The 47,120-nt window shown below is 60.3% G+C and carries 43 protein-coding genes; 27 read left to right on the top strand and 16 right to left on the bottom strand.

Annotated elements, in window-relative coordinates; translation table 11 throughout:
- Nucleotides 1-2,174: efflux RND transporter permease subunit (locus tag QMM04_RS03435; protein ID WP_282995642.1), on the bottom strand; the 2,174-nt coding region annotated here is incomplete at its 3' end.
- Between the two features lie 18 nt (nucleotides 2,175-2,192).
- Complete coding sequence (locus QMM04_RS03430) at nucleotides 2,193-3,347, bottom strand: efflux RND transporter periplasmic adaptor subunit (RefSeq protein ID WP_031279145.1); 1,155 nt, start codon at nucleotides 3,345-3,347, stop codon at nucleotides 2,193-2,195.
- 292 nt (nucleotides 3,348-3,639) lie between these two features.
- Here QMM04_RS03430 and QMM04_RS03425 point away from each other — a divergent pair, with 292 nt between their 5' ends.
- From QMM04_RS03425 to QMM04_RS03415, 3 genes are all read left to right on the top strand, one after another.
- Nucleotides 3,640-3,990 (top strand): helix-turn-helix domain-containing protein, encoded by a 351-nt coding sequence (locus QMM04_RS03425; RefSeq protein ID WP_021506154.1) that lies wholly within the window; start codon nucleotides 3,640-3,642, stop codon nucleotides 3,988-3,990.
- Between the two features lie 87 nt (nucleotides 3,991-4,077).
- Nucleotides 4,078-4,512: a ribonuclease domain-containing protein gene (locus QMM04_RS03420; RefSeq protein ID WP_021506153.1), complete on the top strand. Its 435-nt coding sequence runs from the start codon at nucleotides 4,078-4,080 to the stop codon at nucleotides 4,510-4,512.
- 2 nt (nucleotides 4,513-4,514) lie between these two features.
- Nucleotides 4,515-4,784, top strand: coding sequence for a barstar family protein (locus QMM04_RS03415; RefSeq protein WP_282995641.1), 270 nt, complete (start codon nucleotides 4,515-4,517; stop codon nucleotides 4,782-4,784).
- On the opposite strand, the gene QMM04_RS03410 is transcribed toward QMM04_RS03415, so the two are convergent.
- The 4 genes from QMM04_RS03410 to QMM04_RS03395 form a co-directional block, all read right to left on the bottom strand.
- Entirely contained in the window at nucleotides 4,785-7,157 is a 2,373-nt protein-coding gene (locus QMM04_RS03410) for a virulence factor SrfC family protein (RefSeq protein WP_282995640.1), read from the bottom strand.
- Nucleotides 7,154-10,126 (bottom strand): virulence factor SrfB, encoded by a 2,973-nt coding sequence (locus QMM04_RS03405; RefSeq protein ID WP_282995639.1) that lies wholly within the window; start codon nucleotides 10,124-10,126, stop codon nucleotides 7,154-7,156. The genes QMM04_RS03410 and QMM04_RS03405 overlap by 4 nt, the downstream gene beginning before the upstream one ends.
- Before the next feature lie 2 nt (nucleotides 10,127-10,128).
- The gene (locus tag QMM04_RS03400; RefSeq protein WP_282995638.1) at nucleotides 10,129-11,445 is read right to left on the bottom strand and encodes an SrfA family protein; all 1,317 of its coding nucleotides are present in this window, start codon (nucleotides 11,443-11,445) and stop codon (nucleotides 10,129-10,131) included.
- A 153-nt stretch (nucleotides 11,446-11,598) separates the two neighbouring features.
- Nucleotides 11,599-12,777 carry a benzoate/H(+) symporter BenE family transporter gene (locus tag QMM04_RS03395; RefSeq protein WP_282995637.1) on the bottom strand — a complete coding sequence of 393 codons (1,179 nt, stop codon included), beginning with the start codon at nucleotides 12,775-12,777 and terminating at the stop codon, nucleotides 11,599-11,601.
- A 97-nt stretch (nucleotides 12,778-12,874) separates the two neighbouring features.
- On the opposite strand from QMM04_RS03395, the gene QMM04_RS03390 reads away from it, so the two are divergent.
- The 4 genes from QMM04_RS03390 to QMM04_RS03375 all read left to right on the top strand — a co-directional run bounded on the left by QMM04_RS03390 (nucleotide 12,875) and on the right by QMM04_RS03375 (nucleotide 15,238).
- A complete protein-coding gene (locus QMM04_RS03390; protein WP_125309620.1) occupies nucleotides 12,875-13,420 on the top strand; it encodes a helix-turn-helix domain-containing protein in 546 nt (181 codons plus the stop codon).
- Nucleotides 13,421-13,517: 97 nt separating this feature from the next.
- Nucleotides 13,518-13,943, top strand: a complete 426-nt coding sequence (locus QMM04_RS03385) for a MarR family transcriptional regulator (RefSeq protein ID WP_021506146.1) — start codon at nucleotides 13,518-13,520, stop codon at nucleotides 13,941-13,943.
- A gap of 16 nt (nucleotides 13,944-13,959) precedes the next feature.
- Nucleotides 13,960-14,514: an isochorismatase family protein gene (locus tag QMM04_RS03380; RefSeq protein ID WP_125309618.1), complete on the top strand. Its 555-nt coding sequence runs from the start codon at nucleotides 13,960-13,962 to the stop codon at nucleotides 14,512-14,514.
- A 244-nt stretch (nucleotides 14,515-14,758) separates the two neighbouring features.
- Nucleotides 14,759-15,238 (top strand): DM13 domain-containing protein, encoded by a 480-nt coding sequence (locus tag QMM04_RS03375; RefSeq protein WP_215480271.1) that lies wholly within the window; start codon nucleotides 14,759-14,761, stop codon nucleotides 15,236-15,238.
- A 35-nt stretch (nucleotides 15,239-15,273) separates the two neighbouring features.
- On the opposite strand, the gene pqqU is transcribed toward QMM04_RS03375, so the two are convergent.
- Entirely contained in the window at nucleotides 15,274-17,397 is a 2,124-nt protein-coding gene (gene pqqU, locus QMM04_RS03370) for a TonB-dependent receptor PqqU (protein WP_282995635.1), read from the bottom strand.
- A gap of 215 nt (nucleotides 17,398-17,612) precedes the next feature.
- Here pqqU and QMM04_RS03365 point away from each other — a divergent pair, with 215 nt between their 5' ends.
- Together QMM04_RS03365 and QMM04_RS03360 are read left to right on the top strand one after the other, a co-directional pair.
- Nucleotides 17,613-18,476 (top strand): NAD(P)-dependent oxidoreductase, encoded by an 864-nt coding sequence (locus tag QMM04_RS03365; RefSeq protein ID WP_215480273.1) that lies wholly within the window; start codon nucleotides 17,613-17,615, stop codon nucleotides 18,474-18,476.
- On the top strand, nucleotides 18,477-19,259 hold the full coding sequence (locus tag QMM04_RS03360) for a helix-turn-helix transcriptional regulator (protein WP_021506142.1): 783 nt from the start codon (nucleotides 18,477-18,479) through the stop codon (nucleotides 19,257-19,259).
- Here QMM04_RS03360 and leuA read toward each other — a convergent pair.
- Nucleotides 19,210-20,895 (bottom strand): 2-isopropylmalate synthase, encoded by a 1,686-nt coding sequence (gene leuA, locus QMM04_RS03355; protein WP_282995634.1) that lies wholly within the window; start codon nucleotides 20,893-20,895, stop codon nucleotides 19,210-19,212. The genes QMM04_RS03360 and leuA overlap by 50 nt on opposite strands.
- Before the next feature lie 119 nt (nucleotides 20,896-21,014).
- Complete coding sequence (gene pspF, locus QMM04_RS03350) at nucleotides 21,015-22,010, bottom strand: phage shock protein operon transcriptional activator (RefSeq protein WP_282995633.1); 996 nt, start codon at nucleotides 22,008-22,010, stop codon at nucleotides 21,015-21,017.
- A 156-nt stretch (nucleotides 22,011-22,166) separates the two neighbouring features.
- Here pspF and pspA point away from each other — a divergent pair, with 156 nt between their 5' ends.
- From pspA to tyrR, 7 genes are all read left to right on the top strand, one after another.
- The gene (gene pspA / locus QMM04_RS03345; RefSeq protein WP_058758491.1) at nucleotides 22,167-22,832 is read left to right on the top strand and encodes a phage shock protein PspA; all 666 of its coding nucleotides are present in this window, start codon (nucleotides 22,167-22,169) and stop codon (nucleotides 22,830-22,832) included.
- 57 nt (nucleotides 22,833-22,889) lie between these two features.
- A complete protein-coding gene (pspB, locus tag QMM04_RS03340; protein ID WP_058769745.1) occupies nucleotides 22,890-23,114 on the top strand; it encodes an envelope stress response membrane protein PspB in 225 nt (74 codons plus the stop codon).
- Nucleotides 23,111-23,458 (top strand): envelope stress response membrane protein PspC, encoded by a 348-nt coding sequence (gene pspC / locus QMM04_RS03335; protein WP_058758492.1) that lies wholly within the window; start codon nucleotides 23,111-23,113, stop codon nucleotides 23,456-23,458. The genes pspB and pspC overlap by 4 nt, the downstream gene beginning before the upstream one ends.
- Before the next feature lie 48 nt (nucleotides 23,459-23,506).
- Nucleotides 23,507-23,755 carry a phage shock protein PspD gene (gene pspD / locus QMM04_RS03330; RefSeq protein ID WP_021506136.1) on the top strand — a complete coding sequence of 83 codons (249 nt, stop codon included), beginning with the start codon at nucleotides 23,507-23,509 and terminating at the stop codon, nucleotides 23,753-23,755.
- Entirely contained in the window at nucleotides 23,736-25,133 is a 1,398-nt protein-coding gene (locus QMM04_RS03325) for a YcjX family protein (protein ID WP_058780608.1), read from the top strand. The genes pspD and QMM04_RS03325 overlap by 20 nt, the downstream gene beginning before the upstream one ends.
- Entirely contained in the window at nucleotides 25,130-26,203 is a 1,074-nt protein-coding gene (locus tag QMM04_RS03320) for a YcjF family protein (RefSeq protein ID WP_264239701.1), read from the top strand. The genes QMM04_RS03325 and QMM04_RS03320 overlap by 4 nt, the downstream gene beginning before the upstream one ends.
- A 213-nt stretch (nucleotides 26,204-26,416) precedes the next feature.
- The gene (tyrR, locus tag QMM04_RS03315) at nucleotides 26,417-27,982 is read left to right on the top strand and encodes a transcriptional regulator TyrR (protein ID WP_021506133.1); all 1,566 of its coding nucleotides are present in this window, start codon (nucleotides 26,417-26,419) and stop codon (nucleotides 27,980-27,982) included.
- 58 nt (nucleotides 27,983-28,040) lie between these two features.
- Here the strand turns inward: tyrR and tpx are convergent, their stop codons facing one another.
- A complete protein-coding gene (gene tpx / locus QMM04_RS03310) occupies nucleotides 28,041-28,544 on the bottom strand; it encodes a thiol peroxidase (protein ID WP_058780606.1) in 504 nt (167 codons plus the stop codon).
- 151 nt (nucleotides 28,545-28,695) lie between these two features.
- On the opposite strand from tpx, the gene ycjG reads away from it, so the two are divergent.
- Entirely contained in the window at nucleotides 28,696-29,682 is a 987-nt protein-coding gene (gene ycjG / locus QMM04_RS03305; RefSeq protein WP_021506131.1) for an L-Ala-D/L-Glu epimerase, read from the top strand.
- Here the strand turns inward: ycjG and mpaA are convergent.
- On the bottom strand, nucleotides 29,651-30,364 hold the full coding sequence (gene mpaA, locus QMM04_RS03300) for a murein tripeptide amidase MpaA (protein ID WP_141495471.1): 714 nt from the start codon (nucleotides 30,362-30,364) through the stop codon (nucleotides 29,651-29,653). The two genes, ycjG and mpaA, sit on opposite strands and share 32 nt — an antisense overlap.
- Nucleotides 30,365-30,552: 188 nt before the next feature.
- Here mpaA and QMM04_RS03295 point away from each other — a divergent pair, with 188 nt between their 5' ends.
- From QMM04_RS03295 to QMM04_RS03285, 3 genes are all read left to right on the top strand, one after another.
- Complete coding sequence (locus QMM04_RS03295; protein ID WP_282995632.1) at nucleotides 30,553-32,172, top strand: peptide ABC transporter substrate-binding protein; 1,620 nt, start codon at nucleotides 30,553-30,555, stop codon at nucleotides 32,170-32,172.
- Between the two features lie 128 nt (nucleotides 32,173-32,300).
- Nucleotides 32,301-33,284: a zinc transporter ZntB gene (gene zntB / locus QMM04_RS03290; RefSeq protein ID WP_021506128.1), complete on the top strand. Its 984-nt coding sequence runs from the start codon at nucleotides 32,301-32,303 to the stop codon at nucleotides 33,282-33,284.
- A gap of 308 nt (nucleotides 33,285-33,592) precedes the next feature.
- Nucleotides 33,593-33,739, top strand: a complete 147-nt coding sequence (locus QMM04_RS03285; protein WP_021506127.1) for a hypothetical protein — start codon at nucleotides 33,593-33,595, stop codon at nucleotides 33,737-33,739.
- Nucleotides 33,740-33,792: 53 nt separating this feature from the next.
- Here QMM04_RS03285 and ttcA read toward each other — a convergent pair whose 3' ends face one another.
- Nucleotides 33,793-34,728: a tRNA 2-thiocytidine(32) synthetase TtcA gene (gene ttcA / locus QMM04_RS03280; RefSeq protein WP_021506126.1), complete on the bottom strand. Its 936-nt coding sequence runs from the start codon at nucleotides 34,726-34,728 to the stop codon at nucleotides 33,793-33,795.
- Nucleotides 34,729-35,053: 325 nt separating this feature from the next.
- Here ttcA and iraP point away from each other — a divergent pair, with 325 nt between their 5' ends.
- Together iraP and QMM04_RS03270 are read left to right on the top strand one after the other, a co-directional pair.
- Nucleotides 35,054-35,419 carry an anti-adapter protein IraP gene (iraP, locus tag QMM04_RS03275; RefSeq protein WP_215785989.1) on the top strand — a complete coding sequence of 122 codons (366 nt, stop codon included), beginning with the start codon at nucleotides 35,054-35,056 and terminating at the stop codon, nucleotides 35,417-35,419.
- Between the two features lie 146 nt (nucleotides 35,420-35,565).
- On the top strand, nucleotides 35,566-35,766 hold the full coding sequence (locus QMM04_RS03270) for a DUF2767 family protein (RefSeq protein ID WP_010618426.1): 201 nt from the start codon (nucleotides 35,566-35,568) through the stop codon (nucleotides 35,764-35,766).
- A 76-nt stretch (nucleotides 35,767-35,842) separates the two neighbouring features.
- Here the strand turns inward: QMM04_RS03270 and QMM04_RS03265 are convergent, their stop codons facing one another.
- Nucleotides 35,843-36,499, bottom strand: coding sequence for an MgtC/SapB family protein (locus tag QMM04_RS03265; RefSeq protein WP_264441287.1), 657 nt, complete (start codon nucleotides 36,497-36,499; stop codon nucleotides 35,843-35,845).
- Nucleotides 36,500-36,687: 188 nt separating this feature from the next.
- On the opposite strand from QMM04_RS03265, the gene QMM04_RS03260 reads away from it, so the two are divergent.
- A complete protein-coding gene (locus QMM04_RS03260; protein ID WP_021506124.1) occupies nucleotides 36,688-36,960 on the top strand; it encodes a DUF333 domain-containing protein in 273 nt (90 codons plus the stop codon).
- A gap of 15 nt (nucleotides 36,961-36,975) precedes the next feature.
- Here the strand turns inward: QMM04_RS03260 and QMM04_RS03255 are convergent, their stop codons facing one another.
- Nucleotides 36,976-37,968 carry a 2-hydroxyacid dehydrogenase gene (locus tag QMM04_RS03255; protein WP_058758498.1) on the bottom strand — a complete coding sequence of 331 codons (993 nt, stop codon included), beginning with the start codon at nucleotides 37,966-37,968 and terminating at the stop codon, nucleotides 36,976-36,978.
- 165 nt (nucleotides 37,969-38,133) lie between these two features.
- Between QMM04_RS03255 and QMM04_RS03250 the strand changes: the two genes are divergently transcribed.
- From QMM04_RS03250 to QMM04_RS03240, 3 genes are read left to right on the top strand one after another with little or no spacing between them, the layout of a single operon-like run.
- A complete protein-coding gene (locus QMM04_RS03250) occupies nucleotides 38,134-40,752 on the top strand; it encodes a YdbH family protein (protein WP_282995631.1) in 2,619 nt (872 codons plus the stop codon).
- Nucleotides 40,749-40,937: a YnbE family lipoprotein gene (locus QMM04_RS03245; RefSeq protein WP_010618431.1), complete on the top strand. Its 189-nt coding sequence runs from the start codon at nucleotides 40,749-40,751 to the stop codon at nucleotides 40,935-40,937. The genes QMM04_RS03250 and QMM04_RS03245 overlap by 4 nt, the downstream gene beginning before the upstream one ends.
- Nucleotides 40,938-40,948: 11 nt before the next feature.
- The gene (locus QMM04_RS03240) at nucleotides 40,949-41,269 is read left to right on the top strand and encodes a YdbL family protein (protein WP_132462597.1); all 321 of its coding nucleotides are present in this window, start codon (nucleotides 40,949-40,951) and stop codon (nucleotides 41,267-41,269) included.
- Between the two features lie 78 nt (nucleotides 41,270-41,347).
- Here QMM04_RS03240 and azoR read toward each other — a convergent pair whose 3' ends face one another.
- Complete coding sequence (gene azoR / locus QMM04_RS03235) at nucleotides 41,348-41,947, bottom strand: FMN-dependent NADH-azoreductase (RefSeq protein ID WP_021506120.1); 600 nt, start codon at nucleotides 41,945-41,947, stop codon at nucleotides 41,348-41,350.
- A 254-nt stretch (nucleotides 41,948-42,201) separates the two neighbouring features.
- On the opposite strand from azoR, the gene hrpA reads away from it, so the two are divergent.
- Nucleotides 42,202-46,098: an ATP-dependent RNA helicase HrpA gene (hrpA, locus tag QMM04_RS03230; protein ID WP_282995630.1), complete on the top strand. Its 3,897-nt coding sequence runs from the start codon at nucleotides 42,202-42,204 to the stop codon at nucleotides 46,096-46,098.
- 1 nt (nucleotide 46,099) lies between these two features.
- Here hrpA and QMM04_RS03225 read toward each other — a convergent pair whose 3' ends face one another.
- Nucleotides 46,100-46,906: a serine protease gene (locus QMM04_RS03225; protein WP_282995628.1), complete on the bottom strand. Its 807-nt coding sequence runs from the start codon at nucleotides 46,904-46,906 to the stop codon at nucleotides 46,100-46,102.
- Between the last annotated feature and the right edge of the window lie 214 nt (nucleotides 46,907-47,120).

Below are 47,120 nucleotides of genomic sequence, written 5' to 3'. Positions count from 1 at the left end.
TGATAGGAGGAGATCGGGAACATCATGCCAGGCGTCTGCATCACCGCACCGGACAGCGTATTAATCGCGGTTTGCAGTGCGCCATAGCCCAGGCCCGCACGGTCCTGCACATACAGCGAATAGCCCGATCCCTGGCCCAGACCGAGGATCGGCGGTGGCATGATGGAGAAACCGAAGCCCTGCTGGATTTTGGAAATTTTCGCGTTGATCTCAGCATTGATTTCCGCCGCAGTGCGGCTGCGCTCGCTGAACGGCTTCAGACCGAAGAACACCGTGCCGGTATTCGGCGTATTGGTGAACTGCAGCGCATTCAGGCCGGGGAAGGCGACGGAGTAGGCCACGCCTTCGGTGTTCATGCCGATTTCGCTCATCTTACGAATCACTTCATCGGTACGCGCCAGCGATGAGCCTTCCGGCATCTTCACGCCACCAATCAGGTACAGCTTATCCTGCGTCGGAATAAAGCCGCCTGGCACGGTGTGGAACATGAAGCCGGCACCGGCCAGCAGCAGCACGTACACGCCAAACACCGCACCGCGCCGGCGCAGGGTTTTGCCGACCATCGATTCATAGCCGTCTGAGCTGCGCTGGAAGAAGCGGTTAAACGGCCGGAACACCCAGCCCAGCAGACGATCGATCAGGCGCGTCGGCAGGTCCTTCGGCGCACCGTGCGCCTTCAGCAGTTTCGCCGCCAGCGCCGGAGAGAGCGTCAGCGAGTTAATCGCCGAAATCACCGTCGAAATGGCAATGGTCACGGCAAACTGCTTATAGAACTGACCGGTTACGCCCGAGAGGAAGGCCATCGGCACAAATACCGCACACAGCACCAGCGCGATGGCGATAATCGGCCCGGAGACCTCGCGCATCGCCTGGTGAGCCGCCGCCACCGGTGTTAAGCCCTGCTCAATGTTACGTTCGACGTTCTCCACCACCACGATGGCGTCATCGACCACGATACCAATCGCCAGCACCAGCCCGAACAGACTCAGGGTATTGAGCGAAAAGCCCAGCAGATAGAGCACGCTGAAGGTACCGACCACCGACACCGGCACGGCCAGCAGCGGGATGATCGAGGCGCGCCACGTCTGCAGGAACAGAATCACCACCAGCACCACCAGCACGATGGCTTCGAACAGCGTCTGGACCACGGCGCGGATCGAGTCACGCACGAACACCGTCGGGTCATAAGGCGCGGCCCACTGCACGTCATCCGGGAAGCGCGTTGCCAGCTCGGCCATCTTGGCGCGTACCGCATTCGACAGGTCGATGGCGTTTGCGCCCGGCGACTGGAAGATACCGATACCAACCGCATCCTTGTTGTTCAGCTGCGAACGCAGGGCATAGCTGCCGGAGCCCATCTCGATGCGCGCCACGTCACGCAGGCGCACCAGCGTGCCGTCATCGGCGGTTTTCAGGATGATGTTGCCAAACTGCGCCTCATCTTCCAGCCGCCCCTGGGTGTTGATCGACAGCAGAAAATCGCTCTCTTTCTTCGTCGGCTCAGCGCCCAGCTGCCCGGCAGAAACCTGCACGTTCTGCTCCTGCATGGCGCTGACCACGTCGCCGGCGGTCATGCCGCGCGCCGCCACTTTGTTCGGGTCGAGCCAGACGCGCATCGCGTAGTCACCGGCACCGAAGATCTGAATCTGGCCGACGCCCGGCAGGCGCGCCAGCTCATCTTTCACCTTCAGCGTGGCGTAGTTACGCAGATAGAGCGAATCGTACTTGCCGTGGGGCGAGAACAGATGCACCACCAGCGTCAGGGTAGGTGACTGCTTCTGGGTGGTCAGGCCGAGCTGACGCACCTCTTCCGGCAGACGCGCTTCAGCCTGTGCCACGCGGTTTTGCACCTGGACCTGCGCCTGATCGGGATCGGTTCCCGGGCGGAAGGTCACGGTGGTAACCAGCACGCCATCTGAGCCGGCCACCGACTTCATGTACATCATGTTTTCCACCCCGTTGATCGCTTCTTCCAGCGGCGTTGCCACCGAATCAGCAATCACTTTGGGGTTGGCACCGGGATATTCTGCGCGCACCTGCACGCTCGGCGGTACCACGTTGGGGTATTCACTGATCGGCAACAGCGGAATGGCGATCAGTCCGGTGGTAAATATCAAAATCGACAGGACCGCGGCGAAAATCGGTCGGTCGATAAAAAAGCGGGAGAAATCCATAACGGGCAGTCTCGATTATTATTGAGCGGAGCGCATGGCCACCGGCTGCGCTTTTACCGGCATACCGGGCATGAACACTTTCTGCAGACCGTTGACAATCACCTTGTCGCCTGGCTTCAGACCCTGCTGCACAATACGCAGGCCGTTAGCCAGATCGCCCAGCTGAACATCGCGGCGTTCGGCTTTGCCCTGCGCATCAACCACGTAAACGTATTTACGATCCTGGTCGGTCAGTACCGCGCGGTCGTCGACCAGCAGCGCGTTGAATTCTGCGCTGCCCGGCAGCCGCACGCGGGCAAACAGGCCTGGGGTAAACTGACGCTGCTGATTGTCGAGCGTGGCGCGCATGCGAATGGTGCCGGTGCTGGCGGTCAGCTGGTTATCGAGAAAATCGACGGTGCCGCGGTGCGGATAACCCTGTTCGCCGGTCAGCGCAATCTCTACCGGCAGCGAACCGCGGTTCTGGCCCTGACGCGCCATCGCCTGGTACTGCAGATAGATCGCTTCGTCGACGTCAAAGTAGACGTACATGCGGTCCTGTGAAACCAGCGTGGTGAGAACGCTGGCGCTGTCGCCGGCGGTCACCAGGTTACCGGTGGTGATCATCGCCCGGCTGGCGCGACCATCAATCGGCGCGGTGACGCGGGTGAAGTCGAGGTTCAGCTGCGCCATATCGACTGCCGCCTGGGCGGCCAGCACGCTGGCCTGCGCCTGACTGGCAGTAGAACGCCGCTGTTCCCACTCTTCGCGCGACACCACCTGGGTGCCGATCAGCTTGTCGGTACGGGCCGACTCGCTGCGGGCCAGCGCCGCCTGGCTACGCGCGCTGGCCAGTTCGGCCTGCGCCTGCTCCAGCGTGGCGCGGTAGGTGCGGTCATCAATGGTAAACAGCACCTGACCTTTCTTCACCTCATCGCCTTCGCGATAGTTAACCTGATCGATGTAGCCCGAGACGCGCGGACGCAGCTGCACGCTCTGCACCGCTTCAATGCGGCCATTGAAGCTATCCCACTGGCTGACTTTTTGTTGCACCACCTGCGCGACACTCACTTCGGGCGGAGGCGGCGGCGCATTTTGCGCCACACCGCGATCACAACCGGCCAGCAGGCTTCCCAGCAACATCACTCCTGACAGGCTTACGGCCCGACGAACCCCATATGTTTGCAGATGCATTGTTGTTATTCCGCGTTGGTGAAAAAGAAAGGAGACGTACGAAAAATCTGCAACTTTTAAGATTGCATTAAAACCACAGGAGTGTAGGCTTGGGCGAACTGCATCTGCAAGAATATCTGATACACTTTATGTGCGGTTTTGATCAATTCGTAACAGGTAGCGAAAGCCCCTACGGCGAGTGCGGCATTTAATGCAATAATAAAACTTGCATTAAGTGCGATAGTCAGTCACCCTTAAAATGTAATTGCAACTGATACTGATACTGTTCGCCATGGCGACGGGAGAGAATGGGATGATGAGCGACGCTTTTATTCACGATCTGATCGACTGGATTGATAACAACATTGAAGCACGTCTGGATCTGGACACCGTAGCGGGGCGCGCCGGCTATTCGAAGTGGCACCTGCAGCGTATGTTTAAAGAGCACACCGGCTATCCGCTGGGTGAGTACATCCGGGCCAAGAAGCTGAAAAAATCGGCCGACCGCCTGACCACCACCAACGAACCGATCCTCAACGTGGCCATTTCGCTGGGCTTCGATTCACAGCAGTCGTTTAACCGCAGCTTCAAGCGCCAGTATGGCGTGGCACCGGGCGCATGGCGTCGTCACGCCGCGCACACCCCGAGCGCGATGCAGCAGTAAACCTCCGCCAGGGCCAGCCATGCTGGCCCGCGTTTTTCCCCGCCTGAAACCTGCTATTATCGGCGTCCTGCCTTTCAGGATGTCACTATGTCGAAAAAACTCTGGATTGGATTACTGTTTGCGCTGGTGGTTTGCTGGATCGGGCTGAAGCCCCATCTGAGCGGTACTGCGCCAGAAAAACAGACGGATATTGCACAACTGACCGATGCACATCGCGTGGCGCGCTGGCTGCAGCAGCATCACCGTTTGCCTGATTTTTATCTCACCAAAAGCGCGGCACGTCGTCAGGGCTGGAACCCGGCGCAGGGCAACCTGTGTGAGGTGTTGCCAGGGCGGGCGATTGGCGGCGATCGCTTCAGTAACCGCGAACGGCGGCTGCCGATGCAGGCGGGGCGGCAGTGGTATGAGGCGGACGTCAATTACGACTGCGGCCACCGCGATGCCGATCGTCTGCTTTACTCTTCTGATGGGCTGATCTTTCTCACCACCGATCACTATCGCAGCTTCACGCCGGTACCCTGACTATGCTGACACTCCATTTTGATTTTCGCACGCTGGGCACGCGCCAGGCCTTTTATCAGGCGCTGGTCGAACAGAGCGGCTGCGGTGAATGCTTTGGTTACAATCTGGATGCGCTGTGGGACTGGCTGACCGGCGGTATGGCGCTGCCGGCAACGCTGCATCTGCAGCATGTCGCCGAGGTCAGCACCAGCGCGGAGTTTGCCCCGGTGCTGGCGCTGCTGGAAGAGGCGGCGCAGCAGCTGGCGGGCGAGCTGCGCCTGATTAGCCACTGACTACGCGTGCAGCGGCAGCAGCATAATCGCCAGCGTCTGGCGTGCGCTGGTCGGCAAATCGCCGCCGCCGGTGTAGCCGTTATTTTCGACGATCAGCGAATTTAATCCCACCAGCCAGTCATAAATGTAATAGGCGGTGTGGTTAGCCGGCGCGGCAGACAGCCGCGTCAGACGCTGGCCTGACGAAAAGCTGACGCTGGGCGCCGGTGGGCGGGCGAAAATCGGGCTGCCGCGATTGACGCGACTCTGCGGCCGTTCACGTTCATCCCGCTGCAGGAAGCCGAGCCAGGCGACAAAGTCACCCAGCACTGTCATGGCACGCGACACCTGGCGATCGGTGCGCGCTTCATGGGCACTGGCCTGCGTCTCTGTTTCGTTCAGCGCGCTTTGCAGTTTGCTCAGCACCTGCAGACGGAAGCTGGCGGTGATGAGCTCCTCCACCAGCAGTTCCAGCGTCGGCTTATCAACGTTGAGCAGCGCCAGCAGGCTCTGGCTCTCCGGCAGCTGACGCAGGTGCGCCAGCCACAGCGCGAACACCTGCTGAGGAAACTGCTGATCGCGCTGGCCGCTGCTGCTGCGCGGTTCGGCGGTGGTTACCGGCTCATCGTTAAACAGGTCAAACTCAAAACCAATACCAAAATAGCTCTGCTCTGCCGCGGCTGGCTGGCCGCCGGCGGATGGCGTGCTGCCGTGGCTCTGACTCAGCCACAGCTGGCGCACCGCTTCGCGCGACGGCTGCAGACGCTCAAGCAGCTCGCCATGCAGGCCGGTGCGATGCTGTAAACACTTCAGCAGCGTATCGGCGATGGCCTGTTTCCGCGCGGCCTGTTCCGGCGTGGCGCTGGCTTCGGTCCACGGCTGCAGACGCTCCACCAGTTTCTGCTGCAGCGTGCTGAGCTGCAGCGCCAGCCGGTCGCGCCGTGCCTCCGGCTGCATCTCATCCTGCAGCCAGCTGCTCATGCGGTCGACACCGGCGCGATCGCGCGCCAGCATTGAGCCCCAGCTCTGGCCGGGCTGACCAATCTGCCGCTGTACCGCTTCATCGACGTTGATTTGCGACTGCTGATAGCGCGCATCGTGCGGCGTAATCGCCCAAATCAGGCGCGGCTTGTCTGCGCTGGCCGTCGCGCTCTGCTGCAGTTGCCACTCGCGCAGCGCGCTGGCGGCGAGATCCGCATCCTGACGCTGGCTGGCGGCGGTACAAATCAGCATTAAATCGATGCCCTGACGCGCGGCATAGAAGCCCGGCAGCAGGGCACGTTTCTGTTCCAGCAGACTGGCGCGCAGCGCATCACGCGCCTGCAGCCTTGCGCGCTCGTCCTGCTGATCGCGGTCGGCGGGCGTGCCCGGTGCGGGCAGCTCCAGCATATCGGCTTCGTCATACAGCGCCTGACGCGGCGTCGAACTGAGCGGCAGGGTGATTTCCAGCGTCAGCAGCGCCAGCCAGCCGAGCGGTACCGACTGCGGTTTGCCCACGCGGTTGGCGACAACCGGACACACTTCAATCAATTCGTTCAGGTCGGCATCATGGCCGATGAGCTTTTCAGCGGGCAGCGAGGCGTCATCCACCAGCAGGCTGAGCGGTGCCAGCACGCGCGGCGCGTGCCGCAGCTGATGGCGCAGATGCAGCAGGCTGCGCAGGGTTTCATTCAGCGCCGGACGCTGCGGCCACAGCAGCGCAAACAGCTGCACGCGGTCGTCCACGTTGAGCCACGGTGCCAGCTCAATCGCCTGCGGCCAGAAATGACGGTCCAGCACTTCGGCGTGGTCGGGCTGGCGGCGATGCCACGCCCACAGCGTCACCAGCGCGTCGCTGTCGAGGCCGGGCTGCATCTCGCTCTGGCGATGGCGCTGCAGGCGCTGCAGCGCGGCATCAATCGCCGCGCTGTCCGGCTGGGTGTCCGCGCTGGCACAGGCCAGCATCAGACGAATCAGCTCGGCTTCGCTCAGCAGCGTCATCTCCAGCGGCCACGCACCAGACTGCGCTTCACGCTGATGGCTGAAACGGGTGGCGATGGCAAAATCGAGATTGCCGGGATTGATGTGCTGAAAATAGTTCAGGGTTTTGTCGCCGAGACGGGCGATCAGCTGGCCCTGCGCGTCGCCGACCATTTCACTCAGCAGCCAGGCTTTACCCGCCTGCGACTGACCAAACAGCGCCAGGGTGACCGGCCGCGCCAGCTGTCGCGCCAGCGCGTGGCTTTCAACGCGGGCGCGACGCAGCTGGAGCCGCAGCGTATCGGCTTCCAGCGCCAGACGCGGTGAGTGCGCCTGGTGGCTCTCCACCCAGTTCAGCGCGCCGTCAACCGTCTCCTGCAGCAGACCCAGGCGTTTAGCAGGTGTCGCCGGCGTGGCTTTTTTGGCAGTTCTCATCGTTTACACACGCTCCCGCTGTCGATCCAGTATTGCGCATTGGCGTTGCCGGTGGCCGACAGCGTATTCAGTTTCAGACTCAGTTGCTCCAGCGGCACGCGCGTGCCATCGTCCATGCGCGCCTCGCTCAGTACCAGCCGCTCCGGGCCGAGGTTATCCGGCCCCGGTTGTACCGCCAGCCTGATGCGCAGCACGCTTTCGCCCGCTACCTGGCGCGCCAGCTGCGGATCGGTAATGCTCAGGCTGTAGAGCGGTGTCGCCGGCCAGCGGTCGTTCTCCAGCTGGCGGAAACCGAGGCAGACATTACCGCGAATGCGGAAGCTGCTTTTACGGTCCAGCGCGAAGCTGTGGCTGTCGAGATCAATCTCGCTGTAGCACAGATTGTCATCGCTCAGCGTGGCGTTTTCATCCAGCACGCCAAGATAGCGAATGGTCGAGTAGGGTTCAAAATCGCCGGCGCGGAACCAGAAGCTGCTGAGACGCAGATCAAGTGCCAGCAGACACAGCATGGCACCGACCGCCGCGGTGGATTTCGGGTTATCAATGCGTCCCTGTTTGTTGAACGGATACCAGTCGCTGGTGTGATACCCCTCCAGCGACAAAATGCGGCTGCCCGGCAGCGGCTGCAAATGACGCACCAGCGCCTGAATGCCGGGGAAGCGCGACGGGCGACCGGTCAGCAGCAGCACATCGCACTGATAGAGAGAAACCACTTCGCACATGGCGCGCAGCGCCGGGATGATTGCCATCCGGTGTTGCAGAAACTCAGCATGCAGCTGCGCCATGCTCACCACCAGCGGCACGTCAAGCAGATCGAAACGGCTATCGCCGCCGAGCGTGCGCTGAATCTCTCCGTTGACAAACGCCAGCACGCTGCTGGCTGGCTTCTGCGGCACCAGCTCGCCAAACAGCGCGTTAATTTCGCTGTGGCTGTCGAGCGGATTCCAGTTTTCATAGCGCTCCAGCACCGCCTGCGCCAGCGGAATAAACAGCTGCAGGGTGACCTGCTGGCGCAGCGTGGCCTGACCGTCCATGCGGCTGTCGTGTCCAAACAGCTTGTTCATCAGCGGTTCCGCCAGCGCCAGGCCGGCTTTTTGCAGACTCTGCTGTAGCGCGGGCAGGACCCACAGCTGAATCACGTCCAGCAGAATGTCATCGCCGGCCACTTTAAACCCTTCCCGGAACAGCAGGCGCGGGGTGATTTTCACGTTGTTGCCCTGACCATCATCCAGACGATACTGGGTGATGGCGAGGTCGGTGGTGCCGCCGCCGATATCAATCGAGGCGATGCGCAGGCTTTTGCCCGGCAGCTCATCCGCTTCGCGCGGGCGATCCGGGCGCGCCATGCTGCTGAAGAAATCTTCCGCGCGACCGGCAAAGTTCACCTGGGTTTCGTTGAACAGCCACACCATCTGACCGCAGGTTGCTTCATCCCACTCCATCTGCACATCCGGTACCGGACGCAGGCTGTGTGCCTGGCTGGTGGCGTCAAACGCGGCGTCGGCCGGATGCCAGCCTTCGGCTTTCCACACCAGCGCGATGGCTTCCTGCATGCGGCGACGGAAAATTTCCCGCTCCGGCTTCGGCATGGCCGACGGCAGCGTCAGGATCACATGACGCAGCTGGCGCGGCGCCTGGCTTTGCGGCATACGCTGGCGCTGGGCCACGCTGTTCATCTGCATCATGGCCTGCGCCAGCAGTTCACACAGCATAAAGGTCATCAGCGAGCTGCGGCTGTAGCTGGCAGAAAACACCGGCAGGCGGTCATCTTCCGGCAGGGCATGCAGCGGCTGCCCCTCATCGTTGAGCAACAGGGTAAACGGCAGCGCGGTGGCCTGCGGCTCGTCGCTGCCGCCGCTGGCGTTGAAGCGCCAGCCTGGCTGATAACGCGCTTCGTCCCATAAGTAGCGGCGCGGGCTGGAGAGGCCGGTGCTGCCCTCGGTGCCGGCGCGCTGCAGCGCCAGGCGGCTGGCTTCGCGACCGACGCGGGTCAGTGAGGGCCACATAAACGCGTTTTCGCGGCCGCTCTCCAGCGAGAAGTTGGCTTTGCCAAAGTGCGTCTCGGCAAACTCCAGTCGGCTGTCGAACAGCTCGTTGTAGACCTGGTGCGGCTGCGACAGATCGCGCAGCTGCAGCTCATAGGTCTGGCGCAGGCCGTTGCTCTCTTCGGGGTGATCTTCCACCAGAATGCCGCAGGTATGCGAGTTGCCGACGTCGAGAATGATATCCACGTTGACCGCCGGCGTTTGCGGTGAGGCCGCCTGGATAGTGATTTCTGCCAGATCGAGCTGTTCGCCCAGCAGTTCCAGCACGTTGAGATAGTGCGCCTGATATTCAAATTCGCGCAGCGCCTGGTTCACTTCCTGCTCGCGGCGTGATTCCAGCGCATACACCTGCTGGCTGAACGTCTCGCGCAGCCAGCCGTCAACCCAGGTGAGGTCGAGGAACTCGCCCAGTTCATAGTTGTGCCACGCCAGCGCAAAGCTGACGCCGTTCTGCGCATCGGCTTTGCTCAACCCCAGCTGCTCACCGCCGTCCGTGTCGGCCACCAGGCGCGTATCGAAGGCGAGGGTGATGCGATGGGTATTTCCCGCCGCGTCGGGCTGGCTGAGCGGCGCAAGGCGCAGACGCGCCCAGTTATCCGGGCCACCGATGAAACGACGGCCACTGGAACAGCGCAGCACCGGCAGCGGCAGCCACTGCCCGGCCAGCAGCGTCAGGGAATCGGCCAGCGCGATATCGGTCTCCGGGCGCACTACCTCAGCGGCACCGCCATCCTGCGGATAGAGCAGAAACTTGCCGCTGTTGCCATCAACGTTGAGGCGCAGCAGCGGACCATTGGCGGTCTGGCGCACAAACTGCCGCCGCGCCTGAAGCGCGGGCAGGCGCAAACCAAAATCAAGAAACTGCACACCGCTGTCTTCGATCAGCGTGATTTTCTGTTTGTCATCAATCAGGGGAGCCAACATGGTTACTTACTCTCACGCTTAATCGTCAACGGGAACACCTGATCGGCGCCATACTGCGCCGTACAGCTGGCAATGCCATCACCGGCTTTGCACACCAGCTCCGGCATGCGATAGCGTGATTTATCGCTGCAGCTGGCAGTATAGCGGCTGCGCACTACCATGGTGCCGGCGCTGGTCATGGCGGCGGTGACATCGGCTTTACAGCGAATATTGTCGCCCTGGGTAATCACTGCGCTGCCTTTACCGTTGCGGATCTGATAGCGCAGGCTCGGCGGCTTTCCGGTCGGCAGATTGGTCTGACGCAGCGTCACGCGCCAGGTACCATTGATAAATTTCACCGAGCCGAGGCGAGCGTCATCGGCCGTCATCACCAGATCGTCCGCTTTGGCCGGTTCGGTATGTTCCGCTACGACCTCCGGCGGTGCCGGTGGGGCAGCCGGTGCCGGCGCAGGCGTCACCGTCGCACTGCTGTGCGGCAGCGTGGCGGCCAGCGTCTGTGCTTTCGCCAGCATCGCCGGGGCCAGCGCGGGCGCGGCGCTGACCACAGGCGCGGTTTCGGTTTCTGCCGGCTGGACCGGCGCGTCGTGTAACCAGAAGGCCACACCCGCTGCGGCAGCAGCGGCCAGAGGCAGCACCAGCAGCAGCGGGCGCAGTGCGGATTTCTTCCGCGCGGGCGTGTCGGCGACAACGCTCAGCGGTGCGGGTTCGGGCTGTGGTTCGGGTTCCGCCAGCCGTTCCGGCTCGGGCTCCGCCACAACGGGGGCCGCAACCGGTTCAGGCGCGGCAGCCCTTTCTGGCTCCGGCGCGGGCACCACCAGCGGCGGCAGTTCTTCATAAAGGCTGTCGCGCAGGCAGGCCAGCGCATCATCACGCGTGCGCGCCTGCGGGTCGACGAAGCCCCAGAAGGTGATCACCGGCTTGCCATCCACCAGATAGACGTATTGCTGATCGGGAAACTGCAGCGTCTTTGCCAGCAGCGCCCCAAACAGGCGCATCGCCGGATTGTCGGCATCCCGGGCGCGCAGGCTGAGCGCCTGCAAATCCTGCTGATTAAGGGTGAGCTGATCCAGCGCCTGACGCTTTTCGCGATCGCTGGCCGCCAGCCAGGATTTCACTTTGCCGCTGAATGGCGCGTACCAGTCAAGGCGGTCACCGCGCTCGTTGGCCTGCGGGATCGCGAGGCAGTTGGCCAGTGTCGTCTGGCGGCGCAAACGTAACGTTTCGCGAATTTGCAGGGCAGAAGCCCAGACCGGCTGGCCGTTCTCCCCCAGTGCCAGTAACGCGTCGAGATTACCGCTGCGCAGAAAAGTTTTTGCCACTCGTTGGGCCCTTATCGGTGGTTATCTGAAGCCAAACATCGGGTGTGATGGGCGATGGTAGTGATCTTAAGCCAAATGCGCCGCAATCAAACGGGGGAAAAAGGGGGGAAAACAGGGCGTTATTCCCCCCACGGTACGCGGGGTGGTGAAATGTTAACCGTTCCGGCGCGGGCTGAGCAGCAAATGGGTGAGGACGCCCCCGATCAGGCCCCAGAACGCCGAGCCGACGCCGAGCAGGGAGATGCCGCTGGCGGTGATCAGGAATGCCACGATGGCGCTATCGCGCTGCGCCGGTTCCGCCAGCGCGCGCTGCAGACTGCCCGCCAGCGTGGCCAGCAGTGCCAGACCGGCCAGCGTGGCGATCAGCACCGGCGGCAATGCGCTGAGCATCACGGCAATCAGCGCGCCGGTAAAGCCGGTCAGCAGATAAAACACGCCCGCCAGCGCGGAAGCCACCCAGCGGCGCGCCGGGTCCGGATCGACATCATCGCCCATGCAGATCGCGGCGGTGATCGCCGCAATACACACCGAAAAGCCACCGAACGGCGACAGCAGTAGCGCGATCAGGCCGGTCCAGCCGGTGAGCGCGGAGACCGGCGGCCGGTAACCATGCGCCTGCAGCGTGGCAATACCGGGCGCATTCTGCGATGCCATGGTCACCAGGAAGTAGGGCAAGCCGACGCCAATCAGCGCGGCAGGATTAAAGTGCGGCATGATAAATTCCGGCACGCTCAGCGTTAGCGCATGAGGCGGAAAGTGGATGGCGCGCTGACCCAGCGCCACCAGCACGCCCGTCACCAGCGCCAGCAGAATGGCATAACGCGGCAGCCAGCGGCGGCCCAGCAGCCATACCAGATACATGCTGCCGCACAGGGCAAAATGATCCGGTAAGCCGCTGAAGGTGCCGATGCCAAAACGCAGCAGAATCCCCGCCAGCATCGCGGCCGCCAGCGACTGGGGAATGTGGTTCATCAGCCGTGCAAACAGGCCGGTCACGCCGCTCAGCACAATCAGCAGATTGGTCGCGACAAACACCCCGACCACTTCATTCAGCGTCAGGCCGTGCACGCTGGTGGCCAGCAGCGCGGCACCAGGCGTCGACCAGGCGGCGAGCACCGGCATCCGCGTCCACAGCGACAGGCCGAGTGACGCCAGTCCCATGCCCACGCCCAGCATCGACAGCCAGCCGCCAATCTGCGCCGGTGAGGCGCCTGCAGCCTGCGCCGCCTGGAAGATCAGCGCCGCGGTGCTGCTGTAGCCGACCAGCACGGCGATCAGGCCGGAAATCAGCATCGGAAATGAAAAAGCCGGACGAACAGTCGCAGTGGTCATGGAATCACATCCTGTTGTGCGTTATAACGCACATTGTGGCACGCACGGTATGGCGTGCACAAGTGGTACACTGCGCGCCCGCTTTTCAGGAGAATTCATGGAAAATCTGCATCAACATCTCAGCCAGGCGCTGAAGCAGCTGCGTCAGGCCAATGGCTGGAGCCTGACGCTGGCGGCGGCGCGCACTGGCGTGAGTAAAGCCATGCTCGGTCAGATTGAGCGCGGCGAGTCAAGTCCAACGATTGCCACGCTATGGAAAATCGCCACCGGCTTTAATGTGCCGTTCTCCTTTTTTGTGCAGAGCGGGGCTCAGCCGTCGGGCGATGTGGCGACCTTCAGCCAGCCCAATGCACAAATGCAGGTGAGGCCGCTGCTGCCGTATGACGCGCGTTTGCGCTTCGATCTGCTGGAAGTGACGCTGGCGGCGGGCGCGCAAAGCGATTCGTCAGCGCACGAAAGCGGAGTGATTGAGCAGGTGGTGGTGCTGGAAGGTGAGCTGTTGCTGGGCATGGCGGGCAGCTGGCGTCGCCTGCAGGCCGGAGAAGCCAGCCAGTTCGCCGCCGATCAGCCGCACAGCTATCGCAATCCGCTGGCCAGCCCGTTGCGCTTTCATAGCCTGATTCACTATTTGCAGCGCAGCTGAGCGGCGGGATGCGCAATTACAAATTGATACGAAGGCAAACTACACAGTTTACCTGCGTATTTATATACTGCGGCCTCATCAGTAAAGGAGAAGGGCGATGAGCGAGCTGATTAGCGCCGCTGCCGCGTTACGCAGCATCAATGGCAAACTGATGCGCCGCCTGCGTGAATCGGCCCCGCCGGGCGATCTTACCTGGCCGCAGGTTTCCGTGCTGGGTTATCTGGTGCGCGACGGCGCGATGACGGTGACCGAGCTGGCCGCGCGCGAAGGGGTGCGCAGCCAGTCGATGAGTGCCACGGTCGCCAGCCTGCAGACGCTGGGCCTGGTACAGGGCGTGGCCGATGCGCAGGATGGCCGCAAAACCCGTTATCAGCCTACCGCTGCCTGCCTGCAGCTCATCGCCAGCAATCGCGCCCAGCGTGACGACTGGCTGCTGCACAGCATCAGCAGCCTGCTCAGTCCGCAGGAGCAGCAAACGCTGCTGGCCGCCATTCCCTTACTGCAACGACTCGCTGACCACTAATTTGAGAGGACTCACCATGGCTGTCACCACGTTAGATGCCCAAACCGCCCTGATTGTCATCGACCTGCAGCACGGCATCGTCCGCCTGCCGGTTACGCCGCGCCATCCGGATGAAGTGATTGCACGCGCCAAGCAGCTGACGCAGGCGTTTCGCGCGAAACAGCTGCCGGTGGTGCTGGTGAACGTGGCTGGCGGCGCGCCGGGCCGCAATCAGCAGCCGCGTCACGATGCTGCTCTGCCGGCAGACTGGGCGGTGCTGGTGCCGGAAATGACACCGCAGCCGGGCGATATCAGCGTAACGAAAAAAACCTGGGGCGCGTTCCACAATACCGATCTGCACCAGCAGCTGCAGCAGCGTGGCGTAACGCAGGTGGTGGTGTGCGGCATTGCCACCAGTATTGGCGTGGAATCCACGGCGCGTCAGGCATACGAGCTGGGGTACAACGTTACGCTGGCGACTGATGCGATGAGCTGCCTGAACGCTGAAACCCACCACAACAGCATTGAGCGCATCTTCCCGCGCCTCGGCGAAACCGGTACCACTGACGAAATCCTCGCGCTGCTGAACTGATCTTTTCCCTCCAGGGCTGGTGCTGCTGGCCCTTATCTTTGCTGCTCGCTGCCGCGGGTTATTCTGCTGCGCCTCGCTTTCCCTGCCGCCGTTGAGAGTTGGTTGTAACAGCGCTGGTTACTGTCACAGTATGCACAGCAACACGATAACCAATATTTAGCCTGACTTTACGTTTTTATTAACACCAGTGAGCAGCAGGATCAGGTAGAGAAATACAGCGCTATTCTGCTGCAGGGAGGTAGGGATGCTAAAAAAATTAAACGTGCTTTATCTCATCGCCAGTCTGTTTTTTTTGGGCACCGGTATTACTTTAGGTCTGGTGCTGTCACCGTTAATTACCGCGGAAGTGAATGCCACGCAAAAGGAGGTTAATATGGTGAAACAGCAAGCACTATATAGCGGTGAGTTTGATCGCCATCAGCCGGGCAGTGATGCGCTTTACTGGGCCAGCGGCAAGGTCTATCTCAATGAAAACGTTATCGCCTTTGAGGGGGAAATTGCCCCCGGGCCACACTATAAAATTTACCTCACCAAAACTCAGGCGTTTGATCAGCATTCATTTCTGCAAATAAAGCATCAGTCGGCGTTAATTGGCGATTTAAATAACTTTGGTGATTTTATTAAATCGCTGCCGGAAGGCATCGATCCGCAGGAATATTGCGCCGTGCAAATCTGGAGTGAGCAATTTTCGAAATTTGTCGGCTCAGCGCGTTATCGCACCTGAATAAGGCACCGACGTGCGCCGGTGCCCGCTTTAGATTACTGGAAAGCGTAGCTCAGCGTCAGGCCGACGCTGTAATTACGCCCCGGTGCGGGTTCGTAATACCGGCCATTGCTCTCATTAACGATGACTGAGCCGATATAGTGGCGATCGAGCAGATTATCCACGCGGCCAAACAGATCCAGCGTCCAGTTCTGCACCAGCCATTTATAGCCGCTGTTCAGTCCCACCACCGTATACGCCGGCGCTTTGACATCATTCTGGTCGTTGGCCGCAATGTCGCTCAGGTAGCGCAGGTCGCCGCCGGCATACCAGCCTTGCTCCGGCGCGTAGGCCAGTCCGGCGTAGGCCATATTGCGCGCAATACCGGGGATGCGCTTGCCGTCACAGCTGTCGCTGCCGCAGGCGTTACTGCGGTAGCGCGCGTCGAGCAGCGTCCACGCGGCTTTCAGGTGCCAGTCATAGCCAAACTGCTGATCGAGCCCAAGTTCCAGGCCTCGGCGGCGCGTCTCACCGGCATTTTTGTAGCTGGTGCGGCCTTCGTAACTGCTGTCTGACACGATCTCGTTTTTGGTATCAGTCTGAAACAGCGCGGCGGTCAGCAGACCGTTGCCGAGGCGTTTTTTGCTGCCGAGCTCCACGGTATTGCTGGTGGCCGGCTGCAGGTTGAGATTGAGCCCGGCCTTATCCGCCGCGCGGTAGGAGAGTTCATTGAGCGTCGGCGTTTCGAAGCCGCGACCGGCGGAAACATAGGCATTCCAGCCATCATCAATCGCGTATTTGAGCGAGGCCGCAGGCAGCCAGCGGTGGTAGCGGCGATTGCCGCTGTCATCCGGATCGCTGGCGGTCACGTAATAGTCGTTAGCATCGAAATTGACCGTGCTGAAGCGCACGCCGGCGTCCAGCGACCAGCGATCGCTCAGCTGCCACGCGGTCTGCAGATAGGGATCGAGGTTCCACATCAGGTTGCGCTCGTTGCGGCGCAGATCACCCCGCACGCCGTAGTCGGTGGCACCATCACTACGGGTAAAGTTCTGATAGCCTTTGCGCTTCTCGCTCATGGTCTCATAGTCGAGGCCGCCGGTCAGGGTCACCGGCAGCGTCAACAGCGTAGCGCGGTGCGTCCAGCGCGTATCAATGCCCTGGTAGTGGCGCGCCAGTGAAATGACACCACCGGGATAGCCGGCTTTCAGCTGGGTCGCCAGCGGGATGGACTGATACTGGGTGGTTTCGCGCTCACCGGCATAGAGCATCACGCTGAGATCGTCGTTGTCGCTCATCTGGCGCTGGTAGTGCAGGCCCGCCTGGGTCTGGTCGACGGTTTTACGCGCGTTGTACAGCGTGACGTTGCTGGCCACCTGGCGCGGATTATCACGCCACTGATCCGGCGTCAGGCCGCCCGGATCCTGCGCCTCAACGTGAACGCTGTTGAACAGCAGCGTCAGGGTGCTGACATCGTCAATGCGCACGCCAAGCCTGGCATTGCCGAGGTTTTTCTGCGCGGCGCTGTGGTCACGATAGCCGTGCGTGGTGAAGCGCGAAGCCGACACCGTATAGTCAACATCGCCGGCATGGCTGCCATCACCGGTGGCACCGCTCGCTTTCACGCTGTTGCGCCAGCTACCGTAGCTGCCGTACCAGCTGCTGGCTTCCAGCGTGGTCGGCTGCTGGCCGCGCTCGGTTTCCACGTTGATGACGCCGCCCGATGCGTTGCCGTACAGCGCGGAGAACGGGCCGCGCAGCACTTCCACGCGTTCGATGGAACCGATATCGATATTCGAGGTTTGCCCCTGGCCATCCGGCATGCTGGCCGGAATGCCGTCGACGTACATTCTGATGCCACGCACGCCGAAGGTGGAACGCGAGCCAAAGCCGCGCACCGAAATCTGCAGGTCCTGCGCATAATTTTGTCTGTTTTGAATTTGCAGACCGGGCACGCTGGTGAGGTTTTCAGACAGGTTAACGCGCGGTGCGGCGTGGCGCATATCGTCGCCGCTGACAACGCTGACCGCCGCCGGGGTATCCAGCTCGGAGAGCCCACTGGCCGCGGGCGCGGCGCTTACCACCAGGGTATTGCTGGCATTGTCCGCCGCCAATAGCGGCAGCGGCAGGAGTGCAGGCAGCATCAGCAACGGCGCCTGTCGCAAAAGAGCAATTTTCATTTTAATAACCGTAAAAGACGTGAAATGAACCAATCGGGACATTTATCGCGCGTATGTTAATCGTTTTAGCGCGGGTTTGAAAAGCGTTAATAGTAGGGCAGAACCCTGTTAAGTGTGGCGTGAAAAATGTCCTTTCACCGCACCTCTGGCCTGGCTGTTAGCCCCAATTTCTGTCAGTGTGATCGTTTTGCCTGCGGTAAGAAGAAGGAGAAAACATGAGTCAGCAACCTGTAGTGGCGGTACTGGGATTAGGCGCGATGGGACACGCATTTGCCGCCAATCTGTTGAAGAAGGGCTTTACCGTGCGCGGCTGGAACCGCACCCGTGCCAAAGGTGAAGATCTGGTGGCCGCAGGCCTGACGCTGAGCGACAGCGCCGCGCAGGCTGTGGAAGGCGCAGACGTGGTGATTGCCATGCTGGCGGACGGCGCTACCACGCGCGCCACGCTTAACCAGGTGCAGAACGCACTGCAGCAGGGGGCTACCGTGGCGCAGATGGGCACCATCGGTGTTGAAGCGACCGACGCGCTGATCGCCGGGCTGGCGGCCGCACGGCCAGACGTGGTGTTTATTGATGCGCCGGTCTCCGGTACCAAAGCGCCGGCTGAAAACGCGCAGATTCTGGTGATGGCCAGCGGCGACCGGCAGCGCGCCCAGGCGGCGGAGCAGGTGTTCGCCGCGATTGGTAAAGGGACGCAGTGGCTGGGGGCCGCCGGTGCCAGCTCGCGCATGAAGCTGGTGGTGAATAGCTGGCTGATTGGCCTGATGCAGAGTCTTGCCGAAAGCACCCGGCTGGCAGAGCAGTTTGGTTTCACTACCGACGATCTCTGGCAGGTGCTGGAAGGCGGTCCGCTGGCAGCGCCGTACGCCAAAATGAAACTCGGCATGATTGCCAGCGGCGACTTTACGCCGCAGATGCATCTGATCTGGGCGCTGAAGGATGCGCGGCTGGCGCTGGACGCGGCCGGCGACACCTCGCTGCCGGCGCTGGAAAACATCGTCGATGTCTGGCAGCAGGCGGTCGATGCCGGTTACGGCGAGCAGGATCTGGCGGCGGTTTATCAGTACCTGAAACGCTAAATGAGTCAGCGGCTCGACTTTGACTTCTCGCAGCGTCCGCTGGTGCCGTATGCGCATGATTACGCGCACGGCGATGCGGAGCCGTGGCACTATCACCACTGCGCGCAGCTGATACATACTTTGAGCGGCGTGGTGAAAGTGGAAACGCAACACGGCAGCTGGATTGTGCCGCCCAGCCGCGGCGTGTGGCTGCCGGCCGGCACGCGTCATGCGCTGCACATCGTTGGCAGCGTGGCGGCGCGCACGCTGTTTGTCGATCCGCTGGCGCGCGCCGATCTGCCCGCCAGCTGTCAGGTGGTGCAGATATCGCCGCTGCTGCGGGAGCTGATTGTCAGCGCGCTCACGCTGCCGGAGCATTACGCGTCTGGCAGTCGCGCCGAGCGCATTTACGAGCTGATTCTCGATGAAATTCGCGTGATGGACGTGCTGCCGTTTGGCCTGCCACTGCCACACAGCGACCGGCTGCTGGCGCTGTGCCAGCAGATTCAGCAGGCGCCGGGCGAGAGCTGGACGCTGGCGCGCGCGGCGGCGCAGCTGTGTGTGGCGGAACGCACGCTGGCGCGCCATTTCAGTCGCGAAACCGGTTTGCAGTTTAGCGACTGGCTGCGGCGTGCCCGGCTGAGCGTGGCGCTGACCCGGCTGGCACAGGGCGATACGGTGCTGGCCGTGGCGCTCGACCTCGGTTATGACAGCCCGAGCGCCTTCAGCGCCATGTTTCGTCGCGTGCTGGGCGTTACGCCAGCGAACTATTTTCCGGCGGCAGAAAAGCGCCCGCCGCGTTAAGCAATGCCTGCAGCGAGGCGCGCGTTACGTCATTATCAATACCCACGCCCCACGCACGCTCGCCATGGGGCGTGATGCAGCTGATATAGCACACCGAACGGCTGTCGCTGCGTTTGCCCAGCGTGTGTTCATGGTAATCCTCAATGGTTACGGCCAGATCGAAGCGCTGACGCAGCGCGGCCACCGCCGCTGACAGCAGACCGTTGCCGCGCCCTTCCAGGGTCAGCTGCTGCGGACCCTGCTGCAGGCGCGCTTTAATCCGCGTCTCGCCCTGATCATCGCTATGGCTCTCCGCCTGCAGCAGGCGACACCGCGGCTGTTGCAGGCCGTACTGCTGACAGAACAGCTGCCACAGCGCGTGGTGCGTCATCTCCTGGCCGTGAGCATCAGTCTGCTGCTGCACGCAGCGGCTGAAATCCTGCTGCAGGCCGCGCGGCAGTTGCAGGCCGTGATTTTGTTCCAGCAGCCAGGCGGCACCGCCTTTACCGGACTGGCTATTCACGCGGATCACCGCTTCATAGCTGCAGCCGATGTCCAGCGGATCGAGCGGCAGGTAGGGCATTTGCCATACCACTTCATTACGCGCGCTGCGTTCGGCAAAGCCTTTGCGAATGGCATCCTGATGCGAGCCGGAGAAGGCGGTAAACACCAGTTCGCCGGCGTAAGGATGGCGCGGATGGACCGGCAGCTGGTTACAGCGCGTCACCACTTCCAGCACCTCGCGCATATCGCTAAAGTCCAGCTCAGGCGTCACGCCCTGGGTATAGAGATTCAGCGCCAGTGTCACCAGATCGACGTTGCCGGTGCGCTCGCCGTTACCAAACAGACAGCCTTCAACGCGATCGGCCCCGGCCAGCAGCGCCAGCTCGGCGCAGGCGATGCCGGTGCCGCGATCGTTATGCGGATGGACGCTGATGGCCACCTGCGAGCGCTGGCTGAAGTGGCGACAGAAATACTCGATCTGGTCGGCATAGACGTTGGGCGTGTTGACTTCCACCGTGGCGGGCAGGTTGATGATCATCGGCCGCTGCGGTCCCGGCTGCCAGATGGCGGCGACCGCTTCACAGATTTCCAGCGCGAATTCCGGCTCGGTAAAGCAGAAGGTTTCCGGCGAGTACTGAAAGGTCCAGCGTGTGGCGGGCTGCGCCGCACAGCGTGCGCGGATTTGCCGCGCGGCGGCGCAGGCCAGCTCGACGATCTCAGCTTTGCTCTGGCGAAATACGCGCTCACGGAACAGCGGGGCGGTGGCGTTATACAGATGGACAATCGCCTGCGGCGCGTCACGCAGTGCTGCAAAGGTGCGATCGATTAAATCGCCGCGCGCCTGGGTTAATACCTGAATAGTGACGTCGTGAGGGATGTGCTGCTGTTCAATCAGCAGGCGCACAAAGTCAAAATCGGTTTGCGAGGCGGCGGGAAACGCTACTTCAATCTCTTTAAAGCCGCAGCGCAGCAGCAGTTGCCAGAATGCTAATTTGCGCGCGCTGTCCATCGGCGTAGCCAGCGCCTGATTGCCATCGCGCAAATCGGTTGAGAGCCAGCGTGGCGTGCGGGTGATCTGGCGTGACGGCCACTGGCGATCCGCCAGATTGATGACAGGCCACGGGCGATATTTTTCAGCAGGTTGAGTCAGCATGAGGGTCTCCTTGAGGTCTGCCTGTAGTCTGCAGTAACCTGCCGGACGCGGCTCACGCATAGCTGACAACCCGGCGTGCAAAACTGACAGCTGCCGCAGCGATACCCGTCAGTTAAACCCTACTGTGCTTCGATGCCGTGTTTTTTCATCATCGCGCGCAGCTGATGATAAGTGACGCGCAACAGTTCAGCGGCGCGGCGCTGGTTGTATCGCGCCTGTTGCAGACTGGCTTCGACCAGGGCGCACTCCTGCTGGTTTTGCCACTGGCGTAAATCCAGCGGCAGCGCCGGCAGGGCGTTTTCACGCTGTTCTGCTGCTGGCTCTGTTATCGCAGGAGCGCTGCGTGGCGCAAACGGATTGATGATGATGGTGTCGAGCGCCTGTTCGGTGCTGTGATGACGGTACACCGAGCGCTCCACCACGTTTTTCAGTTCACGCACATTGCCCGGCCAGCTGTGCTGCAACAGGGTGAGCTGAGCGCGCTCGCTAAAGCCGGGAAACAGCGCCAGGCCCAGCTCGCGGCACATCTGAATGGCAAAATGCTCGGCCATCACCAGGATATCGTTGCGGCGCTCGCGCAGCGGCGGCAGTTGGACAACATCGAACGCCAGGCGATCGAGCAGGTCGGCGCGAAAACGGCCGGCGGCGGCCAGCGCGGGCAAATCCTCGTTGGTGGCGCACACCAGCCGCACGTTAACCTGCAGCGACTGATTGCCGCCAACGCGTTCCAGCTGGCCATACTCAATCACGCGCAGCAGTTTCTCCTGCACCAGCATCGGCGCAGTGGCAAGCTCATCCAGAAACAGCGTGCCACCATCGGCGCGCTCAAAGCGGCCAAGGTGGCGCTTCTGGGCACCGGTAAAGGCGCCGGCTTCATGGCCGAACAGCTCGGAATCCAGCAGGTTTTCATTCAGCGCGGCACAGTTGAGTGAAATAAACGGCCCCTGCCAGCGGTCGGAAAGGTAGTGCAGGCGGCTGGCGATCAGCTCTTTACCGGTACCGCGTTCGCCAGTCACCAGCACCGGTTTTTCCAGCGGTGCCAGTTTCGATACCTGTTCCAGCACCTCTAAAAAGTTATTCGACTCGCCCAGCAGATTGTCTTTACCGTTTGCCATGATGAAATTCACCACTGATTAATTAATTTCACTACCTTAACGGATTGCGCCGCGCGTGTAAAACAGCCAAACCCAGTAAAATCAGCCTGTTAAAAACTGGCACGCATTTTGTATTAGTCATGAGCGTAAAGACATGACAACCAGAGGAACATCATTATGGGTATTTTTTCTCGTTTCGCCGATATCGTGAACGCTAACATCAACTCGCTGCTGGAGCGTGCCGAAGATCCGCAGAAACTGGTACGCCTGATGATTCAGGAAATGGAAGACACGCTGGTGGAAGTACGTTCCACCTCGGCCCGCGCGCTGGCAGAAAAGAAACAGCTGCTGCGCCGTATTGAGCAGGCCGAAATTCAGCAGGCCGAATGGCAGGAAAAAGCTGAGCTGGCGCTGAGTAAAGAGAAAGAAGATTTAGCCCGTTCGGCGCTGATTGAGAAACAGAAGCTGACCGACCTGATCGCCGCGCTGCAGCAGGAAGCCAGCCACGTTGAAGAGACGCTGGATCGCATGAAAGGCGAGATCGGCGAGCTGGAGAAAAAACTCAGCGAAACCCGCGCCCGCCAGCAGGCCCTGACGCTGCGTCACCAGGCGGCTTCATCGTCACGCGATGTGCGTCGTCAGCTCGACAGCGGCAAGCTGGATGAGGCAATGGCACGCTTTGAATCGTTTGAACGTCGCATCGATCACATGGAAGCAGAAGCGGAAAGCCAGCGCTTCGGTAAAAGCAAAACGCTGGACCAGCAGTTTGCCGACCTGAAAGCCGATGACGAAATCAGCCAGCAACTGGCTGCGCTGAAAGCCAAAATGAACCGCAGCGAGTGATCGCCCCGGGCCTGCTAACGGGCCCGGATTGCCGGGTGTACTGAAAAAGGAGAGTCAATGAGCGCACTATTTCTGGCCATACCGTTAACGATCTTCGTGCTGTTTGTGGCACCGATCTGGTTATGGCTGCACTACAGCAACAAACGCAACGGCGGGGCGCTTTCGTCCGGTGACCTGCAGCGCCTGCAGCAGCTTACGCAGGAAGCGCGCCGCATGCGTGACCGGGTCGAGGCGCTGGAAGCGATCCTCGATGCCGAACACCCAAACTGGAGGCAGCCATGATGAACGGACGCAAACTGTGGCGTATTCCGCAGCAGGGCAAAGTGCGCGGCGTGTGTGCCGGGCTGGCCGAGTACCTGGATATTCCGGTGCGGCTGCTGCGTGTGATTGTGGTGCTGTCACTGTTTTTCGGTCTGTTTATGATCACCGTGACCGCCTATTTTATCCTTGGCTACGTGCTGGATGAAAAACCGCTGGACGCACCCTCTGAGCGCACACCAACAGCGCGCGAACTGCTGGATGAGCTGGAGAACACGCTCACCGCGGATGAGCGTAACGTACGCGATATTGAGCGTTACGTGACCTCAGAAACCTTCAGCGTACGCAGCCGTTTCCGCCAGATTTAATCCCTGTCGCGGGCCCGTCAGCGGGTCCGCTGCTCTAAGAGAGGCGCTATGCATACGCAACGTTTAACTGCTCTGCGCCGCCGCGCAACGCCTGCGTTGAAGTCGGCGGGAAAATTCATCATCATCAGTGCAGTAACCTATGCGCCCGGCGGCCTGGCCGGCTGGGCAGTGAAATCGGTGGCGCGCCGTCCGCTGCGCCTGTTGCTGGCGGCCGCCCTGGAACCGTTGCTGAGTAAGGCGTTTAACCGCCTGTCGGCACGTTTCATCAGGGAGAGCGATGAAAAGACTGCAAAATGAGTTGATGGGGCTGATGAACCGCGGCGTGGATCGTCATCTGCGCCTCGCCGTCACCGGCCTGAGCCGCAGCGGCAAAACCGCCTTTATCACCTCGCTGGTTAACCAACTGCTCAATGTCCACAGCGGCGCGCGTCTGCCGCTGTTTTCCGTGGTGCGCGAAGAGCGGCTGCTGGGCGTGAAGCGCGTACCCCAGCGAGAGCTGGGTACGCCGCGCTTTACCTATGACGAAGGGCTGGCCCAGCTGTACGGCACACCGCCGATGTGGCCGACCCCGACGCGCGGCGTCAGCGAGATGCGCCTGGCGCTGCGCTACCGGCCGGATCAGTCTCTGCTGCGCCATTTCAAAGATACCGCCACCCTTTACCTCGAAATTGTCGATTATCCCGGCGAGTGGCTGCTCGATCTGCCGATGCTGGCGCAGGATTATCTCAGCTGGTCACGCCAGATGGTCGGCCTGCTGCAGGGCGATCGTCAGCAGTGGGCCGCGCGCTGGCACAGCCTGAGCGCCGATCTTGACCCGTTCGCGCCCGCCGATGAAAACCGCCTGGCGGAGATCGCCGCCGCCTGGACCGACTACCTGCATCAGTGCAAAACCGAAGGATTGCACTTCATCCAGCCGGGACGTTTTGTGTTGCCGGGTGACATGGCTGGCGCGCCGGCACTGCAGTTTTTCCCGTGGCCCAACGTCGATGAACAGCAGGCCGGCAAGCTGCTGCAGGCACCGGCCGGCAGCAATTTCGCCATGCTGCAGCAGCGTTTCCACTACTACTGTCAGCATGTGGTGAAAGGGTTTTATAAAAATCACTTCCTGCGCTTCGATCGCCAGATCGTGCTGGTCGATTGCCTGCAGCCGCTCAACAGTGGACCGCAGGCGTTCAATGATATGCGGCTGGCGCTGACCCAGCTGATGCAAAGTTTTCACTATGGCCAGCGCACGCTGTTCCGTCGTCTGTTCTCGCCGGTCATCGATAAGTTGCTGTTTGCCGCCACCAAGGCCGATCACATCACCGCCGATCAGCACGCCAATATGGTGTCGCTGCTGCAGCAGCTGGTGCAGGACGCGTGGCAGAACGCCGCGTTTGAAGGCATCAGCATGGATTGTCTGGGGCTGGCGTCAGTGCAGGCGACCGAGAGCGGGCTGGTGGATCATCGCGGAGAAAAATTACCGGCGCTGCGCGGTCATCGCCTCGCCGACGGTGAACCGCTGACCTTTTACCCGGGCGAAGTACCGCCGCGCCTGCCGGGCAACAGCTTCTGGCAGCAGCAGGGGTTTCAGTTTGAACAGTTCCGGCCGCAGCAGCTGGATGTCGACCGGCCGTTGCCGCATATCCGCATGGATGCTGCGCTGGAATTTTTACTGGGAGATAAATTGCGATGAGCGATGAAACGCCACTCAAACCACGGATAGATTTTGCCCGCCCGTTGCAGGAGCCTGTGGAGCCGACCCTGCGCGCGGCACACACCTTTAGCAGCGACGCGCAACAGGGGTTTCTGGTGACGCCTGACGCGGAGCCGCTGGAAGAGGGCGCCGGCGAGAAAGTAGTGGAAGCCGCGCTGCGGCCGAAGCGCAGCCTGTGGCGCAAAATGGTGGGCGTCGGGCTGGGTATCTTTGGCATCAGCGTGGTGGCGCAGGGCGTCCAGTGGCTGCACGATGCCTGGCTGACGCGCGACTGGTTTGCACTGGGCAGCGGTGTAGCCGGTGGGCTGATTGTCGCCGCCGGCGCGGGCGCGCTGATTGGCGAATGGCGTCGGCTGTATCGTCTGCGTCAGCGGGCGGAAGAGCGTGACGTGGGCCGTGAACTGCTGAACAGCCACGGCATTGGCAAAGGCCGGGCGTTCTGTGAAAAGCTGGCGCGCCAGGCGCAGCTGGATCAGGCGCATCCGGCACTGCAGCGCTGGCATGCGGCACTGCACGAAACCCATAACGACCGCGAAATTGTCACGCTGTATGCCCAGCTGGTGCAGCCGGTGCTGGACCGTCAGGCGCGGCGCGAAATCAGCCGCCACGCGGCAGAATCGACGCTGATGATTGCCGTCAGCCCGCTGGCGCTGGTGGACATGGCGTTTATCGCCTGGCGCAACCTGCGGCTGGTGAACCGTATCGCGGCCATCTACGGTATTGAACTCGGCTACTTCAGTCGCATCCGGCTGTTCCGGCTGGTATTACTGAATATGGCGTTTGCCGGTGCGTCAGAGCTGGTGCGCGAAGTGGGTATGGACTGGATGTCGCAGGACATCGCCGCCCGTCTCTCGGCGCGTGCGGCGCAGGGCATCGGTGCCGGGCTGCTCACCGCCCGACTGGGGATCAAAGCGATGGAATTATGCCGTCCGCTGCCGTGGCTGGCGGAGGACAAACCGCGGCTCGGCGATTTCCGCCGTGAACTGGTGGGACAGCTTAAAGAATCGCTGGCCAAAAGCGGTGATAAAGCAGGTCAGGCTGCTAAATAATCTCACCATGTCTGCCTTTCACGCTGCCGATGGCGTGAAAGGTGAAATTATCTGTGCTCAGAGCGATTTCTGGCGGGATTATTGTTGGTTGTTCCGCTACACTTCTCTTCGTCACCTGCCTCAGAGTGTCAACTTTTCATGACAGAACCCTTCTGAGGCGCTGCAAGTTAGCGTATTATCTCTAAAATCAAAACCTGACTAAGGCTCATCGCAATGCGTTTGGAAGTTTTCTGCCAGGACCGTATCGGTCTGGCGCGCGAGCTACTCGACCTGCTGGTTGCCCGTAATATTGACCTGCGCGGCATTGAAATTGCCTCGCTGGGCCGCATCTACCTCAACTTTTCTGCGCTGGAATTTGACGCATTCAGCAACCTGATGGCGGAGATTCGCCGTACACCGGGCGTGACAGACGTTCGCACCGTGTCTTTCATGCCGTCTGAACGTGAACATCGCGCGCTGAGCGCGCTGCTGGTGGCGATGCCCGAGCCGGTGTTCTCCCTCGACCTGAAAGGTAAAGTCGAACTGGCGAATCCGGCGGCGCAGAACCTGTTTAACCTTGACGAACAGAAGATTCGTAACCAGAACGCCGGCACGCTGATTGCCGGCTTTAATTTCCAGCGCTGGCTGGAGAGTGAACGTGTTGACGCGCAGGCGCAGCATGTGGTCATCCAGGGGCGTGATTTCCTCATGGAAGCGCGCCCGATCTATCTGGCGCAGGAAGATGAGCAGAACGACCAGCCGGTAGGCGCGATGATCACCCTGAAATCCACTGCACGCATGGGGCGGCAGTTGCAGAACCTCAGCGTCACCGATGACTCCGAATTTGATCACATCGTGGCGGTAACGCCGAAAATGCGTCAGGTGATCGACCAGGCGCGCAAGCTGGCGATGCACGATGCGCCGCTGCTGATTGTCGGCGACACCGGCACCGGTAAAGATATGCTGGCGCGCGCCTGCCATCTGCGCAGCGCACGCGGTAAAAAACCGTTCCTGGCGCTCAACTGCGGCTCGATCCCGGATGACGTCGCTGAGAGCGAGCTGTTTGGTCACGCGGCGGGCGCGTATCCCAACGCGCTGGAAGGCAAGAAGGGCTTTTTTGAGCAGGCGAACGGCGGCTCGGTGCTGCTGGATGAAATCGGCGAGATGTCGCCGCGCATGCAGACCAAACTGCTGCGCTTCCTGAACGATGGCACCTTCCGCCGCGTCGGCGAGGATCATGAAGTGCATGTGGATGTGCGCGTGATCTGCGCCACGCAAAAGAATCTGATTGAGCTGGTGCAGCGCGGTGAGTTCCGCGAAGACCTGTTCTATCGTCTGAATGTGCTGACGCTGAATCTGCCGCCGCTGCGCGAACGTCCGCTGGATATTCTGCCGCTTACCGAAATGTTTGTGGCGCGCTTCGCCGATGAGCAGGGACTGCCGCGCCCGCGTTTGTCACCGCAGCTGACGCCGTTCCTGACACGCTATAACTGGCCGGGCAACGTGCGCCAGTTGAAAAATGCGCTGTATCGCGCGCTCACGCAGCTGGAAGGTTATGAACTGCGCCCGCAGGATATCGTGCTGCCGGAGCAGGCGCTGGATGTGTCGCTGGGCGAAGAGGCAATGGAAGGGTCGCTGGATGAAATCACCAGCCGTTTTGAGCGTTCAGTGCTGACTCGTCTCTATCTGTCGTATCCCAGCACGCGTAAACTGGCGAAACGTCTTGGGGTGTCACACACCGCGATCGCCAACAAGCTGCGCGAATATGGCCTCGGTCAGAAACGCAGCGAAGGCGAATAATCCGCGTTCTGCATCAACAAGCCGTCTGTGACAGACGGCTTTTTTATCAGCAATAGCCTTACTTCAGCGCGGCCAGTGCCGCTTCATAGTTTGGCTCTTCGGTGATTTCATTCACCAGCTCGCTGTACAGCACCTTGTCGTTCTCATCCAGCACCACCACCGCGCGGGCAGTCAGGCCTTTCAGCGGGCCATCGGCGATCGCGACGCCGTAATTTTCAATAAATTCTGCACCGCGCAGCGTAGACAGCGTCACTACGTTGTTGACGTTCTCGGCGCCGCAGAAGCGCGACTGCGCAAACGGCAGATCGGCAGAGATGCACAGCACCACGGTGTTGTCAGCTTCGCCAGAACGCTCGTTGAATTTGCGCACCGACGCGGCGCACACGCCGGTATCAATGCTTGGGAAAATGTTCAGAACTTTGCGTTTGCCTGCATACTGAGAAAGGGACACATCACTGAGATCTTTCGCTACCAGGTTGAACGGTTTTGCCTGCTCGCCAGCCTGCGGGAAGTGGCCGGCAACCGGCACCGGATTGCCCTGAAAGTGAACATTCTGCGACATACAATTTCCTTTTAACGATGAAAAATCTGGCGTTAACCCCACCAGAACAGGTATAGCGTTTGTTTATGACATAAATTTTAAGGGTTTACGAGCCTAATTCAACGTGGAGCTGCACCAGCACGTTATGACGTCATGGATTTGAGGAGTCAGTATGAGAACAGTGAAAAGTTATCCGGAAGCCTGGCCGCTGCACTCGCCGTTTGTGATTTCGCGCGGCAGCCGCACCGAGGCGCACGTGGTGGTGGTGGAGATTGAGCAGGATGGCCTCAAAGGGATTGGCGAGGCCACGCCCTATGCGCGCTATGGCGAAAGTGAGGCTTCGGTGCTGCAGCAGATTGCTTCACAGCTCGGTGCGTTACAAAACGGCATGACGCGTGCGGCGCTGCAACAGGCGTTGCCGGCCGGTGCCGCGCGCAACGCGATTGATTGCGCGCTGTGGGATCTGGAGCGCCAGCAGCAGCGCACCAGCCTGGCGGCGCTCTGTGAGGCGGTGCCGGCACAGGAGATCGTCACGGCGCATACCGTCAGCATCGATACGCCAGAAGCGATGGCCAGCAGCGCGCTGGCGCTGTGGCAGCACGGCGCGCGCCTGCTGAAAATTAAGCTGGATAACCATCTGATCAGCGAACGGCTGGTGGCGATCCGCAGTGCGGTGCCGGACGCCACGCTGATCGTCGATGCCAATGAATCCTGGCAGGCAGAAGGGCTGGCGGCGCGCTGCCAGCTGCTGGCGGATTTGCAGGTGGCGATGCTGGAGCAGCCGCTGCCTGCCGCGCAGGATGCGGCGCTGGCCCATTTTATCCATCCGCTACCGATCTGTGCGGATGAGAGCTGCCACACGCGCGACAGTCTGGCAGCCCTGCACGGGCGCTACGACATGGTGAATATCAAACTGGATAAAACCGGTGGGCTGACCGAAGCGCTGGCGCTGGCCACGGCCGCGCGCGCGCAGGGATTTGCCATCATGCTGGGCTGTATGTTGTGTACCTCGCGCGCCATTCGTGCCGCGCTACCGTTAACGCCGCAGGCCACGTTTGCTGATCTCGACGGTCCGACGTGGCTGGCGGCCGATGTGGAACCGTCGCTGCACTTCTCGCACGGCGTGCTTAAGACGACGGCTGCCAGCGCAGCAGGTTGATCATCGCATCGAGATACACCTCGGTGGCTTCGTCCACCGAGATGGCGGGCATTTCGGCGGTGATGCAGGGCAGACTGAGATCGGCGCACCAGCTGCCAAACGAGCCCGGCGTGGCGTAGCCGACGCTGCTCACCACCGGCAGACCGGTTTGTTCCGCCAGCCAGCTGGCCAGCGGGCTGTGGTGCGGATCATCAATACAGGCCAGCGGTTCGTGCCAGGAGACGACCCAGCGCGGTCGGATACGATGAATCAGCTGGCACAGTGCGGCGGTTTCCGGCTCTGACGCCGGCGCGTTTCCGGTTGAGAGCAGCACATCGCGCGCGTCGGCCATGCTGTTCCAGCGATAGACAGTATCGCCCGCTTGCCAGTTGGCGGCAGGGAAGTTGCGGTTGAGATCGACACCGTTGACATTGGCGCGCAGCCCGAGCTGGCAGCCGTCCGGATTGACCGCCAGAATCACATGATGACGCCGCAGCGTGTCCGGCAGCGTGCGCATGGCGGCAGAGAGCGTGGCCACCGCCGCGTTTTCATCGCCGTGGGTGCCGGCAATAATCAGTCCGCTGTCCTCGTCGGCCGCTGGTGCCGGAAACCACAGCAGCGGCGCACCCAGCACCGAATGTCCATATTGTTGCCAGACGGCGTCCAGCTTACCGCGCAGCGGGCGCGGGTGGTGTGTCGACATAACCTTCCTCTCTGTCATGCATCGCGTTCAGCCGCAAAAATTGTGAGCTGCAATCCAGCCTCAACATAACGGTAAACAGCAGACGGGGAAATAGCTATTTATCAATCAGCGATTTGCGATAAAGTGCGAAAAGTTGCTGGCGACGCATTGGTTTGGCCGTCGCCCTTTTTTCGGGTCAAGGAGTCGTGATGAAACTAACTTTCCGCACCACGCTGGCCGCGCTCATCATCAGCAGCGCTCTCTCATCCGCCTATGCCGCCAGTGTGCCAGCCGGGGCGCAACTGGCCAGCAGCCAGGAAATCGTCCGCCATATTAAAGATGAACCGGCCTCGCTTGATCCGCTCAAAGCGGTCGGTCTCCCGGAGATTCAGGTGCTGCGCGATCTGTTTGAAGGGCTGACCAGCCAGGACGCGCAGGGCAAAATCGTGCCGGGCGTTGCGCAGAGCTGGAGCAGCAATGACAACAAAACCTGGCTGTTTACGCTGCGCAAAGATGCGCGCTGGTCCAGCGGTGAACCGGTGACCGCACAGGATTTTGTCTATAGCTGGCAACGTTTGGTCGATCCCAAAAATAGCTCGCCTTTCGCCTGGTTTGCCGCGCTGAGCGGCATTGAGAATGCTGAAGCCATCACCAAAGGGCAGATGAGCCCGGACAAGCTGGGCGTGGTGGCGACCGATGAAACGCATCTTAAGGTGACATTGTCACGTCCACTGCCGTGGTTCCCCAGCATGGTGGCTAACGTGGCGATGTTCCCGGTGCCGCAAAAGGTCATCGCGCAAAACGGCGATGGCTGGACTGTGCCGGGTAAGCTGGTGGGCAACGGCGCTTATCAATTGCAGGAGCGCGTAGTTAACGAAAAGATTGTGCTGGTGCGTAACCCGCACTACTGGGATAACGCCCATTCGGTGCTGACGAAAGTGACCTTTATTCCCATCAATGAAGAATCCAGCGCCACCAAGCGTTACCGCGCCGGGGACATCGATATCACGGAATCCTTCCCGAAAAATATGTACGGCCTGCTGAAAAAAGAGTTGCCGGGGCAGGTGTATACGCCGGATCAGCTTGGCACCTACTATTACGCGTTTAATACCCAGAAAGGGCCGACGGCGGATGTGCGGGTGCGTAAGGCGCTGTCATGGAGCATTGACCGCCGCATTATCGCGGAAAAAGTGCTGGGCACCGGCGAGAAACCGGCCTGGCACTTCACACCGGACGTCACCGCCGGCTTTACGCCGCAGCAGAGCTATCTGCAGCAGCACAGCCAGCAGGAACTGAATGCGCAGGCCAAAGCCCTGCTGACCGCCGCCGGTTACGGCCCGGCTAAACCGCTGCACCTGACGCTGCTGTATAACACTTCTGAAAGTCACCAGAAAATTGCGATTGCGGTGGCCTCCATGTGGAAAAAGAATCTCGGCGTTGACGTGACATTGCAGAACCAGGAGTGGAAAACCTATATCGACAGCCGCAACAGCGGTAATTTCGATGTGATTCGCGCTTCCTGGGTAGGCGATTACAATGAACCATCAACCTTCCTCAGCCTGCTGACCGCCAGCCACAGCGGCAATATTTCCCGCTTCAGTAACGCGGAATATGATGCGGTGTTGAGTAAAGCCAGCAATGAAACCAGCGTGGCGGCGCGCAATGCTGATTACAACAAAGCCGAGCAGATCATCGCTGACCAGGCGCCGATTGCACCGATCTACCAGTACACCAACGGGCGGCTGATCAAGCCATGGGTTAAGGGCTATCCTATCACCAATCCGGAAGACGTTGCCTACAGCCGGGAATTGTGGATTGAGAAGCACTGACGCTGAACCGCCACGGAGGGCGGTAAACGGCCCGGTTGCGCTGTCATTTTTACTCACACCCTGGTAATTGCAACTGTCCCGCGCCGCGCTAGACTGTATCGTATTGTTTTTGCTAGTGAGGCGAGTACGTGAACGTCATTGAAGGAAAAGCGCTGCAGGTGTCGGATGCGATTGTCGCCTGCCAGTTCGACGGCAAGGGTGGCGTTATCGCCATTGAAGATAAAGATGTCATCAACTGCGAGCGTCACTGCTGGCTACACCTGAACTATACCCAGCGGCAAAGCGCCGACTGGTTGCAGCACACGCCGCTGATCCCAGATGCGGTGCGGGATGCGCTGGCCGGTGACAGCATGCGACCGCGCGTGACGCGTCTCGGTGACGGCTTTATGATCGTGCTGCGCAGCGTGAATCATAACGCCGATTCGCGCCCGGACCAGCTGGTGGCGATGCGGGTATTTATCAATGACAAGCTGATTGTTTCTACCCGCCGTCGCAAAGTGTATGCCATCGATGAAGTGCTGACCGATCTGCAAAATGGCAACGGCCCGGTGGACGGCGGCAGCTGGCTGGTGGACGTCTGCGATGCGCTCACCGATCACGCCAGCGAATTCATTGAAGAGATGCACGATAAAATTATCGCGCTGGAAGATGCGCTGATGGACCAGCAGGTCCCGGCGCGCGGTGAGCTGGCGCTGCTGCGTAAACAGCTGATCGTGATGCGCCGCTATATGGCGCCGCAGCGTGATGTCTATGCGCGGCTGGCAAGCGAGAAACTGCCGTGGATGAGCGATGACGATCGCCGCCGCATGCAGGATGTCGCGGACCGGCTGGGGCGCGGGCTGGATGATCTCAATGCGGGTGTGGCGCGTACCGGTATTCTGGCGGATGAAGTGGCGTCGCTGCTGGCGGAATCCATGAACCGCCGCACTTACACCATGTCGCTGATGGCGATGATTTTCCTGCCTGCCACGTTTCTCACCGGGCTGTTTGGCGTCAATCTCGGTGGCATTCCCGGTGGCAGCTGGCCGCACGGCTTTACCATGTTCTGCGGGTTGTTACTGGTGATGGTGCTGGGGGTCGCGCTGTGGCTGAAACGCCGCAACTGGCTGTGATGTTACTACGGGGTTATCAGCAGGTCATGAACAGGTAATTGTGGCGGTGCAGGGGAGAAAAGCGGAAAAAACCTGATCGACATCAATAAGCGCATAGCCCAACCGGGGCAAACTCTCTCCCGCAGGTGAATGCAACGTCAAGCGATGGGCGTTGCGCTCCATATTGTCTTACTTCCTTTTTTTGAATTACTGCATAGCACATTTGATTCGTACGACGCCGGCTTATCCGCCGGCTTTTTTTTTGCCGTTTGGCTTGCTGCCGCATCCTTTCCTATGCTTAACAGACATTCAGCGAACAGGAGAACGGCATGCGCATGATTCACGCCAGCGAACCTATCCCGACCGATCCGCCACCGATTCCCGAACCCGTGCCGCAACCGCAGCCCATTCCCGAGCCTGAGCCGCCGCACGATCCTGAATTTCCGCCGATTAGCGATCCTCCACCGCACCGCTAATAAAAAAGGCGCGTTGCCGGAGCGACGCGCCTTCATGCTGCAAAGTCACCGCGTTATTTAATTTCCAGCACGTCGAGGCGAGCGCTCAGGTCCGGCTGATCATCCTCGTCAGCCTGCCAGCCGACCGGCTGCGCTGGCAGCGATTCGCGATCGAAACCAATGTCCCCGCCGTCAACCACCGCATCACCATGCTTAATGCCTTTAAAATCAAACAGATTAATATCAGCCATATGTGATGGCACGATGTTCTGCATGGCGCTGAACATGGTTTCAATGCGGCCCGGATAGCGCTTGTCCCAGTCACGCAGCATATCGGCAACCACCTGGCGCTGCAGGTTCGGCTGTGAACCACACAGGTTGCACGGAATGATAGGGTACTGGCGCGCTTCGGCAAACCGTACGATATCTTTTTCGCGGCAGTAGGCCAGCGGGCGAATCACGATATGTTTACCGTCGTCGCTCATCAGTTTTGGCGGCATGCCTTTCATCTTGCCGCCGTAAAACATGTTGAGGAACAGCGTCTGCAGGATGTCATCGCGGTGGTGACCTAAGGCAATCTTGGTGCAGCCCAGTTCAGTGGCGGTACGGTAAAGAATACCGCGACGCAGGCGCGAACAGAGCGAGCAGGTGGTTTTGCCTTCCGGTATCTTCTCTTTAACGATGGAATAAGTGTCTTCGTTGACGATCTGATACTCCACGCCCAGCGTGTCGAGGTAAGCCGGCAGCACGTGTGCCGGGAATCCCGGCTGTTTCTGGTCAAGATTCACCGCCACCAGCGAAAAATTGACCGGCGCGCTCTGCTGCAGGTTACGCAGAATTTCCAGCATGGTGTAGCTGTCTTTACCGCCGGACAGGCACACCATGATGCGATCGCCTTCCTCAATCATGTTGAAATCCGCAATCGCTTCACCGACGTTACGGCGCAGGCGCTTCTGCAGTTTGTTCAGGTTGTACTGCTCTTTTTTATTAACTTCTTGATGTTCAGACATGAATTTCGGTCTCGGTGATCACTGGTCAGCTGCGGATGTCGCGTTGATGCGGCCCTGCTCAGGCCTGCATTAACTGTGTCCGCGCACGCTGCGGGTCGCTGCGCTGGCCTTTATGGGTGCCGGCTGACCGCAGTCAGCAGGAAAAGTCTGTGGCGTATGGTACGGATTACAGCGCCAAATTCCAGCACGATTTATGGGTTTGCCGGTGATGCGCTCTGTGCGCCGCGCGATCGCGGTCAGAGACCTGTTGCGCTATTCACAATTTTTAGTTTGTCGCGGATTTTGCAAGCGGTACACTGCCTGCTTCCCCAGGGAGGAATAAGCGATGAAAAATGTTGTGTTAAGCATGCTGGCGAAGATTTCACAAATTGATGCCACCACCAAGCAGTTGACCGCGCGCGTTGAGGCTCAGTCGCTGCTGATCGGTGCGCTGGTACTGGCCGTCAGTAAGAAAGGCGGCGTCACTGAAGTTATTGAAAGCGCCAACAAAGCCATCAACATGGTGATTGAGTCAGCCGAGGCTGACGATATGCTTAAGTCGGACGCCGCTATTTTGCTGAGCGAGTTTCAGGATCTGTTGACGATTTCGCGTGCGGTTGACAGCGCCGATGATGTCATCAACCAGCAGGCGCTGGAAGGTATTACCGGTGTGAGCAGCGCCAGCGAGGACGACAAAAAGGATCCGTCCTAATCGCGCAGCGCCGCAGTCGGCTACCATTGCGCACATTTTGCCAGCGGTAACTGCATATTTATTGATCTGGGTAAAGATTTCTTCTCACTGCGCTGACAGGATGGATTCAGCGCTTTTTTTAGTTTTTAAAGGTGAGGAGAGGAACAATGCAAACGTACGACATGGTATTTGAGGAGGCGTGCCGGCTGGTGGGGCAATGCTATCTGGAACTGGCGCAGCGCGGTGCCGCTACCGAAAAAGAGGTGCTGGCCAGCGAGTTGCGTAACCTGCAACTGCGTTATCGGGAATTAACCGGCGCGCCTAACCGCGCCGTTGAAATGGCGATTGGACAACTCAAACCTTGCTAACCCAGCCGCCCGGCCTTCAGCGCCGGGCTTTTATCTTCCCTCCACGGCAGCGATTAACCTGCTAGCGCCAGCGCAGTCAAACCATTTCCAGCGACTGCACGCCTTTGATTTCCATCACTTTGTCATAAATGCTATGCATAGGAAATCTGCGTGACAATGTCACCTCAACGCTCAGCTCGCACAGGCCGCTCTCTTCGTTACGATTGACTACAGCGATGTGGCCATAGCGCAAATTTTCGCGCTGCAGTACCAGCAACACCAGCGGTACGCTTTTGGCTTTGAGATGGACGATGAGGGTGTGATGGCGGCCAATCAGCCAGTGGCTGATACGGCGGAACGTTTCCAGCACCACCAGCGCCAGCACCGTGCCGTAAATACCGATTTCGTACATCCCGCTACCGATCACCAGGCCAATCGCGGCGGTCACCCACAGGCCGGCGGCGGTCGTCAGGCCTTTCACAATCTGCTTTTGTATGATGATGGTGCCGGCGCCAAGGAAGCCCATGCCGCTGACCACCTGCGCCGCAATACGGCTGGGATCCAGCGCCACATGTTCGTTAGTCAGCATATCGGCAAAGCCATATTTTGACACCAGCATGAACATGGCGCTGCCAATACCGACCAGAATGTGAGTGCGCAGGCCGGCTTCTTTAGCGCGCATCTGGCGCTCCAGGCCAATCAGTCCGCCCAGTATTCCGGCTAACGCGATGCGGATGAGCATGTCGGCTAACATCCTTCCTCCTTATTGATTGATGTTGCGTATGAACAGGCAGAGAAAGAGGGAAAACGCTGCAATCAGGATAATTCTGCTTGCCAACGACGATATTAAATTTTGTAAAAAGCTGTGTCGCCTATCGATCGCGCACCGCTGCTGACATATGCTGGTGCGACTTTTCCGCTCACACTCCCGGAGCCCGACCGATGAAAGCCGCAACTTTACTGCTGGCCGGCGCAGCGCTGTTACTCTCTGCCTGCAGCAGCAACAGCGACAATGAACCGCCGCAACAGGCCACCGCCGCGCACGTGCAGCCGCACGTCGTGATGTCGTCCATGGCAGAAGCCAACTGCAACAGCGCAGGTGGCACGCTGGCGTTCTCGCGTCAGTTAGACGGTTCACGCATCGGGATGTGTCAGCTGGCAAATGGTCGTCGCTGCGACGAACAGGCGCTGATTGGCGGTGCCTGCGCCCGCTAACGCAGGCGCAGAACGTTACGCCTTCACCTGATTTGCACAGGTTTCCCCGCGCGCCAGCTGCTGTAAATTGCTGAGCGTGGTTTCTGAAATCGCCGTCAGCGCTTCGGCGGTGAGAAAGGCCTGATGGCCGGTAAATAACACGTTGTGACAGGCCGACAGGCGGCGGAACACGTCGTCCTGAATCACGTCATTCGACTTGTCTTCAAAAAACAGGTCGCGTTCGTTCTCATACACGTCCATGCCGAGCGAGCCGATTTTCTGCTGTTTCAGCGCCTCAATCGCCGCCTGTGAATCAATCAGCCCACCGCGGCTGGTATTGATAATCATCACCCCATCTTTCATCTGGCTAAACGCCTGCGCATTGAGCAGATGGTGGTTTTCCGGCGTCAGCGGACAGTGCAGGGTGATGACATCGGACTCCGCCAGCAGCGTTTTCAAATCAACATACTCCGCCCCGAGCGCCAGCGCGGCGTCACTGGGATACGGATCGTACGCCAGCAGACGCATGCCAAAACCTTTCAGGATGCGCATCGTCGCCACACCAATCTTGCCGGTGCCGACCACGCCAGCGGTTTTGTTATGCATGTTGAAACCTGTCAGGCCGTCCAGCGAGAAGTTGGCATCGCGCGTGCGCTGGTAAGCGCGGTGAATGCGGCGGTTGAGCGTCATCATCAGACCTACCGCGTGTTCCGCTACCGCTTCCGGCGAGTAGGCGGGCACGCGCACCACCTGCAGCCCCAGCGCGGCTGCGGCGTCGAGGTCGACGTTGTTGAAACCAGCACAGCGCAGCGCGATATATTTCACGCCCAGCGCCGCCAGCTCCGCCAGCACCGCTTTGCTCCCGTCATCGTTAACGAAGATACAGACCGCATCACAGCCAGCGGCGTTTTTCGCCGTGGTTTCGCTCAGCAGGAAGTCAAAAAACTGCAGCTCAAATCCGTAGCCTTCGTTAACGTGCTCGAGGTATTTCTGGTCGTAATGCTTGGTGCTGTAAACCGCAACTTTCATTGTTTCGCTCCTGAAAAATGTTACGTCGGTATCACATCAGGATAACGTTTTCCGCGTCATTTTGCTGTTCTTCAGCCAGACTAAAGCGGTAACGCCTTCATTTGCCGGGCGTAACATGCCATCATCTCTGTCAGGATTGGGTAAAGAACAGGAACGTTAACAGCCATGACGCGGGGCCTCCGTCGACTACTTGCTGCGCTACTGGCGCTGATACTGCTGCTGCTGGGATTGCTGCTGACGCTGACGCACTGGCTGCCGCGGCTGGCAGGTATCTGGCTGCCGGAAAATACCCGCGTCGAGCTACACGGCGCGCCGCACTGGCAGCAGGGCCGGCTGGTGTTTCCTGATGTGCGCTATCTGGCCGGTGACTGCCTGCTGGCGCAGGTCGCCGACGTGGCGCTTGGCCGGACGCAACAGCGCTGGCAGCTTGATGCGCGCGAGGTGGCGCTCAACAGCGATTGTCTGCAGGCGCTGCCGCACAGTGCCACGCGCGATGCGCCGCGCAGCCTCGCAGAGTGGCAGCAGATGCTGCCCGGCGCGGATATCCATCTGCAACAGCTCAGTATTTTGCCATGGCAGCAATATGCGGGCCGCTTCGATCTGACCTTAGACAAGGACCTTCAGCAGCTGCGTTATCAGGGCGACAACCTGCGCGTCGCCGCGCGCCTGCAGGGGCAGCAGCTGCACATTGATCAGCTGCAGCTCAGCCATCCCATACTGCCGCAACCGGTCGAACTGCATGGCAATCTGACGCTGCCAATGTTTGCCGATGGCCTGCCGGTGGCGGGTGAGCTCAGCGGTGCGCTTAACCTGACGCTGTGGGCGCAGCCGCTGGCGCTGACGCTTAACTGGCAGCAGCAGCAGGGCGAACTGGTGGTGCGCCAGCAACAGGAACCACAGCCGTTGTTACAGCTGCCGTGGCAGGTCGATGCGCAGCAAATCCGCATCACTGCCGGTCACTGGCGCTGGCCATTCGGGTCGCAGCCGCTGTCGGGCGGCGTGGCGCTAACGCTGGATGACTGGCAGCAGGGGCTGGAACAGACGCAGATCCGCGGCCGCTTCAATTTACTGACCGCCGGACGCGGCGGGAAAGGCAACCTGGTACTGAGCGTTGGGCCGGGCAAGCTGAGCCTGACTGACAGCGCACTGCCGTTCCAGTTAACCGGCGAAAGCAAGTTTGCCGACCTGCAGCTGTACGGCACCATTCCCGGACAATTACATGGCATGCTCAGCGATCCGCAGCTCAGCCTGCAGCCGGGCGCACTGCTGCGCCTGCGCGGACGCTTACTCTCGACGCTGGAAGTGGATGAAGCGCGCTGGCCGCTGGCCGGCGTCAGCGTGGCCTCGCGCGGCATCAACGGCCGGTTACAGGCGATTCTCAACGCGCACGACCCCAGTTTCGGCCGCTTCAGGCTGCATCTCGACGGCCGCGCCAGCGACTTCTGGCCAGACAGCGGACGCTGGAACTGGCGTTACTGGGGCGAAGGCGTGATGGCGCCGCTTAGCGCCAAATGGGATGTGAAGGGCACCGGCAGCTGGCACGACACCCTGATCAGCCTCGATACGCTGAACACCGGGTTTGATCAGCTGGCGTACGGCATGGTGCAGGTGGATAAGCCGCGCCTGACGCTGACCGCGCCGGTGCGCTGGCAGCGCGATGTGGCACAGCCAGCGTTTAACGGCGGGTTTGCGCTGCGTTCCGGCCAGACCCGCTTCAGCTACGGTGGCTGGCTGCCGCCGTCCGAACTGCGTTTCGATGCCAAAGGCCGCGATCCAGGGCATTTTCTGTGGCGCGGTCAGCTCACCGCGGAAGACATCGGACCGCTGCGCGTGCATGGCCGCTGGGACGGCGAGCGGCTGCGCGGCGAAGCCTGGTGGCCGGCACAGTCGCTCAGCGTATTTCAGCCGCTGCTGAGCAGCGATCTGAAGATGCGTATCCAGTCTGGCGAGCTGCGCGCGCAGATGGCCTTTTCCGCCGCCAGCGGCCAGGGGTTTGAGGCGGGCGGTTTCTGGGCGGTGAAACAGGGCAGCGTATGGATGCCGGACAGCGAAATCAACGGCATCGATTTTACCCTGCCGTTCCGCCTGAAAGATCATCAGTGGCAGCTGGGGCGCCGCGGGCCGGTGTCGCTGCGCATCGCCGAAGTGAAAAACCAGTTTGCGCTGCAGAACATTACCGCGGATCTGCAGGGCCACTATCCGTGGCAGGAGCGCCAGCCGCTGACGCTCAGCAACGTCAATCTCGATCTGCTCGGCGGGCACGTCAGCATGCCAGCATTGCGTTTACCGCAGCATCAGCCGGCGCGGATTTCGCTGCGTGACATTGATCTCAGCCGGCTGGTGACGGCGCTCAAGCCGAAGCAGTTTGCCATGTCCGGTAAAGTGAATGGCGAATTGCCGTTGTGGGTGAACAATCCGCACTGGCTGATCGAAAAGGGCTGGATCGCCAACAGCGGCCCGCTGACGTTCCGCATGGACAAAGACATGGCGGATGCGATTGTCAGCAATAACGTGGCCGCCGGGGCGGCGATGGACTGGCTGCGCTACATGGAGATTGCCCGTTCGTGGGCGACGCTGGATCTGGATAACTTCGGTAACCTGATTCTGCAAAGCGAGGTGAAAGGCACCAGCCAGTTCAGTAACCGCCGCCAGTCCGTCAATCTTAATTACCGTCATCAGGAAAACCTGTTCCAGCTGTGGCGCAGCCTGCGCTTTGGCGATAATTTGCAATCCTGGGTGGAGCAAAACGCCACCCTGCCATCCAACAAGGACCCGAAACCATGAGCCTGAGGGCATTACTGGTGCTGACAGCGGGACTGCCGCTGCTGGGCTGTGTGCCGCGCATCGAAGTCGCCGCACCCAAAGAGCCAATCACCATCAACATGAACGTAAAAATCGAACATGAAATCCACATCAAGGTGGATAAAGACGTCGAAGCGCTGCTGAAGAATCAGAGCGGACTGTTTTGAGGAGAGGCCCGATGAAACGCAAGGGGATAGCGCTGTTGCTGGCGCTTTTGCTGGTGCCGTCGGCCTGGGCGCTGACGCTGGATCAGGCGCGCCAGCAGGGGCGCGTGGGCGAAACGCTGAGCGGTTACATCGCCGCTCGTCAGCAGGATGACGAGACGCTGGCGCTGGTTAAGCGCATCAATGACGGCCGCAGCCAGCAGTATCAGCGCGTGGCACAGCAGAACAATCTCACCACCGCCGAAGTGGCGCGCATCGCCGGCGAGAAGCTGGTTAACCGTGCCGGCAGCGGCGAATATGTGCGCGGGATAAATGGTCAGTGGGTGCAGAAATAGCTGCTTCCACGATTGCGCAGGCATAAAAAAGCCGGGCACTCAGGCCCGGCAAGACAGATAGCATTGTTTTAATGATGATTACGCAGCAACAATCTGTTTGATGGCGTCTTTGGCATCGCTGGCGGCTTTGGTTGCCACTTCCGGACCGTAGGCAATGCCTTCGGCGAACACGAAGTCAACGTCGGTGATGCCGATGAAGCCGAGGAACAGTTTCACGTACGGGGTCAGCAGATCAGTCGGGGTGTCTTTGTGAATGCCGCCACGGCTGGAGAGGATCACCGCACGTTTGCCTTTCACCAGACCTTCCGGGCCTGCTTCGGTGTAGCGGAAGGTGACGCCGGCACGGGCAATCAGGTCAAAGTAGTTTTTCAGCTGAGTAGGAATGTTGAAGTTGTACATCGGAGCGGCGATAACCACGGTATCGTGCGCCTGCAGTTCAGCAATCAGTTCATCGGACAGGGCCAGCGCGTCCTGCTGACGTGGCGACAGCGGCGCGTCTGAAGGACGCAGGGCGCCAACCAGTTCACCGTCAAGTACCGGAATCGGCTGGGCAGCCAGATCGCGTACCGTGACCTCATCGCCTTTGGCGCGGGCTTCATCAGCGTAGAAGTCTGCCAGCTGGTTAGACTGTGAGTAACCGGCAAGGATGCTTGATTTCAGAACTAAAACTTTGCTCATGGTATTTTCCTGTACGTTACGCGGTTGGCTTACCGCTCAATGCGTTACACTCTACGGAGTTCGTCCGGCAGGTAAAAGCGCAATATTTCGAGGCCTATGTTCGAAATTATTGAATAAGGTGGCACGTCCGGTCAGGTGAGATGTTCCAATCTGTGCTAAGATGGCGGGCATTAATCGATTGAATCCGCCGGAAAATTCTGCCCGGCGCCGAGCCGCAAGTGCCGGCTCACTGCAACAACAGGTAATTCATCACTATGTCATCATCCGTTACGTCACCTCTGGCCCCACTCTGGTCGCGGCTCGATAACCTGATGCTGCGCGACCGCAAAGCGCTGCAGCGTCGTCTGCACGGTGCGGCAAAGGTGAAAAATCCCGCTGCGCAGCAGGAAATTATGGCTGAGCTGGAGCCGGTGTTTGCCGCGGCAGAACAGCGCGTGGCGCAGCGCGCCGCCGCGACGCCGCGCATTACGTTTCCGGACAATCTGCCGGTCAGCCAGAAGCAGCAGGACATCGCCGACGCCATTCGCGATCATCAGGTGGTGATTGTCGCTGGTGAGACCGGCTCAGGTAAAACCACCCAGCTGCCGAAGATTTGTCTGGCGCTCGGGCGCGGTGTGAAAGGGCTGATTGGGCATACGCAGCCGCGTCGCCTGGCGGCACGCACCGTGGCGAACCGCATTGCCGAAGAGCTGGAAACCACGCCCGGCGGCACCGTCGGTTACAAGGTGCGGTTTAACGATCAGGTCAGCGAAACCACTCAGGTCAAACTGATGACCGACGGTATTCTGTTGGCGGAAATTCAGCAGGATCGTCTGCTGCTGCAGTATGACACCATCATCATCGATGAAGCGCACGAACGCAGTCTGAACATCGATTTCCTGCTGGGTTACCTGCGCGAACTGCTGCCGCGTCGTCCCGATCTGAAAGTGATCATCACCTCCGCGACCATCGATCCGCAGCGCTTTTCGCGCCACTTCAATAATGCCCCGGTAATCGAGGTTTCGGGCCGCACGTATCCGGTCGATGTACGCTATCGTCCGGTGGTAGAAGATGCCGAAGACACCGAACGCGATCAGCTGCAGGCAATTTTCGATGCGGTTGACGAACTGAGCAGCGAAGGGCGCGGCGATATCCTGATCTTCATGAGCGGCGAGCGCGAAATTCGCGATACCGCCGATGCGCTGATGAAGCGCGATTTACCGCACACCGAGATTCTGCCGCTCTATGCGCGCCTGTCCAACGCCGAACAGAACCGGGTGTTCCAGGCGCACAGCGGCCGCCGCATTGTGCTGGCGACCAACGTCGCCGAGACCTCGCTCACCGTGCCGGGCATTAAATATGTCATCGATCCGGGCACCGCGCGCATCAGCCGTTACAGCTACCGCACCAAAGTGCAGCGTCTGCCGATCGAGCCGATCTCGCAGGCGTCGGCTAACCAGCGCAAAGGGCGCTGCGGCCGCGTGTCGGAAGGGATCTGTATCCGCCTTTATTCAGAGGATGATTTCCTCAGCCGCCCGGCGTTTACTGACCCGGAAATTCTGCGTACCAACCTGGCGTCGGTAATTTTGCAGATGACGGCGCTTGGACTGGGCGACATCGCCGCATTCCCGTTCGTCGAAGCGCCGGATAAGCGCAATATTCAGGACGGCGTGCGCCTGCTGGAGGAGCTCGGCGCGATCACCCTGAGCGAGGAAGGTGCGTACAAACTGACGCCGTCCGGGCGCAGCCTGGCGCAGCTGCCGGTCGATCCGCGGCTGGCGCGCATGGTGCTGGAAGCGCAGAAATTTGGCTGCGTGCGCGAAGTGATGATTATTGCCGCTGCGCTGTCGATTCAGGATCCGCGCGAGCGTCCGGTGGAGAAACAGCAGGCATCTGACGAGAAACACCGGCGTTTTGCCGACAAAGAGTCAGACTTTCTCGCTTTCGTTAATCTGTGGAACTACCTGCAGGAACAGCAGAAAGCGCTGTCCGGCAATCAGTTCCGCCGCCAGTGTAAAAGCGATTATCTCAATTACCTGCGCGTGCGCGAATGGCAGGACATCTACACCCAGCTGCGTCAGGTGGTGCGGGAACTGGGCATGCCGCTCAACAGCGAGCCGGCACCGTACCGTGAAGTACACTGCGCGCTGCTCACCGGTTTACTGTCACACATCGGTCAGAAAGATGCGGAAAAGCAGGAGTTTACCGGCGCACGCAACGCGCGGTTTGCTATTTTCCCCGGTTCCGGCCTGTTTAAGAAGCCGCCAAAATGGACCGTGGTGGCGGAACTGGTGGAAACCAGCCGCCTGTGGGGCCGCGTTGCGGCGCGCATCGATCCGGAGTGGATCGAACCGCTGGCCCAGCATCTGCTGAAGCGTAGCTACAGTGAACCGCACTGGGAGAAAGCGCAGGGCGCAGTCATGGCCACCGAGAAAGTTACGCTGTACGGGCTGCCGATTGTGCAGGCGCGTAAGGTCAATTACAGCCGCATCGATCCGCAGCTCAGCCGGGAGTTGTTTATTCGCCATGCGCTGGTGGAGGGCGACTGGCAGACGCGTCACGCCTTTTTCCGCAACAACCTGAAACTGCGCAGTGAAATCGAGGATCTGGAGCACAAATCGCGGCGGCGCGACATTTTAGTCGATGACGAGACGCTGTTTGCGTTTTACGATCGCCGCATTGGCAGCGAGGTGGTCTCAGCGCGGCACTTTGACAGCTGGTGGAAACAGGCCAGTAAGGACAATCCGGATCTGCTGAGCTTTGATAAGCAGATGCTGATCAAAGACGGCGCGGAGAAGGTCAGCCAGCTGGATTACCCGAACTTCTGGTATCAGGGCAACCTGAAACTGAAGCTCAGCTACCAGTTCGAACCGGGGGCCGATGCGGATGGTGTGACGGTGCACATCCCGCTGCCGCTGCTCAACCAGGTCGACGAAGCCGGCTTCGAGTGGCAGATCCCCGGCGTGCGCCGCGAGCTGATCATCGCGCTAATTAAGTCGCTGCCCAAGCCGGTGCGGCGCAACTTTGTGCCGGCGCCCAACTATGCCGAAGCCTTCCTTGGCCGCGTGACGGCGCTGGAGCAGCCGCTGCTGGATGCGCTGGAGCGTGAGTTCCGCCGCATGTCTGGCGTCACCATTGAGCGCGACGCCTGGCAGTGGGATCAGGTGCCCGATCACCTGAAAATGACCTTCCGCGTGGTGGATGAGCACAACCGGAAGCTGCAGGAAGGCAAAGACCTGCATCAGCTGAAGCAGGTGCTGAAAGGCAAGGTGCAGGAGACGCTGTCCAACGTGGCGGATGACGGGCTGGAACAGCGCGGGCTGCATTTGTGGAGCTTCGGCGATCTGCCGCAAAGCTACGAGCAGAAGCGCGGCAATTATCAGGTCAAAGCCTGGCCGGCGCTGGTGGATGAAAAAGACAGCGTCGCGATTCGCCTGTTTGACAGTGAACGCGAGCAGCAGAAGATGATGTGGCGCGGCCAGCGGCGGTTATTGCTGCTGAACATCCCTTCGCCGATCAAGTATCTGCACGAGAAGCTGCCAAACAAAGCCAAGCTCGGGCTCTATTTTAATCCGTACGGCAAAGTGCTGGAGCTGATAGATGACTGTATCGCCTGCAGCGTGGATAAGCTGATGGCGGACGCCGGTGGGCCGGCGTGGCAGCAGGAAAACTTCGAGCAGCTGCGCGATAAAGTACGCGCTGAACTCAACGACACGGTGGTGACCATCGCCAGCCAGGTCGAGCAGATTCTCACCAGCGTGTTCAACATCAACAAGTTCCTCAAGGGGCGGGTGGACATGACGCTGGCACTGGCGCTGGCGGATATCAAAACGCAGCTGAGCGACCTGGTGTATCGCGGTTTTGTCACCGGCAACGGCTATCAGCGGCTGGGTGACACCCTGCGCTATCTGAACGGTATTGAGCGCCGGCTGGAGAAGCTGCCGGTTGATCCGCACAGCGATCGGGCGCGGATGCTGAAAGTGCAGGCGGTGGAGCAGGCGTGGCAAAGCTGGCGCAACAAGCTGCCGCCGCAGCGTCAGGACGATGAAGAGGTTCAGGCGATCCGCTGGATGCTGGAAGAGCTGCGCATCAGTTATTTTGCGCAGCAGCTGGGCACGCCGTATCCCATCTCCGACAAACGTATCCTGCAGGCGATGGAGCAGCTGGGCTGACTTATTGCGCCAGCGCTTCCAGCTTATCTTTAAAGGATGTGACGGCGATGGCGCGGTTATCGGCGCGATAACGATCGGCCGGTGCCGGCGCCGAGCTCTGTACCGCAATCAGCTGCCACTCGCCGTCACGCTTCAGCAGCAGCGGTGAACCGCTGTCGCCGGGCAGGGTGTCGCACTGGTGCGACAGCACGGCACGCTGCGCCCAGCCGGTGATCAGGCAATCGCTGTGCGAGTAGAGCGTATCCAGATGGTCAGCGGGATAACCGGCCTGTGTCACTTTGCGGTCGGTGGTTTTCAGCGCGGCGGTTAAATCGCTGCGCGAACCGTCAAACAGCGGAATCGGCACGATACCGGACGGCGGATTGTGCAGAATCACCAGGCCGTAATCGTAAGGTGCCGCGTCTGGCGGCACGATCCAGCCTTCACCATCCGCCTGCAGACGCCGCGCCAGCGAAGACTCCACGCGCGCGTCAATATCATGAATTTCGTAACGCCAGCCTTTGGCACCCGCCATAAAGCGCAGCGCGACCGGCTTGTCGAATTTGCCCGGGGGCGTCAGTAAGCAGTGTCCGGCCGTCAGCGCCAGATGGGCCGAAATCAACGTGGCACTGCACAAATTGCCGCTTTCCGTCTCTAACTGACCAATGGCATCCCACGGCGCCGCACTGACGTCGGTAATGGCTTTACGATGATCTTTGCCGAAGAACAGGGTCTTAATCTCTTCCGGGCTGGGGCCGTCTTCATCATCGGCATGGGCTGTGAGGTTAAAGCTAAAAAGACCTACAAATAACAGGATAGCCAGGCGCATAGTTCTCTCAATGGCGAGAATAAATAGAGGTTATGGTCATCACGCTTGAGCGATAACTATAGTCGGTTAGCGGTAAAAAAGGGAGAAATATTGTAGTAATCAGCACGCTACAACGACTAGATAAAAAAGCTGGCCGCAATAATGCCGCACAGAATCATGACAATCAGGATAATTTCGAAGCGATAGCGACGCACCATTTTTCGCTACTCCAGTA

It is taken from the genome of Pantoea sp. Pa-EAmG, from assembly GCF_030024295.1.
Classification (GTDB): Bacteria; Pseudomonadota; Gammaproteobacteria; order Enterobacterales; family Enterobacteriaceae; genus Pantoea; species Pantoea dispersa.
This window is presented reverse-complemented; position numbering and strand designations above follow the sequence as displayed.

What these genes read in the sequence shown, in the direction of transcription:
- QMM04_RS03430 (WP_031279145.1), bottom strand. Translation starts at nt 3,347, where the DNA reads ATGCATCTGCAAACATATGGGGTTCGTCGGGCCGTAAGCCTGTCAGGA.
- QMM04_RS03425 (WP_021506154.1), top strand. Translation starts at nt 3,640, where the DNA reads ATGATGAGCGACGCTTTTATTCACGATCTGATCGACTGGATTGATAAC.
- QMM04_RS03420 (WP_021506153.1), top strand. Translation starts at nt 4,078, where the DNA reads ATGTCGAAAAAACTCTGGATTGGATTACTGTTTGCGCTGGTGGTTTGC.
- QMM04_RS03415 (WP_282995641.1), top strand. Translation starts at nt 4,515, where the DNA reads ATGCTGACACTCCATTTTGATTTTCGCACGCTGGGCACGCGCCAGGCC.
- QMM04_RS03410 (WP_282995640.1), bottom strand. Translation starts at nt 7,157, where the DNA reads ATGAGAACTGCCAAAAAAGCCACGCCGGCGACACCTGCTAAACGCCTG.
- QMM04_RS03405 (WP_282995639.1), bottom strand. Translation starts at nt 10,126, where the DNA reads ATGTTGGCTCCCCTGATTGATGACAAACAGAAAATCACGCTGATCGAA.
- QMM04_RS03395 (WP_282995637.1), bottom strand. Translation starts at nt 12,777, where the DNA reads ATGACCACTGCGACTGTTCGTCCGGCTTTTTCATTTCCGATGCTGATT.
- QMM04_RS03390 (WP_125309620.1), top strand. Translation starts at nt 12,875, where the DNA reads ATGGAAAATCTGCATCAACATCTCAGCCAGGCGCTGAAGCAGCTGCGT.
- QMM04_RS03385 (WP_021506146.1), top strand. Translation starts at nt 13,518, where the DNA reads ATGAGCGAGCTGATTAGCGCCGCTGCCGCGTTACGCAGCATCAATGGC.
- QMM04_RS03380 (WP_125309618.1), top strand. Translation starts at nt 13,960, where the DNA reads ATGGCTGTCACCACGTTAGATGCCCAAACCGCCCTGATTGTCATCGAC.
- QMM04_RS03375 (WP_215480271.1), top strand. Translation starts at nt 14,759, where the DNA reads ATGCTAAAAAAATTAAACGTGCTTTATCTCATCGCCAGTCTGTTTTTT.
- pqqU (WP_282995635.1), bottom strand. Translation starts at nt 17,397, where the DNA reads ATGAAAATTGCTCTTTTGCGACAGGCGCCGTTGCTGATGCTGCCTGCA.
- QMM04_RS03365 (WP_215480273.1), top strand. Translation starts at nt 17,613, where the DNA reads ATGAGTCAGCAACCTGTAGTGGCGGTACTGGGATTAGGCGCGATGGGA.
- QMM04_RS03360 (WP_021506142.1), top strand. Translation starts at nt 18,477, where the DNA reads ATGAGTCAGCGGCTCGACTTTGACTTCTCGCAGCGTCCGCTGGTGCCG.
- leuA (WP_282995634.1), bottom strand. Translation starts at nt 20,895, where the DNA reads ATGCTGACTCAACCTGCTGAAAAATATCGCCCGTGGCCTGTCATCAAT.
- pspF (WP_282995633.1), bottom strand. Translation starts at nt 22,010, where the DNA reads ATGGCAAACGGTAAAGACAATCTGCTGGGCGAGTCGAATAACTTTTTA.
- pspA (WP_058758491.1), top strand. Translation starts at nt 22,167, where the DNA reads ATGGGTATTTTTTCTCGTTTCGCCGATATCGTGAACGCTAACATCAAC.
- pspB (WP_058769745.1), top strand. Translation starts at nt 22,890, where the DNA reads ATGAGCGCACTATTTCTGGCCATACCGTTAACGATCTTCGTGCTGTTT.
- pspC (WP_058758492.1), top strand. Translation starts at nt 23,111, where the DNA reads ATGATGAACGGACGCAAACTGTGGCGTATTCCGCAGCAGGGCAAAGTG.
- pspD (WP_021506136.1), top strand. Translation starts at nt 23,507, where the DNA reads ATGCATACGCAACGTTTAACTGCTCTGCGCCGCCGCGCAACGCCTGCG.
- QMM04_RS03325 (WP_058780608.1), top strand. Translation starts at nt 23,736, where the DNA reads ATGAAAAGACTGCAAAATGAGTTGATGGGGCTGATGAACCGCGGCGTG.
- QMM04_RS03320 (WP_264239701.1), top strand. Translation starts at nt 25,130, where the DNA reads ATGAGCGATGAAACGCCACTCAAACCACGGATAGATTTTGCCCGCCCG.
- tyrR (WP_021506133.1), top strand. Translation starts at nt 26,417, where the DNA reads ATGCGTTTGGAAGTTTTCTGCCAGGACCGTATCGGTCTGGCGCGCGAG.
- tpx (WP_058780606.1), bottom strand. Translation starts at nt 28,544, where the DNA reads ATGTCGCAGAATGTTCACTTTCAGGGCAATCCGGTGCCGGTTGCCGGC.
- ycjG (WP_021506131.1), top strand. Translation starts at nt 28,696, where the DNA reads ATGAGAACAGTGAAAAGTTATCCGGAAGCCTGGCCGCTGCACTCGCCG.
- mpaA (WP_141495471.1), bottom strand. Translation starts at nt 30,364, where the DNA reads ATGTCGACACACCACCCGCGCCCGCTGCGCGGTAAGCTGGACGCCGTC.
- QMM04_RS03295 (WP_282995632.1), top strand. Translation starts at nt 30,553, where the DNA reads ATGAAACTAACTTTCCGCACCACGCTGGCCGCGCTCATCATCAGCAGC.
- QMM04_RS03285 (WP_021506127.1), top strand. Translation starts at nt 33,593, where the DNA reads ATGCGCATGATTCACGCCAGCGAACCTATCCCGACCGATCCGCCACCG.
- ttcA (WP_021506126.1), bottom strand. Translation starts at nt 34,728, where the DNA reads ATGTCTGAACATCAAGAAGTTAATAAAAAAGAGCAGTACAACCTGAAC.
- iraP (WP_215785989.1), top strand. Translation starts at nt 35,054, where the DNA reads ATGAAAAATGTTGTGTTAAGCATGCTGGCGAAGATTTCACAAATTGAT.
- QMM04_RS03270 (WP_010618426.1), top strand. Translation starts at nt 35,566, where the DNA reads ATGCAAACGTACGACATGGTATTTGAGGAGGCGTGCCGGCTGGTGGGG.
- QMM04_RS03265 (WP_264441287.1), bottom strand. Translation starts at nt 36,499, where the DNA reads ATGTTAGCCGACATGCTCATCCGCATCGCGTTAGCCGGAATACTGGGC.
- QMM04_RS03260 (WP_021506124.1), top strand. Translation starts at nt 36,688, where the DNA reads ATGAAAGCCGCAACTTTACTGCTGGCCGGCGCAGCGCTGTTACTCTCT.
- QMM04_RS03255 (WP_058758498.1), bottom strand. Translation starts at nt 37,968, where the DNA reads ATGAAAGTTGCGGTTTACAGCACCAAGCATTACGACCAGAAATACCTC.
- QMM04_RS03250 (WP_282995631.1), top strand. Translation starts at nt 38,134, where the DNA reads ATGACGCGGGGCCTCCGTCGACTACTTGCTGCGCTACTGGCGCTGATA.
- QMM04_RS03245 (WP_010618431.1), top strand. Translation starts at nt 40,749, where the DNA reads ATGAGCCTGAGGGCATTACTGGTGCTGACAGCGGGACTGCCGCTGCTG.
- QMM04_RS03240 (WP_132462597.1), top strand. Translation starts at nt 40,949, where the DNA reads ATGAAACGCAAGGGGATAGCGCTGTTGCTGGCGCTTTTGCTGGTGCCG.
- azoR (WP_021506120.1), bottom strand. Translation starts at nt 41,947, where the DNA reads ATGAGCAAAGTTTTAGTTCTGAAATCAAGCATCCTTGCCGGTTACTCA.
- hrpA (WP_282995630.1), top strand. Translation starts at nt 42,202, where the DNA reads ATGTCATCATCCGTTACGTCACCTCTGGCCCCACTCTGGTCGCGGCTC.
- QMM04_RS03225 (WP_282995628.1), bottom strand. Translation starts at nt 46,906, where the DNA reads ATGCGCCTGGCTATCCTGTTATTTGTAGGTCTTTTTAGCTTTAACCTC.